The 57,671-nt window shown below is 35.9% G+C and carries 46 protein-coding genes and 3 pseudogenes (1 of these 49 running past the window's edge); 17 read left to right on the top strand and 32 right to left on the bottom strand.

Translation table 11 applies throughout. The features are described 5' to 3' along the window. Both ES765_RS21735 and ES765_RS10700 read left to right on the top strand, forming a co-directional pair. A pseudogene (locus ES765_RS21735) lies at positions 1 to 237 on the top strand (APC family permease); the annotation flags it as partial. 414 nt (positions 238 to 651) lie between these two features. Then, positions 652 to 1,416: a metallophosphoesterase gene (locus ES765_RS10700; RefSeq protein ID WP_138114079.1), complete on the top strand. Its 765-nt coding sequence runs from the start codon at positions 652 to 654 to the stop codon at positions 1,414 to 1,416. A gap of 16 nt (positions 1,417 to 1,432) precedes the next feature. On the opposite strand, the gene ES765_RS10705 is transcribed toward ES765_RS10700, so the two are convergent. The 13 genes from ES765_RS10705 to ES765_RS10765 form a co-directional block, all read right to left on the bottom strand. Then, entirely contained in the window at positions 1,433 to 2,686 is a 1,254-nt protein-coding gene (locus ES765_RS10705; RefSeq protein ID WP_138114082.1) for an McrC family protein, read from the bottom strand. Between the two features lie 4 nt (positions 2,687 to 2,690). Further along, positions 2,691 to 5,156, bottom strand: coding sequence for an AAA family ATPase (locus tag ES765_RS10710; protein WP_138114085.1), 2,466 nt, complete (start codon positions 5,154 to 5,156; stop codon positions 2,691 to 2,693). A 98-nt stretch (positions 5,157 to 5,254) separates the two neighbouring features. Beyond that, positions 5,255 to 7,417, bottom strand: coding sequence for a UvrD-helicase domain-containing protein (locus ES765_RS10715; protein WP_138114088.1), 2,163 nt, complete (start codon positions 7,415 to 7,417; stop codon positions 5,255 to 5,257). Between the two features lie 25 nt (positions 7,418 to 7,442). Then, positions 7,443 to 8,144 carry a ribonuclease HI gene (gene rnhA, locus ES765_RS10720; protein ID WP_212744232.1) on the bottom strand — a complete coding sequence of 234 codons (702 nt, stop codon included), beginning with the start codon at positions 8,142 to 8,144 and terminating at the stop codon, positions 7,443 to 7,445. A 15-nt stretch (positions 8,145 to 8,159) separates the two neighbouring features. Further along, entirely contained in the window at positions 8,160 to 8,366 is a 207-nt protein-coding gene (locus ES765_RS10725) for a hypothetical protein (protein ID WP_138114091.1), read from the bottom strand. Positions 8,367 to 8,482: 116 nt separating this feature from the next. Next, entirely contained in the window at positions 8,483 to 8,986 is a 504-nt protein-coding gene (locus ES765_RS10730; protein ID WP_138114094.1) for a hypothetical protein, read from the bottom strand. Positions 8,987 to 9,023: 37 nt separating this feature from the next. Then, positions 9,024 to 10,745, bottom strand: a complete 1,722-nt coding sequence (locus ES765_RS10735; protein WP_138114097.1) for a hypothetical protein — start codon at positions 10,743 to 10,745, stop codon at positions 9,024 to 9,026. A gap of 85 nt (positions 10,746 to 10,830) precedes the next feature. Beyond that, positions 10,831 to 12,039 carry a GIY-YIG nuclease family protein gene (locus ES765_RS10740; RefSeq protein WP_138114100.1) on the bottom strand — a complete coding sequence of 403 codons (1,209 nt, stop codon included), beginning with the start codon at positions 12,037 to 12,039 and terminating at the stop codon, positions 10,831 to 10,833. Further along, positions 12,032 to 14,092 (bottom strand): DEAD/DEAH box helicase, encoded by a 2,061-nt coding sequence (locus ES765_RS10745; RefSeq protein WP_138114103.1) that lies wholly within the window; start codon positions 14,090 to 14,092, stop codon positions 12,032 to 12,034. Before ES765_RS10745 ends, ES765_RS10740 begins: the two co-directional genes overlap by 8 nt. A gap of 4 nt (positions 14,093 to 14,096) precedes the next feature. Then, the gene (locus ES765_RS10750; protein ID WP_138114106.1) at positions 14,097 to 16,823 is read right to left on the bottom strand and encodes a class I SAM-dependent DNA methyltransferase; all 2,727 of its coding nucleotides are present in this window, start codon (positions 16,821 to 16,823) and stop codon (positions 14,097 to 14,099) included. Positions 16,824 to 16,881: 58 nt separating this feature from the next. After that, entirely contained in the window at positions 16,882 to 17,490 is a 609-nt protein-coding gene (locus tag ES765_RS10755; RefSeq protein ID WP_138114109.1) for a hypothetical protein, read from the bottom strand. After that, entirely contained in the window at positions 17,491 to 18,282 is a 792-nt protein-coding gene (locus tag ES765_RS10760) for a nucleotidyl transferase AbiEii/AbiGii toxin family protein (protein WP_138114112.1), read from the bottom strand. It abuts the gene before it with no gap. Then, positions 18,279 to 19,070, bottom strand: a complete 792-nt coding sequence (locus tag ES765_RS10765; RefSeq protein WP_138114115.1) for a type IV toxin-antitoxin system AbiEi family antitoxin — start codon at positions 19,068 to 19,070, stop codon at positions 18,279 to 18,281. The genes ES765_RS10760 and ES765_RS10765 overlap by 4 nt, the downstream gene beginning before the upstream one ends. 71 nt (positions 19,071 to 19,141) lie before the next feature. Here ES765_RS10765 and ES765_RS10770 point away from each other — a divergent pair, with 71 nt between their 5' ends. Further along, positions 19,142 to 20,221 carry a hypothetical protein gene (locus ES765_RS10770; protein ID WP_138114118.1) on the top strand — a complete coding sequence of 360 codons (1,080 nt, stop codon included), beginning with the start codon at positions 19,142 to 19,144 and terminating at the stop codon, positions 20,219 to 20,221. A 114-nt stretch (positions 20,222 to 20,335) separates the two neighbouring features. Here ES765_RS10770 and ES765_RS10775 read toward each other — a convergent pair whose 3' ends face one another. From ES765_RS10775 to ES765_RS10790, 4 genes are all read right to left on the bottom strand, one after another. Continuing rightward, a complete protein-coding gene (locus ES765_RS10775) occupies positions 20,336 to 20,866 on the bottom strand; it encodes a hypothetical protein (RefSeq protein WP_138114121.1) in 531 nt (176 codons plus the stop codon). A 90-nt stretch (positions 20,867 to 20,956) separates the two neighbouring features. After that, entirely contained in the window at positions 20,957 to 22,003 is a 1,047-nt protein-coding gene (locus ES765_RS10780; protein ID WP_138114124.1) for a relaxase/mobilization nuclease domain-containing protein, read from the bottom strand. After that, positions 21,984 to 22,340, bottom strand: coding sequence for a plasmid mobilization protein (locus ES765_RS10785; RefSeq protein WP_138114127.1), 357 nt, complete (start codon positions 22,338 to 22,340; stop codon positions 21,984 to 21,986). Before ES765_RS10785 ends, ES765_RS10780 begins: the two co-directional genes overlap by 20 nt. Positions 22,341 to 22,477: 137 nt before the next feature. Next, positions 22,478 to 22,768, bottom strand: coding sequence for a helix-turn-helix domain-containing protein (locus tag ES765_RS10790; RefSeq protein ID WP_138114130.1), 291 nt, complete (start codon positions 22,766 to 22,768; stop codon positions 22,478 to 22,480). Between the two features lie 774 nt (positions 22,769 to 23,542). Between ES765_RS10790 and ES765_RS10795 the strand changes: the two genes are divergently transcribed. Next, positions 23,543 to 24,655 (top strand): ATP-binding protein, encoded by a 1,113-nt coding sequence (locus tag ES765_RS10795; protein ID WP_138114133.1) that lies wholly within the window; start codon positions 23,543 to 23,545, stop codon positions 24,653 to 24,655. Between the two features lie 59 nt (positions 24,656 to 24,714). On the opposite strand, the gene ES765_RS10800 is transcribed toward ES765_RS10795, so the two are convergent. Together ES765_RS10800 and ES765_RS10805 are read right to left on the bottom strand one after the other, a co-directional pair. Continuing rightward, positions 24,715 to 25,977, bottom strand: coding sequence for a site-specific integrase (locus ES765_RS10800; protein WP_138114136.1), 1,263 nt, complete (start codon positions 25,975 to 25,977; stop codon positions 24,715 to 24,717). A 218-nt stretch (positions 25,978 to 26,195) separates the two neighbouring features. Next, positions 26,196 to 26,423 (bottom strand): hypothetical protein, encoded by a 228-nt coding sequence (locus ES765_RS10805; RefSeq protein ID WP_138114139.1) that lies wholly within the window; start codon positions 26,421 to 26,423, stop codon positions 26,196 to 26,198. Between the two features lie 991 nt (positions 26,424 to 27,414). Between ES765_RS10805 and ES765_RS10810 the strand changes: the two are divergent. Continuing rightward, positions 27,415 to 28,077: pseudogene (locus tag ES765_RS10810) on the top strand (ATP-binding protein); the annotation flags it as partial. Between the two features lie 730 nt (positions 28,078 to 28,807). Further along, positions 28,808 to 29,404, top strand: a complete 597-nt coding sequence (locus tag ES765_RS10815; protein WP_138114142.1) for a hypothetical protein — start codon at positions 28,808 to 28,810, stop codon at positions 29,402 to 29,404. A gap of 63 nt (positions 29,405 to 29,467) precedes the next feature. Here ES765_RS10815 and ES765_RS22590 read toward each other — a convergent pair whose 3' ends face one another. From ES765_RS22590 to ES765_RS10825, 3 genes are all read right to left on the bottom strand, one after another. Continuing rightward, on the bottom strand, positions 29,468 to 29,596 hold the full coding sequence (locus tag ES765_RS22590) for a hypothetical protein (RefSeq protein WP_262710681.1): 129 nt from the start codon (positions 29,594 to 29,596) through the stop codon (positions 29,468 to 29,470). A gap of 96 nt (positions 29,597 to 29,692) precedes the next feature. Continuing rightward, a complete protein-coding gene (locus ES765_RS10820; RefSeq protein ID WP_262710682.1) occupies positions 29,693 to 29,929 on the bottom strand; it encodes a DUF4172 domain-containing protein in 237 nt (78 codons plus the stop codon). A gap of 165 nt (positions 29,930 to 30,094) precedes the next feature. Next, positions 30,095 to 30,613 (bottom strand): NUDIX hydrolase, encoded by a 519-nt coding sequence (locus ES765_RS10825; protein WP_138114148.1) that lies wholly within the window; start codon positions 30,611 to 30,613, stop codon positions 30,095 to 30,097. 248 nt (positions 30,614 to 30,861) lie between these two features. Between ES765_RS10825 and ES765_RS10830 the strand changes: the two genes are divergently transcribed. Then, positions 30,862 to 31,443, top strand: coding sequence for a tRNA-(ms[2]io[6]A)-hydroxylase (locus ES765_RS10830; protein ID WP_138114151.1), 582 nt, complete (start codon positions 30,862 to 30,864; stop codon positions 31,441 to 31,443). A gap of 633 nt (positions 31,444 to 32,076) precedes the next feature. Continuing rightward, positions 32,077 to 32,814 (top strand): type ISP restriction/modification enzyme, encoded by a 738-nt coding sequence (locus ES765_RS10835; RefSeq protein ID WP_171017282.1) that lies wholly within the window; start codon positions 32,077 to 32,079, stop codon positions 32,812 to 32,814. Positions 32,815 to 32,823: 9 nt separating this feature from the next. On the opposite strand, the gene ES765_RS10840 is transcribed toward ES765_RS10835, so the two are convergent. Beyond that, positions 32,824 to 33,696 (bottom strand): DUF808 domain-containing protein, encoded by an 873-nt coding sequence (locus ES765_RS10840; RefSeq protein ID WP_138114154.1) that lies wholly within the window; start codon positions 33,694 to 33,696, stop codon positions 32,824 to 32,826. Between the two features lie 599 nt (positions 33,697 to 34,295). Between ES765_RS10840 and ES765_RS10845 the strand changes: the two genes are divergently transcribed. The 6 genes from ES765_RS10845 to ES765_RS21745 all read left to right on the top strand — a co-directional run bounded on the left by ES765_RS10845 (position 34,296) and on the right by ES765_RS21745 (position 41,117). After that, positions 34,296 to 35,975 carry a sulfatase gene (locus ES765_RS10845; protein WP_138114157.1) on the top strand — a complete coding sequence of 560 codons (1,680 nt, stop codon included), beginning with the start codon at positions 34,296 to 34,298 and terminating at the stop codon, positions 35,973 to 35,975. Positions 35,976 to 36,003: 28 nt separating this feature from the next. Beyond that, positions 36,004 to 36,984, top strand: coding sequence for a Gfo/Idh/MocA family protein (locus tag ES765_RS10850; RefSeq protein ID WP_138114159.1), 981 nt, complete (start codon positions 36,004 to 36,006; stop codon positions 36,982 to 36,984). A gap of 492 nt (positions 36,985 to 37,476) precedes the next feature. Continuing rightward, the gene (locus ES765_RS21740; RefSeq protein ID WP_171017283.1) at positions 37,477 to 37,614 is read left to right on the top strand and encodes a hypothetical protein; all 138 of its coding nucleotides are present in this window, start codon (positions 37,477 to 37,479) and stop codon (positions 37,612 to 37,614) included. Between the two features lie 9 nt (positions 37,615 to 37,623). Further along, positions 37,624 to 38,775, top strand: coding sequence for an alpha-hydroxy acid oxidase (locus tag ES765_RS10855; protein ID WP_138114162.1), 1,152 nt, complete (start codon positions 37,624 to 37,626; stop codon positions 38,773 to 38,775). A 438-nt stretch (positions 38,776 to 39,213) separates the two neighbouring features. After that, positions 39,214 to 40,845 carry a carboxylesterase/lipase family protein gene (locus tag ES765_RS10860; protein ID WP_138114165.1) on the top strand — a complete coding sequence of 544 codons (1,632 nt, stop codon included), beginning with the start codon at positions 39,214 to 39,216 and terminating at the stop codon, positions 40,843 to 40,845. Between the two features lie 134 nt (positions 40,846 to 40,979). Further along, on the top strand, positions 40,980 to 41,117 hold the full coding sequence (locus tag ES765_RS21745) for a hypothetical protein (RefSeq protein WP_171017284.1): 138 nt from the start codon (positions 40,980 to 40,982) through the stop codon (positions 41,115 to 41,117). Between the two features lie 27 nt (positions 41,118 to 41,144). Here ES765_RS21745 and ES765_RS10865 read toward each other — a convergent pair whose 3' ends face one another. Beyond that, positions 41,145 to 44,153 carry a DNA polymerase III subunit alpha gene (locus ES765_RS10865; protein ID WP_138114168.1) on the bottom strand — a complete coding sequence of 1,003 codons (3,009 nt, stop codon included), beginning with the start codon at positions 44,151 to 44,153 and terminating at the stop codon, positions 41,145 to 41,147. A 318-nt stretch (positions 44,154 to 44,471) separates the two neighbouring features. After that, a complete protein-coding gene (gene dinB / locus ES765_RS10870) occupies positions 44,472 to 45,686 on the bottom strand; it encodes a DNA polymerase IV (protein WP_138114171.1) in 1,215 nt (404 codons plus the stop codon). A gap of 174 nt (positions 45,687 to 45,860) precedes the next feature. Between dinB and ES765_RS10875 the strand changes: the two genes are divergently transcribed. Beyond that, the gene (locus tag ES765_RS10875) at positions 45,861 to 46,529 is read left to right on the top strand and encodes an outer membrane beta-barrel protein (RefSeq protein WP_138114174.1); all 669 of its coding nucleotides are present in this window, start codon (positions 45,861 to 45,863) and stop codon (positions 46,527 to 46,529) included. 53 nt (positions 46,530 to 46,582) lie between these two features. Here the strand turns inward: ES765_RS10875 and ES765_RS10880 are convergent, their stop codons facing one another. Beyond that, positions 46,583 to 47,983 carry an ADP-ribosylglycohydrolase family protein gene (locus tag ES765_RS10880; protein ID WP_212744233.1) on the bottom strand — a complete coding sequence of 467 codons (1,401 nt, stop codon included), beginning with the start codon at positions 47,981 to 47,983 and terminating at the stop codon, positions 46,583 to 46,585. A gap of 134 nt (positions 47,984 to 48,117) precedes the next feature. On the opposite strand from ES765_RS10880, the gene ES765_RS10885 reads away from it, so the two are divergent. Continuing rightward, on the top strand, positions 48,118 to 48,993 hold the full coding sequence (locus ES765_RS10885) for a hypothetical protein (RefSeq protein ID WP_138114177.1): 876 nt from the start codon (positions 48,118 to 48,120) through the stop codon (positions 48,991 to 48,993). Between the two features lie 224 nt (positions 48,994 to 49,217). Here the strand turns inward: ES765_RS10885 and ES765_RS10890 are convergent. Then, positions 49,218 to 50,377: pseudogene (locus ES765_RS10890) on the bottom strand (IS3 family transposase). 729 nt (positions 50,378 to 51,106) lie between these two features. On the opposite strand from ES765_RS10890, the gene ES765_RS10895 reads away from it, so the two are divergent. Continuing rightward, positions 51,107 to 52,057 (top strand): nitrilase family protein, encoded by a 951-nt coding sequence (locus ES765_RS10895; protein WP_138114180.1) that lies wholly within the window; start codon positions 51,107 to 51,109, stop codon positions 52,055 to 52,057. Between the two features lie 16 nt (positions 52,058 to 52,073). Here the strand turns inward: ES765_RS10895 and ES765_RS10900 are convergent, their stop codons facing one another. From ES765_RS10900 to ES765_RS10920, 5 genes are all read right to left on the bottom strand, one after another. Then, positions 52,074 to 53,273, bottom strand: coding sequence for a PIG-L deacetylase family protein (locus ES765_RS10900; RefSeq protein WP_138114183.1), 1,200 nt, complete (start codon positions 53,271 to 53,273; stop codon positions 52,074 to 52,076). A 312-nt stretch (positions 53,274 to 53,585) separates the two neighbouring features. Then, the gene (locus ES765_RS10905; RefSeq protein ID WP_138114186.1) at positions 53,586 to 54,671 is read right to left on the bottom strand and encodes a family 20 glycosylhydrolase; all 1,086 of its coding nucleotides are present in this window, start codon (positions 54,669 to 54,671) and stop codon (positions 53,586 to 53,588) included. 13 nt (positions 54,672 to 54,684) lie between these two features. Further along, on the bottom strand, positions 54,685 to 55,857 hold the full coding sequence (locus ES765_RS10910) for a DUF5009 domain-containing protein (RefSeq protein WP_138114189.1): 1,173 nt from the start codon (positions 55,855 to 55,857) through the stop codon (positions 54,685 to 54,687). Between the two features lie 47 nt (positions 55,858 to 55,904). Further along, entirely contained in the window at positions 55,905 to 56,732 is an 828-nt protein-coding gene (locus tag ES765_RS10915) for a ChbG/HpnK family deacetylase (protein ID WP_138114192.1), read from the bottom strand. 63 nt (positions 56,733 to 56,795) lie between these two features. Further along, on the bottom strand, positions 56,796 to 57,671 hold the 3' portion of the coding sequence (locus ES765_RS10920) for a glycoside hydrolase family 9 protein (RefSeq protein WP_138114195.1). 1,572 nt of this gene lie beyond the right edge of the window; only the last 876 of its 2,448 coding nucleotides appear in the window; the start codon falls outside the window, past its right edge; the stop codon is at positions 56,796 to 56,798.

Raw genomic sequence — 57,671 nt, forward strand, 5'->3', positions numbered from 1 at the left:
ATTAGAAACGGAATTGCAATCACTGAACAATTTAGGAATGATATTAATGTCATTGATAGAGAATACCCCATGATCAAGATCGATTTTATTGAGTTAGATGATCACTTTGGTCCTGAACTCATCAATACACTATCAAAAGAATGGAATATTCCAATCAACTTTATGTTCATTGCTTCACCAGGTGATCATTTCCCTTATAAGATTGAAGATCTGGGCGGAGTAAGACTAATAATTTGATAAAAAAGAGCATTACAAAGGATGGTTTTTAACCATAATTGAAACTAAGCTAACTTATTTATTATCAAAAATGTTAAATTAATGTTAAAAGGTGAGCCTCGCGGTGAGTTCAAAAAACCACCCCTTGGCAAGCCTTTTATACAGGGCACTATCAAGAAAAGTTCGAGTCCCGTCCAGACCGCAAGAGCCTCTATTTTTAGAGGCTTTTTTAGTTTTAAAGCATTGGTAATCAATGTTATAAAAATGTTAATGTTAAACAAATGTTAACCAGCGTGCTGCGAGCGTGCTGCATTTTTGCCCCTTTTTTACTTCTTTGCAGCATTTTACAATATGCTATTAGCGAAATAGAATTCACTGTAAAATGAAATAAAACCAAAATATCTTCTTACTTTTCTTTTTCTAAATTGAACTAAAGTGAGAATACAATACTGCTCAGATCTACACTTAGAATTTGCCACAAACAAAAGATGGCTAGCGAATAACCCTTTAATACCTTCAGGGGAAATTCTCATTGTTGCGGGAGATACCCATTACTTAGGAGGAGATTTTGAAAACTTAGATTTTTTTAAATGGGCATCTGACAATTACCAACTAACCTATGTAATAGCCGGCAATCATGAATACTATGGCGGATATGATTTGTCTTTGCATAGAAAACCCTTTAAATGGGAATTACAACGTAACGTCTTCCTTCTCAACAATCAGTCTACACAGATAAACGACCTCACGCTACTATTTTCTACATTATGGAGCCATGTACATATTGAAAATAGAAACGCGGTATCTAGAGGAGTCAATGACTTCTATAAAATACGAATGGGTGATAATCGGTTGAGCGTCGATGATTTCAATGTGCTTCATGCGGAGGCTTTTGATTTTTTGAACCAAAGTCTCAAAAATCATAATGGTAAAACCATTGTAATCACCCACCATCTGCCTACGCCTTTATGTAATTCCCCTGAATTCAAGGGCAGTTCACTTAACGATGCTTTTGTGGTTGATAAAACCGATTACATAACACAATCAAATATTGATTACTGGATTTACGGCCATGTACATAGAAACATTGGTAATGCCATGAAGTTGGGAGGTACAACCATGTTGTGTAATCAATTGGGGTATGTTGATATGAACGAGCATCATGATTTTTCAAGGGATAGTTTTATTGAAATTGTATGATAGTTGAAAAAACAACTTAAGCCCATTTTTCAATTTGATTATTTATATCCTTTTGCCATTCCCTTATATTGATATTAAAGGCTAAGGAAATAACACTGCATTCCTCTACTCCCAATTTGTCATCCTGCGCATTTAAGTGATCATAATAATGACCATAGCTTAGGCTAGTATTTATACCAGGGTATACCAAGGCAACTTTCTTGGCCTTATAGTATTTCATATAAGCGAACATTTGCCGTAAATCTTCTGGCGAGGGATTATAGTTCTTGATATTCTTCCATTTTGTATCCAGAACAACACAGTTTTCTTTACCCTTGTTCAACACAATATCTGGTTTCATTTTTGAATTATACCCTGAGCTAGGTTTCCAAAAATTCTTTGTGTTTTGGGCAGTAATAGTTGTCTCTATTTTTTTATGTCGTCTCAAACTGGCATAGACAAATTGTTCCCATAATAAGTTCATATCGAACACTAGTGCTAGTATATGATTGGAGCCCTTACTTACATCTGGGTGATAATTCAATAATAACAAACGGGCTATTTGAATCGCTTTTTGGTATCCCTGTGTTTTACGGTTCAATACGACCTTATTAAAAGTTGCTTCGGAGACCTTGATATCTGGCATTTCTGGAAAATCCAATTCTAAAGACTTGAGACTGCCCTGTATAATTTCATTGGTGTTTATACGAACTAATAGTTTTAAGGCTTTGTACAGAATACAATGAAGTTCATGATTGGTATCGTAGGTAGTATATTGAATGTAAAACCGTTCTTGATGCACCAAATTCTGGCTTATATGCTTACCGAATTTGAGGTTTCCTTTTAAACTTGAGCTATTGCCTTCGGTTTTTCTATATTTTTTGACAAGCCCTTGTCGAAGTAAATAGTTCAGTTCACTAACAAATAGTTCAAAATATAGATCAAGAATGGAATTCGTTTTTAATTTGAGACTACCAGAGGTGGGAGCTTTCAATTGAAACAGACCAACGGCATACAGCATATCTATTAACACCTTGCGCCAGCTCTCTTCAGGTGCAATACTACTTCTATCAATCTTTGGCAAAATTTCAATTAAAGTATCCCCTATCTGTAGTACCCCAACATATTCGCAAAACTTTACGCCATTATGAACCAAAGAATAATAGGGCACACCAGACTCTCCATAAAATTGTTGCAATGATTTTAACTGAGTTTCAGATAGCCTTTTTTCTCCTCTATCTATTCTTAGAATCTCATGTTCAAATACAATGATGTGGTTGTTCTTGTTCAATTTTCTATCCTAAAAGTTGTAGTAGCGCTTTTTTAAATTCCTCATTGCTCATTTTTTTAGCATCTTTTATTCTATATACTTTTCGCTCTACTAATGAACCTAATTCGTAATCTTCAAAAGGTGCAAAAAATTTTTCATAATTATCACCTTGAACCGATTCCACAAAGCCAGAACCTAAAACCAGGCCTATTTTACCGTAATCTCCAAAAAAGTATTCTTGCAACAATGATATAACCTTATTGGCAAAAACTGCTTTTAGCCCATTTAGAGATGTTGTCTTTATAAAGTAGCTGTGCCCTATGGCATGGTCTTTATCTAACAACTTTTCTATCCGTTTGTTGATTGTCTTTAAAAGTCTTACCAAATCAACATTGTCAATTATGCCATTATTAGCACCATATTGTTTTATGAATTTAGGCTTTGGTGGCATTTCTATAAAGCTGAACCTTCTTCTTAGCGCTGAGTCCAAGGCTTCCACACTTCTATCCGCTGTATTCATAGTTCCTATGATATACAGGTTTGGAGGTACTCCAAAATATTCTTTACTATAGGGTAATTGTGCCAGTAATGCCTCATCGGCGCCCAGTCTTTTATCCTTTTCTATTAAGGTTATCAATTCCCCAAAAATAGCCGATACATTACCCCTATTGATTTCATCAATAATTAAAACAATTGGTTTACCATTTTTACCCTTGTAAACATTTCTATCCAAATCTTGTACTACTTCCTTTTTGTCATCAGGCAGATAATTTCTTTCCTGTTTGTTTCTAAGGTCTTTATAATTATTTTCCTTTTGTATGGCATTTAACACAGACCAATAGGCCGTAGAATTACTCCCTCCTATGATTGCCCTAAAGGAGTCATTAATGTTAGCAATCTCATCTAGATCAGTAATGGCTTTTTGCAGTTTGGAAAGTCTGGTTTTAGAAACAGTATATGTTCTTTGTCCATTCAAATGTTTTATCTGAATGTTCCCTTGAGCAGAAATACTATCTACATATACCTTACCGCCATTCTTGATTTCCAATTCAACGTCAGCTTCAGAAGCTAGTCTTTCCTCTAGTTTTTGGAGGAAATTATCATAGGCCAAAGAAAAGTCAAGCACATCATCTGTATCTGAAGAATTGTTTTCTATGGCAAAATTAAAGGAAGCTTCAATACAGGCTTTTTTAAATATGCCTTCAACAACTTTATAAACTACAGGGTCACCTTCCTTCTCTGGCTCTATGGGTTTTATCCCTTCAATAAAATCTTCATAAGACATACTTTGATGAAAAGTGGAAAAAATAATTTGACCTTCGGAAACTTTTTGATCGTATAAGTCCTTTATTTCCTTTCTCTCTAAACTTTCAATTTCCTCACCACAAATTTCCAAAGCAAGGTTTACTGTATTGAATGTTTTTCCTGTACCCGGTGGGCCATATAAAATGGTATTTATTGGATAGGTCATAGCGTAGTTTTTTGTTTTAGAAACCTCTTCTCCATTAATTATTGCCATTAGACGTTCGTGATACGTAGGGTACTTAGCATCTGGTGTGGGGTAGTCGGAAACATTGGTGAGTGTTTTCAACACCAAGTTATGACCTGCATCCCATTCGCCCTTCTTTTTCCAATCCATTCCTCGGACATGCTTAAACTCACTCCTTTCGTTGTCAAACATGTAGTCCGAAGCAACAATACCATATCCTAACAGGGCGCCTCTACCATTTTTAACGAAAACAACATCCCCAATGGACATATGGTTTGTGAACTCATCATTCGCAGTAGCATCATTTTTCTTGGATCCTGTACTATTATCAAGCTCCTGTAATCGTTCAACTATTTGTGGTTTAGATGAATAATTTTTTAAATCTCCCAGATTATCCCAACCCAGAGCCATTATGCCTTCTTCGTAAAATTCATTCCACTTTTCTGCGTTTTCGCCGGGGGCATACAACCAGTATTTTGTATCTGCTTTATTTCTATACATATTAATGTTATCCATTATAGCCCAAAACTTTTCGTTAGAGATTAAAACTTTATCTCTATCTCGATTTTTAAATTCTCCTATTATAATACCGTAATATTCATCCAAGAAAGAGAAAAGATTTGAGAAATCATCAACCGGTAATTCTCCAATATGAAAATGATAATTTGTACCGCCACCATGTTTAATACCCGCTATCTTCTCAACTATGGCCTTGTAGGCTTCAAGTAATAACTCATCTTGTTCTTCACTAAAAGCAATTTCTAAATCACAACTAAAGCCCTCTTTAGTTGGACTGATTGCTATACCTACACTTTTGGTTTTTTTAGCTCCACCATTAGCATTTACCAAGCCTACAAATGCGTAATTTTTATTTCCTGGAAACCAAAATCCATTTTCAAAACGTTTACCCGCACCGGTTCTTTGTCTGGCTATAAAATTAAAATTGGGATGAGACTCCCTGTATTCTATTAATTTTTTTAAAATGGTTTCGTGAAAGGTCATTTTATATTATTTTATTGTTTTTTTACTTTTGCACATCACCAATGGAATTAGTAGGTAAATTACTTAGACTTTACCATCCTTTGTTTCTCATTTAAACTTTAAAATTCTCCAGTTTCTTCAACTATTGTGCTTCCACATTCTGGACAAAACCTATAATGATCTTCTATTTTGGACTCACAACTAGGACAAAGTACTACGCTATTGCTAGAAAGGTCTATTTCAGCTTGGTCTTGATAAATAAACTCAGTTGGGATATCCCTAATAAAATCAGAAATCGCTCCTTTTTGAGATATTAAATAAAGATAATCTTCTGCTCTTGTCAGCGCCACATAGAATAGCCTTCGTTCCTCTTCCAGCAAATAATCGTAATCCGTAGGTTTTATGACTTGGTAAATTTTATCTTGTAGCCACGGGTCCGGAAATCCGCCCTTATTAGAGTGCAATCCTAAAATAAACACAACCTTAGCCTCTAATCCTTTTGCGCTATGGATAGTTTTAAATTGAATTTTGTGCCCGCTACTTTTTAAAGCTTGTCTTAAATTTGATGCCATCGCCGTCCTTCTATAAAGCACTAAAATATCTTCTGGGTTTATGCCCTCGGCAATGTGTTTTTCTATTGCTTCCCAAATAAATGAATGTGACTGCCCTTCTTGTTCTTCATAAAAGATTTTAATCTTTTGTCCACCTCGCTTAACCGCTTTTATTTCTTTTGGTATTTGGAACTTATTTTTCTTGATAGCCTCCGTAGATGCCCCAACTATAGGGTTTGTACTTCTGTAATTTAAATTGAGCGTTAACAATTCAGAATCTGCAAAATGTTCTTTGAAATCTACGATATACGCTATTTCAGACCCTCGAAAACCGTAAATACTCTGCCAATCATCACCAACACAAAATAATTGTGTTGACTCTTTTGCAAGTAGATTAAGCAATTTTACTTGTAGACTATTTACATCCTGAAACTCATCTACCAGAATGTGTTTATACCTTTCTTGATAGCGCTCTCTTATATTAGGATACTGCTGCAATAATTGAATACTCTTGGTCAACAACCCATCAAAATCCAAATAGGATCTATTGGTACAATAATCATTGAATTCATTAATAATAGGTATTGCAAGTTCGTAGAACATACGAACTCTTTCAAAATCACTTTCCGATGCCTCTTTTATTATCTGTTCTACAGACTTTTCCGAGGTCACAATTTTATTTCTTACCTCATTTACCTCCCTATAAAAGCTTTTTATTTCTTTTCTAAAATTTGAAAACTCTTCGTCGTAATGAAGAACGGTTGCCGAACTTAAATCAGCGCTTATTCTACCTTTAATCACTCGATCTAATACCTTATTGAATACAGCGGAGTTATGGGTGGCGTCATCATAGGTTTTTATACACGTATTACCGGCAATCTTCATTTTCCCCTCTTTCCAAAAAGACGGATAACTTTTATCACTTATGTGTTCTAAATAAATATTTGCTTGAGGAATAAAAAAATCTGGATGGAACGCTGAACTACCAACTTTTACCTCTGGTTCGTATACATAGTCTATGCTATTACGATAAAGCCAATCTGCAATATATTGTTCAGATTTTGAACGAACTTTATCTCCCTTTAAACTTGTAAAGAATTTACCTTTGGGCCTAAATTCCTCTTGTTCCTTATGTTGGTGAATGAAGTCTACAAAATAATCTAAAATGTATCGTTTCAATTTTAATAGAAACAGCTTATCATTTGACAAATTGATCGTGACCTTCTCGATTATTTGACTAACGGTCTCTTCTGCTGTACTTCCATAAAATTCATTGCTTGAATTTTGGTCGGCCACTATTTTAAATTTATTATCAAACACATGTACACCGTCCGTTTTAATAATTTGATAACACAGACTATGAATTGTTTTAATGGTTAATCTATTTAACCAGGGAAATTTATTTAAGTAGGTTTGGCGTTCTTTATATCTTTCTGCAATAGAAATATCTTTGCTCTTTAAAAATTTCTCATAGAAACCAGATTTATCTGCAGATTGAATCATCCTATCTAGCATCTCATTGGCCGCATTCTTTGTAAAAGTAACGGCAAGAATGTTTTTAGCATCAACAAGTTTATCGTCTATTAGATAATTTATTTTATGAAGCAAGGTCTTCGTCTTTCCTGAACCTGCGCCTGCTAAAACAAGAAGACGATTACACTCAGAAAGTACAGCCTTACGTTGATGATCGTTTAATGTGGATAAATCGGTTTTGGTAGATAGGTTTTTCATTAAATACGCTTAAGTAATTGGAGGCTTAAAATAAAGTGTCGCCTTCTGACACTTCTCTTTTTGCCCCATCTACCATATACATGGCTTTACAGCTTGGGCAAAACAGATAGTACTCAAAATAATAATTTTGACCTGGTTTTATCTTTCTTTTCTTAGGACTCTTTTTTATAACGGCTATATTGCATTTTCTGCATAAATCGCCCTCCTTTTCTATTTTCTGTTCTTGGTACCAGTCTATATGCTCCAAGTATTCCAGGTATCCTTCATCCTTAATTTTATTCTCTGAGTCAATACCCTCTTTAGCCAAAGCATCACAACGTTCATTCTCGATATGACCAGCATGCCCTTTTACCCAGTTAAAAGTCACTATATGTTTATCTATAACATCCAACAACCTTTCCCACAGGTCTTTATTGAGTACTAAATTGCCCTTTCTTCTAATCCAGTTGTTACGTTCCCAATTTTTTGCCCAACCTTTTTCTATACCATCTATCACATATTTAGAATCTGAAAACACCGTGACCGCTGCCTTGGTTTTTATTTTTTCGAGACCAAAAATTACCGCCATAAGTTCCATTCGGTTATTGGTTGTAAGTTCATAACCTTCAGAGAATTCCTTTTGCCTCCCCTTATAGCTAAGAATTGTCCCAAACCCACCTTTACCAGGGTTGGGTTCTGCGCCACCATCGGTAAAAAGTTCTATTTCTGGAATTTCGTTATTTTCCATACTGCTTAGTTTTCCTCAAAAACCTTCTTCAAAATATCTTTTAATTTTTCTTCCGACAGCATGAAACTTAAGATAAGCCATTACCGCTTTGGGATGATATTCTTTATTTTCAAGAACCAAGTTAGAAGTAGAAGAAGGGCCAAAACCATTAGGAAGTCCCTTTTCTTTATAATCCTTGATACCTAGTAGAATATGTTCTTTGGTGACTTGGTTGAATAGCATGTTGCTTTACTTGTTTTTGGTTGCTATAATTTAATAGTTTTGTCAACTTTACTATGAACAGGGTGTTCCGATTAAACACTTTTATTTTTTGTAATCAGTGTTTGGAAGTTTGAGTTTTATAGTAAATTGAATACTTTTAATTCTTCATTTTCGTAAACCTTTCCTGCAGCTGCAAATACACCGTTTGGTTTCAACATTGTCCTACTAAAATTAGGATCTAAACGGCGTCCTCTTTTCTTTTGTTCGCCCTCAAAATTAGCTCTACTAATAACCCCAAGTTTGATAACTTTTTGATGCTCACCTAGCTCAATCCCTATAAGCTCGTCCCAATCATGCTTAATTTGTGAGGTGCTTCCTGTTTTATTCTCTGAGGTTATCATTTTCACAGATATTCTTGGATCCCCTTTGGCACAAAGAATATCATAACCCGCATTAGTTTGATTGATTAATACTTTTGGCTGTCGGTATTTATGCTCTAAAAATGAGTGGGCAATGGCTTCACCTATCCTTCCAACAATATTATCGTTGCCATGTAACACTTCATCACTGTTGCCAAAATCTAAAAACTCCTTTCTAGCTTTTAAATAATTTAAGCAGATTTCCTTTCTTTTATCGTTCATTAATTTCTACTTTTTTCGTACAATGATGTGTGATTTTTCATCTGAACATAGTCATAAATTTTCCGCTTGTTTTACGTTCAAGATTAATCTCATCTTTAAACCCTAATCCTACGTTATAATAGTCATCAAAAATCTGAGCATGATCTGGATGAGTTTTAATTATTTTATTGGATTGCAAATCTTTATCTGATATTTGTTTACTTAAAATAGCTCCACAAATTTCTAACTCATCCCCACATACTAAAGCACCATGCAAATATTCTCTCAAATCAAAATAACGAAGAAGCTCTGAAAATTTTGAACCTCTTTTTTTGAAGGCTAAAAGAAAAACTTCTAAATCATCAATACAAATAGACAAAGGAAATTGATCGTCATCCTGAACTTCTAACAAATCATCTAAGTCTGTCTGTATTTGACCAAATCTTTCTAAAGTAACTACAAGACTAAAAACACTATGATAATTCTTAGTTCTAATTTTTGCGATTTCATTACTCAAGGCCAAATCATCGTATAGCGATAGAACTTCTTTGTTTAAAAACTTCTGCTTTACTCTATAACTTTGATCGTAGCCTTTTTGAATAACCTTATCAAAATTTCTTTTAACCAATTCATAGGCTTTGTTTGGATCTGAACGAGGCTCCTGTATTTTTGAAGCCTTTGCTTCTATGATTAAGGCCATTCCCTTGTATAAAATCAAAATATCTTGTTCACTACCGAAATTAGTGTAATAACTCTGATAAATTTTAGCGTCTTCACCTAAAATCGATTGAAACAAACCCACAATTTTATTTTCCAACTCAACACCTCTACGAGTATAAAATGGCTCAGTTAAAGCTGCATTTGAAATCGCAAAATTTTGTATTTGATTATAAATGGCTATTACTATTTGTTTGATTTCAATAGACTGAAATTCACCTTCATTCACTTCAAAAAGAGGTTGATTAAAATATGGATTATTCTCTGTGTAATATAAAAATTGACCTTCCGTCCTTTTGATGCTTAAAGTGCTCACAAATGCTCTTACAACCGCAGGGTCAAATTCTTTATCTAATTGATCTAAGCTAAAACGGTATTTTTTACCTGGGTCAGCCATATTTTCTGACATTCTAATATAGCTTGGAGGAACAGCAAGATGTCTTTTTTCAGGATTCATTATTCCTTCTGCAAATTGCTCTATACTAATATCATCCATTGTGGGTTCACCAGCTAAAGGAAAAACTGAATTTAATTTTTGATGCAGCATCTCGTCCAGAAACCTATATATTGTAATGAATTCAACTATGTTTAATCCAAAATGAGCTTTGATTTCAACATCAAATGGAGAAAAATAAGTTATAATTCTTTCGATAATTTGTTCTTCGTAATTTAAATCTCCTTGATTAAAGAAATTCAAATGATGTACTAATCCCACTAAGCGTTGCTCTATTAAAACATCATCTAATACAATACCCTCAGAGGGGTAATAACTCTCACTATATCCTGCTTCTATTTCAATTAATAAAGATTTAATATGATTCCATTCTTCTGGTGTATATTGGAATTTGGTTTTATTGTTTTGATTTTTATTTGATGTTAAATGTAAGCCAGCTAAATAAAATATTTGTCTTTGAGGAGCTACAAGACCTACTAAACTTTCTGGAGGGTTTTGCATAGCGACCATAAGGAGTAAAGTACTTAAGTCACCCATAAATATTTTGGTGTCATATTGACTAACAAAGTCTTTTAATTCTTGTGATTTCTGCTCAATATCGATAGGCATATTGTGAATTTTATACTTTTTCTTTTTTCCTCCCTTTAATTTTCGGCTTAGAACCAACCTCTGCCTTCAATTTCTTAATCTTCTCTTAGTGTTTCTTCAATTCAGCAGTAACAGGATCATAATAATAATCACTAACGCTACCATCTTTTATTTTACTAACCATTTCATCAATAATAAAAATTGGAGCTAAAAACCATTCATTTGGCTTTACAGGCTTTCCAAAACGGTCTTTGATTTCAATATCTAATTTTACTGAGTTGAAAAACTTATGAATGATGTTTTCTAATTTAACTCGGTTTATGTTGGCTAATTTATAAGTTGCCACAACTTCTACCTCTGCCATGAGAAAAGTAGGGTCGTTTTTTGCATTAGCAATACGTGTTTTAACTTTGCCACCGGTAACCCCTATTTTATGGACGACGTCTCTATTTTCTTTAACTATAGGGTTATTAGAGAAGCTTCGCAAAACGTAAATTGTTCCACTTTCTTGGTCATCTTCACTAGTTTCATCTGAAAACAATGGACCTAAAGTTGTATCTGTTATAAATCTACTAGTCTCATCTTTATACATTGCTCGAATTAGCGATCTTAACAAAATATTACTTTCAGTACCATTTGAGTATATTACACGCAAACGTGCATCATCCTCTCCGTTTGGAGCTTTAAATGTTTCCCCAATTTCGGCTATATGTGCTATCTGTCCGCCTACAATAAGGAATTGTGCTTGCCTTAAGCTAGTTTTAGTAAATCCTGCATCTTTTCGAAACCTTATTGTTTCTCTTAAACCCGTATCAATCTCTCTTTTTATTTGCTCAAAAAATGGTTTAAATTTTTCAAAGTCTTCACATAAAGTTCTGTTGGCAAACTCTTCAACTGCTCTTTTTTCTGCACGAGTTTTAACGTGTTTCAAATTTGTTATTGAGTCTTTTTCTGCCTCAACTCCTAAAAGATTTAATAATTCATCATCATCTAAATCATCTGATACTTCGGTGGTTTTTTTAAAATCACCAGATAAAATATTTTGATAATCAATGTCTTTTAATAAATCAATAAACTCTTGTTTCTCTTTAGTTTTTTCTAATCTAACCGCATATAATCTTTCAAAAATATCATTTTCTTCACCGTGTAACGGTAGTCGTTTATGCTCTTCAATGAATTTTTGAATTTCCTCAAAACCTGTAATAACCCGTTCCTCTAAGGCTGTAAATATGGCTTTCTTTTTAACCTCTATCCCTACACCTAAAGCTGCTAATAGCTCATCATCCTCAACCGTGAATTTGTCTTTCTTAGCCATTTTGTTCTTCTGATTTTTTTCTTGCTAAATAAGCGATTGCTTGTGCCATTTTTTGCTCATACGGGTCAGCAGATTTAATATCTGGCAATCTGCCTCTTTCATTTTTAAATTTTAAAGCTCGTCTTGCTAAAACTCTTGCGTCTTCTATAGACATATCTGGCTTTTTAGCTGAAATAACTTCTGCCATTGCCTTTAAACTTTTTTCATTCATTGCTTTAGAAAGGATTGAGTATGCTTCACTAAAAGGATTAATACTATCTATCCAATCTACATCCAAATGTCTAACGTCTAAAGCGAATTTACGTATGCCATCAATTAAAGACGTATTTGTTTTAATATTGTCTTCATTATCAGTATTAATGGCTTGTTTAGCCATTTGAGTGATATTTAAAGCTGCTATAGCATGTTGTCTTATAGCTTCAATATCTTCATCGTCTATTTCTGGATATTTTTCCTTTATAATTTTACCTAATCTTACTTGAGTTAATTCTTGAGGAACTAATTCTTCATCAAATAAACCACGACCAATTGCTTCTTTGTCTTGCGCAAAAGCAGCAATAACCTCGTTCAAATCTTCTTTACAAATTCGCTTAGCATCTTCTCCCTCTGGCATTGCTAAGCCTTTAATTTCTACCTGATATTCTCCCTTTTCTTCATTCCAACCTACATTTTCTTTATTTGGATCGTAACCTCCTTCACCATAATCATATCCATCTTCTGGGTTATTTTGAGGGTTTTTAGGTTTGAAGTTCATTTTAGGAATTAAAACTTGTTCCATTAACAAACTTGCAGATATTGCTTTTAATGTATCATTTACCGCATCTGTTACGGAATCCTCAGTAGCATCTACTTCAGCTATTAGGTTTGTAAATCTTGCATGTGTTTTGTTAGGCGCATCACGTGTGGCACGTCCTATTATCTGTACAATCTCCGTTAAACTAGAACGATATCCAATAGTCAAGGCGTGCTCGCACCATATCCAATCAAAACCTTCTTTAGCCATCCCTAACGCAATAATAATATCTACGTGGTCTCGATTACTTTTTATTTCGGGCATTCTAAGAGCAGCCTGGACTATAGGACGTTTTGATGGGTCATCATCTACAAGGTTTGCAACTTTTATTATTTTACCTGAATTTGTCTTTATAAGATTAAAACCAGTAGATTCCTCAATGCCTTCCCATTCACCTAATTCATTTAATATATTATCTACTTCTTGTTGTTTAAAACGGGTACCCCCAATACTTTCTCTTGAATTGACATTAGGAATATGTATGATTGTCTTTTCCTCGGGATTTAAAACTTTAGTAATGTCATCTGTATATGCTCCACTATAAAAGTAATATCCAATATTCAACGTTTTTAAATACTCGTAACCACTTAATTGCTCATAGTAGGTATAAGTTACAGGAACAAACTTTAACTCATCATCTGGCATTAAAACAGGGTTTGCATCTCCTCTAAAATAAGAACCAGTCATTGCTACAATATGTACTTTATCTCTTTCAATAAAATCTTTAAGCTGAGAACCAAGTACATTATCCTCACTTGCACTTACATGATGAAATTCATCTATAGCAATAAGTCTATCATCAAAAATAGCTACACCAAAACGCTCTACTGCAAAGCGTAATGTAGCGTGCGTGCAAACTAAAACTTTATCTGTACTTTCTAGAAAGGCTTTTACTGACTTCACTTTACCACCATCTTCACCGGGTGAATTACATAAATTCCATTTTGGTGTAACTTCCCAATCATAATAAAAACCATATTTAGATAATGGCTCGTTATTAAAACTAGAACCTATAGATTTCTCTGGAACAGCTATGATTACTTGCTTAATATCTTGATTGTTTAGTTTATCTAAAGCGATAAACATTAAGGCACGACTTTTACCAGATGCAGGTGGTGATTTAATTAATAAATATTGTTCGCCTCGTTTCTCATACGCCAATTCTTGCATAGCGCGCATACCTAACTCATTAGATGTAACAGAACTACCATTATTATTGTAGTTTACTGTTATAGTAGGTATATTTTTTTCTTTACTCATTATCTTATTCTTTAGATGTCATCTTAGTGTAGAGTTGAAACAATTTTTCTAAACGCTCTGTATCATTTTTAAATTTTCGACCAATGTAAATACGTTCTAAAACTTCGTCATTACGTTCGTGTGCTAACCTTAAATCCTTTGGCATTTTGTCTGGATCGTATAAGTCTGCAATAGTTGCAGGAAAATGGCGCTCTCGAGCAATTAATATCTCTTCCGCACATGCCGTTAAGTCTTCTTTGTTTTTTTGGGTTAAAATTGGTATGGGAAAGGTATTCCAGCCTAAAGTACTCGAATATGAATAATCATTTCTCATCCTCCCACAAATTGACCCAATCCAAATAAGATGTGATTTTGATACAACAATCGACAATGCCCATAATGGTGCATTAGGCATATAGAAAGCTTTATTCGTCGGAATAATACTATCATCCGCAATACCAGCGGGAAAATATTCTCTATTCTCTGAACTGATTATAGGTACAAATATTTTAAACTTTTCAGTCCCTCTATACTCTCTAAATTGATGTGATTTTAATGCAAGTTTATTGACAGCTTTATCCTTTGTTTCTAGTCTATCCTTTTTTACTGAATTAATACGTTGTAAAATCATTGGATGGGAAATAGCTTCGTCTAGTTCATCATTGGAAACCCATAAACAATACCTCTCTAATCCTTTTATAAATTCGTTAGAACCTAAAAAACGTTTTATAAATTTTAAAGGAACACCACTATCAATTAATTGAGTTTTCTCATCTTTTGTTAATATTAAACCTGCAGATTTTGAGTAGTAAACACCAAGAGACATAGCAACATCTGTAAATATTGGCTTATTAGAAGCTGGTATAATCTCAACATTATTTGGAAGTAAATATGGATTGATAAAATCTACATCTTTCTTATTATTTAAATTATAAATTGCTCTTTCTCCAGAATCATCATTATCTAAACCAACTATAACAACTGTAACACCAGCCTTATTATTGGCAAGATTAGACCATTTAAAAGAGGTATAAGCAAATCTTATTTTAAAACCTATCTTAAACATCGCAGCCCAAGTTAATGGTACTTGTTGACCCTGACATATACTGTTTGTCGCTACTAATGCAAATCTTGATTTTGTTTTAATACTGTATAATGCAGCTTTGAAAAACCAAGCTCCAACGTAATCAATCCTTTTATAATTTTTAATATAGTTTTTAAACACTAGCTCTAGGTCACTTTTTTGCTCCTTAGTTTGTTTTCTTGTGCCCGAAAATGGTGGATTACCACAGATATAAGTTTCACCACCTTCGTTTTCAAAATCTATTTCTGCTTGATGTAATGGTGTAGAAAACAAATCATCTCCCTGTAATTTAACTCCAGTACCAGTTGGTGGGCAAACAGAAAACCAATTAATTCTTAAAGCATTTCCTTTTGTTATCCAATTTTGAGCATCTAAGGGTAAAAATTCTGCAAGTGCGAGACTTTGACCTCTGTATAAAACATCGCATTGATATTCTGCAATGATTAAAGCTAAACGCGCTACTTCTGCTGAGAAATCTTTTAACTCAATACCTCTAAAGTTAGTTAATGGTATTTCACTTGCCCTATTTTTTTCTCCTCGTTTTAGGTTAATCTCGTTTTCAATTTTACGCATTTCTTTATACGCAATCACTAAGAAGTTACCAGAACCACAAGCAGGGTCAAAAACACGTATACGCACCATACGGTTTCGTAAATTGAGTAATTTACGACCGTTATCTCCCGCCTTTTCTAACTGCTCACGTAAATCATCTAAAAATAATGGGTTTAAGACCTTCAATATATTTGGAACAGAAGTGTAATGCATCCCTAATGAACCACGTTCATCTTCGTCCGCAACAGCTTGTATCATTGACCCAAATATATCTGGGTTAATTTGCTTCCAATCTAAACTACCTACATGTAATAGATATGAACGTGCTATTTTAGAAAACTTAGGTACTTCGGTAGAGCCTGAGAAAAGTTCTCCGTTCACATAAGGGAATTTTTTACCCCAAACCTTTATTTTTTGTTCATCGCGAATTTCACGTTTAGTATCCATTGCTCTAAACATCTCACTAATAACCTCATGAGTATTAGATGCATTTGAATCACTAATTTTTTGAACTGTATCTGTAAAAAGATTATCACCTTCAAAAATATCTGTATCCTCAGCAAAAAAGCAGAAAATTAAACGAGCCAGAAAGTGATTCATATCTGGACGACGCTCTATACTTGCCCATTCGGGATTATGTTCTAATAACTCAACATAAAGTTTATTTAAACGGCTAGTTGCCTTTATATCAAATGCGCTTTCACGTATTTGTTTTACTGTGGTAATATTTGCTAGAGAAAGAAAAAAACCAAAATAATTATGAAAATCTTCATAATCACAAGCTACAGTTTCACCACTAAATATATTTTCAGCTTGAAAATCTAATCCATCTGTAGCTAAAATATATTCTGCTTTACTTTTATTGGTTGAAGGACTCTTGCGAAGTACATCTAAAGTTTCAGAAACTTTCCCTTTTTTACAAGTTGCAATATGAATATTATTTCGCTGTAAAATAGCACCATCAAAATCTGTCTTATTAGAAGAACCACTTCTTAACTTCTTAATAGTGGTATCTTTATTACCAAAAGCTTCTAAAAATAGAAAAGGAAATTCTTCCCTATCAAATGGTTGACCAGCAAGTTCCGATACTGCTTCTTCTATTTCTACTGCGTTCATAAAACTGTAATACTTCGTTTAATTAATTTAAACCTATATACATATAATTACTAGGAAGCTAAAACTTCGTACATGTGATACTTTGAATAACTAAGTTTTCCAAGGAATCGTCTCGATTGTTTAAAATATGACGAATAGATTTACCAAGCATACCAACTTCAGAACTTCCTGAACTAGCTCCATTTGCCGTTTTCCAATTAATTTTAAGTCTTACATTATTGCCAGAATTATTTGTTACTAAATAAGCCCTATAATCCCCTATTTCTGCGACTTGAACATCTACACAAAAATCATATTTTCCGAGGGTATAAATATCCATGCGAACTTTACGATTTACCTCTTTGAAGTCCGTTGTCTTAGGAAAAGCATTACCAACACCGGATACAACGGCAATAAAATCTTCAATATTCTCAGCCTCGGTTTTTAGTTGTTTGAATTGTGAAATTTCTTCAGGAGAAAAATCATCTGAATCTTCCAAAAGCTCTTCTATGTCATCAGCAATGTCTTCAGCTTTATCTTTTAAATCATCACACTCGTCCTCATCCATTATTGCTTCTTTAAAATCATCTACGATTCTGGAAAGATCTCGATTGAAGTCGTCAGGGCTTTGAAAGCCAGAACATGGCATTAAAAAAGTTAGAAAAAATAGGGTGAATAAGGTTTTCATTTATTTTATATTGATCATCAGTTCATTTTTAAGCCACTCAAAAGCGGCTTCTTGATTGTATTCAATTTCTGGTCGCAACAAAGCTTCCATATCTCCTGTGAAATTAGGGTCGTTCTCTTTCTCCTCTATATTCATTAAAAACTCTTTTCTACTCGGTGGTGTACCCACGGAGAACTTCATGTATTCCTTAAAGCATTGGATGATAGCATCGTGGTCCAATTCTAAATGCAGTCTGGAATAATCTAAATCGAATAAATCCCGCCCTTTGCTACGTTGGTATAATGCCCTAAGCTTCGTACCTAAAAGTTCATTGATGTTATACGTTCGAATATTAGCACTTCCTTTAAACCAATCGCTTTTCACTTCAAAAGGAAATTCTACCCAGGGTAATACATTAAAATGCTCTTTGCAGTTGATTTCTAATTTGAGTCGTAAGCGTATATCTTCATATTCAGAAGTAAAGCGATACAAAGCTTTTGCGCCATGGCCACTAACCTTAGTGTTACGTGGCTCTTCAAAAAAGGTGATGACTTCTTTAATACGTTCCATTATGGGTTTAATGGGTCCGGGTTTAATTTGAACCAAATCTATATCTTCAGAATACCTTGGTGCAGGATGCAGATATAATTTATGCAAGGCCGTACCACCTCTAAATGCCAAATGCTCCCTTAGAAAATCATCAGAAAATAGTTCTACCAAGGTTCTACTGATTACCAAATCCTGCTCTACCTGTGAAAATGATTTCCAAGGAGCGTGTTCTTGCCAAGCTGCTATGTAGGGTCTTGGTATCATATATCGCTCTCCAGTTTTATATTGATATCAACTTTCCAATGATTTGTAACTGAACCCGCACTTTCCTTAGATGATGGGTTGAGTAAAACTGGATAGTATTTTACTTTTTTAAAGTATTCCGTAATCAACTGTAACAATTCATCATCAACTTCCAATTTATCAATGAAATACGCCAATCTTTGCAGTGTACTTTTGTGAGGATACCACGCCAATAAATCTGATAATTGGGAATATGTCACGCTTTCCATAAGTTCTTCTAGAACAGAGAATATTCTATTCAATCCGCCTAACTTATTTTGATAATGGATTAAATCTACAGCCGTTAAAGCTGCATCGGATATTTTGAATATTCCAGCATCAGACTTTTTAGTTAGGATATTTTTTTGAGGCCAATTTGCCGTGGTAAAAAAGCGTAAATCAATATTCCCCTTATCTATGTCCAACAAAGTGGGTTTTGTAGTGATGATATAATCACGCTGAATTTGTTGATGACTTGCACCATGAAATTTAGCCGCGGAATACAAACCGATATAATAAGGCCGGTCTAAATTTTTAAAAAGGTTCTCAATATACAGTTGTATGGGTAATTTACCTTGCTTTGAGTATCTGGGAGGGATGATTAGGTAGAACCCTCTTCTTAGGGGCATTATGTCTCCCTTTTTTGTTAGGTAAGACAAGTCAGTCGTTAAAGCCTCCTTTTCTTTATGTGTAAACGCTTGAAGCTCTTCCGTAGAGAAAGAGTACTGCTCTAACGAAAGTTTTTCTTTTATGTAATCATTTAGATACACTTATAGTAATTTTCCGAGTAAGTTAGTAATAATTACTAATTATCTCGCATTTTTACTAAAATACTTTAATCATGGATAAAAAAATATACACCCGGCAAGAATTATACGATCTAGTCTGGAATCAACCCTTGACCAAAATAGCAGTAAAGTTCAATATAGAACTACATACTCTAAAGGACATTTGCGCAGAAAACAAAATACCATTACCTACTCGAGGCTATTGGTCTAAAGTTAGGTTCCATAAAAAAGTGATAAAACCTACCCTTCAAAAAATTGAAAGTGAGAACCCTAAAATAAACCTTGATCCTACCCAACAACATAAAAAATTTAGAACTGATTATCACAAACGGGCTTTTGAATTAGAACAAAACAAAAATCTAAAATTCAAAGTTCCAAAACGAATAACTAACTATCATCCAATAGTAAGAAATACAAAAAAGTTATTGGATAAAATTGATGATAGTAAAGGGAAAATACAATTCTGGGAAGCTTCTCGGGAAAGCGATATATTACCTATACATACTGACAAGATTCTAAGGCCCAGAGCACTCCGATTTATGGATATATTTATTCAAATATTGGAAGCAATGGGACACAAAATCACCTTTGAATATAGTCGATGCCACGTAGAGATGTTCGGCCAGAAGACGGAAATAAATCTAAGACAAAAGCAATTCCGCATTCGGGATAAAGATGAGAGGGGATGGAGCAGAGAATCTTGGGAGAAATCAGATAAACTTCAATTTCAAACTGGCCCTTCTTTCAATAAGAAAATTTGGATTGACAACACGAAACGAAATATTGAAGAATGCCTCCCCGAAATTATTGCTTGGATTGAAAAAGACTGTAAGTACTGGCATGACCTTAGGGCAGAGCAGGCCATTGCAGAGAATAAGAGATTGCTAAAGGAACAAAAACTAGAGGCTCTAAAAAAAGCGGAAGAATTAGAACAGGCAAAAGTGAACCAATTATTTATTGATGCAGAAAATTGGAATAAGGCACAAGTAGCTGAGCACTATATAAGCGCGATGGAAAAACAAGCTGCTCTAAAAAACGAAATAAATTCGAATACCGAGGACTACATATCCTGGGCAAAAGAAGTCATAAAAAACTTAAATCCGCTAAGTGATAGTAATTGGTCAGAGCAATAAATCCGGGGCACAATTAATATCGGTGCTTCCTAATTCTTTTAAATTTACCTGTGTAGTAGGCAGGTTTATGGCCAGTTTTAATTGAAAAGGTTGTATAACCAAATGCTTATTCCATTACAGACAGTAATTATCTATTTCTTCCAAAATCTGTTCTGAAGTATATTCATCGACTAGGGATAAATCCAATTCCATGGCAAAATTGATGACATAGTTCTTCAGCGAGTGAATGGAGTCTTGTATTAAACCGCTATCATTTGGCTCATAAATTTTAAAGGCCAATTCCCTACCAAATTTTCTGTCGAATTCACTTTCGTTGAACGTGTTGTCATTATATTCAAATTCATCCAAATAGCAGAGGTAGTTTTTGTTAAGTATCCAAAAGTATAAAGCGGTACGCTCTTCTTTTTTGAGAGCCGTAAAGAAACTCCATACATACGCTGAAAGCTCAAGTTCAATTTCGGGAGGTATCGTATCCATGCCATAATAATTCACACTTTGAATTAAATCGGTGACAACTTGGGAATGGCCTTTTGATTCAAAAGAGAACGCCATCAATAATTTTTTCAGGACTATCTTTTTGGTGTACTCGATTACGATTACATTCATTTCATCGGTTACCAACAATTGGTCGTCAATCGTAATCATGGTTCTATATATTTATCTCAAATTTAAACTTAAAAAAAGCTTATGTTAAATTAGGTTTTGGTTTTTACTTCTGAAATATCCCTTTTACAATTACCGCCTTCGCCCTTTTCGTTTCCGCTCCCTCTTTTTAAATCGACTATCGTTATCAAGCTCTAGTTTAAAAGAGTTCCATGAATGGTCATCCATTTGATTAACATTCAATCCGTCTGATGGAGCTTTTTCCAGATAAGATTTTGGTTGCTCAGCAACTTTGATATGCCGTTCTGAAATAGATTGCTTCTTTCCGATATGTGCTGTTGCTGCGTTTGAATCTTCTTCAAAAGATGTATCACTTCTTCGTTCTGTGCTATTAGCTTTGAGAATAACTCCACGGTCTCTGTCTTGTTCATAATCGATGCGTTTTATGATATTGTTCCAGGAATAGTGTCGCCCCAAACTACTCCCTTTATAAATGATTCCTTTATGTCTAAAGGATATTCCGGTTACCCTACCCGTACTTTTACTTACATTGAACTCGGGGCATATATTCCTTGTGTTTAATTCCCTTATGAACTCTGTTGTATTATTGGAATTAGAGATAGAATTTTCGAGATGGTATTGAAGGGTCAACTTCATTGGAGGTTCCCCGGTTCGAAAAGCCTTTTCTATCTCTTTCTGGGTAATGGTTGCTTTTCTTGTCAATTTATTATCCTCTAGCTGAGATAAACTGTAATTTAATTCCAGTTTCCGTACTAGTCGTTCACTTCGTTCATAATCCTTGCTGTCGCTGACCAGTTCTCCAGAAAACTTTACCCTATTTGCAATGATATGGATATGCTCGTGTTCTTGGTCTTGGTGTCGGTACATGATATATTGGTTGTCATCGAACCCCATCCCTTTGAGGTAATCCATTCCTAAAGAAGTGAATTGTTTATCGCTCAAACTATCCTCATAGGGCAGGTTCAGCGAAACATGATATACCGCCTTTCCCAATCTTGGCCTGAGCTGTCTAACAATATTGAATTCTTGGGTCATGTGAACAGTTTTTCCAATGGTAATATTAGTGTCCAGTACATAGCCCATTCCCTGCTCGACCTTTTTTTCGTTATAGGCCAACACTCCATAAAAATCTTTTCCCTTAATCTGCTTGGCTATCATGGTTTACAATATTTGATTTTAGGATATCTAGGGTACTTTGGAGTTCTAAGAGTAAGGAATTGAGTTGCGGAGAGTTGTTCATTCTCAAATGTACTTTTTTGGTCAATTGATTGATATTGTTTCCGATTCTACCCATCTCAATAAAAAGCTTCCTGTCATCCGGTGCTATTCTTTTTCTGGGCAATACCCTTCCAGTCGTTTTCAAACGTATAAAGTCAGGAATTGAAACGCCCAAGGTTTCTGCATTTTCGGATACCCGTAGATATTCTGATACCGTCATCCTGACGTTGACCCGAATAGCTTTCAAGTCTTGTATTTTCTTTTTTGGTCTTGCCATATCCAAGGGGTTTGGGGAGTATTCCTAACAAGCCATGCGAACATAGTGAGCAGTTTTTGCTTGCAAAAACATGGCTTGCTTCACGAACTCCGATTAAAAATAGGGGTAATTCAGATTTCAGTTTCTTTCTATTCATTTTACGAAGAAGCAGTTCTCATTCTTTTAATAAGTTCATTGATATCATCCGGATGAAACAATACCCTTCCCCCGAGTGCAATCTTCTTCAATAAACCTTTATTCATCCAGGCATAAATTGTAGGACGGGTTACTTTAAATTTTCTGACCAAATCGGCAATGGTCAACAATTCTTCTTCGGTTGAAACTTCTTCAGCCGGTTTCTCGATAACGGAATCCTTTTGCTTTTGAAGTGATTCTAACGGAACATATTCCTTGAGTCCGTCATCGTCCATGATAAATATTCGTTTCATGATACAGTGGTTTAATAATTTACTTTATTGAACAAACCTAATGGCATTGTACAAGATTTTATTTGTTTACCATACATCATTTTGTGTATGGTAAACCTTAAAAAATTCAACTTTTTCAGTATGAGAACTTCATCAAACTGGACTAAAAAAGAATCGCATATTCCTTTTACAACAAATTGCTCTTGTACTTTGTTTTACAAACCTAGCAGCATTACACAGCATTTTACCTGAGTGCTGTACACAAAATGCTGTACAGCATATTTGAACTAAATGTTATGGGATTTGAAACGGAATGGCAGATAAGGGTGAAAAGCCCTTTCGCTTTTCACCTTTATCCTCTTTTTTCAAGGGTGTTCACAAAAACCATCAGTTTTTGTGAACTTCCGCAGAAAGGATGTGGTTAGGGAAAGGAATGACTCAGCTGGAGGGTCGAAAGACTCAGGCCAGTCTATATCAGCTCTTTTTTCCCCTAGCCATAAAAAAGTATAATTATTTTAAAAAACAATCCATAGGAATATAGAATGCTATATTGCTATCATCATATGATGCTATAGTCATATGAACATATGTATCAATATTCATATAAAGCATTTATCATACGTTTAATCAAATGAATATTGCTTTGATATTTTGATGTTGGATTTGGAAAAGTCCCCGAATAAAATCATTCCATTGCGGGCAATTAGTGTAGTAACACTATACAATTTAAGTAACTTTTGGTGAACGTATTCACCAAAAAGAACTACTTTTGGTGAATACGTTCACTAAATGGCCATGGTAAAACGAATATTAGAAGGTAAAATCACCTCCAAGCTGGATAAAGGGAAGGCAATTATAGTCATTGGACCTAGACAAGTCGGAAAAACAACCTTAATCAATTCCATATTAAAAAATAGGCCGCATTTGTTTTTGGATGGCGATGATTCAACAGTAAGAAATTTGTTGACCAATCCCAATACTGAGCAATTAAAAAGCATAATAGGTGACCATACCACCGTATTTATTGATGAAGCGCAGCGCATAGAAAATATTGGCTTGACCTTGAAGATAATCACGGATCAATTCAAAAAAGTACAACTATTTGTAAGCGGTTCTTCGGCCTTCGAATTAAATAACCAGACCAGCGAACCTTTAACGGGAAGAAAATGGGAATATAAATTATATCCTATTTCCTGGAAAGAACTGGAGGGGGCTATCGGCTACGTAAAGTCAGAACAACAGCTCGAACTGAGAATACGCTACGGTATGTATCCAGATGTCATCAACAATCCTGGAGACGAAATCGAAGTTTTAAAACAATTGACAAACAGCTATCTGTATAAAGATATATTGGCATTCAGCGGGATACGAAAACCTCAAGTTTTGGAAAAAATACTACGTGCCCTAGCGCTACAATTAGGAAATGAGGTTAGCTACAATGAGTTGGCACAATTGGTGGGTGTTGATAAAAATACTGTTGCCAATTACATCGATTTACTTGAAAAGGGATATGTGATTTTTAGGCTAACAAGTTTTAGCAGAAACTTAAGGAACGAAATAAAGACGAACCAAAAGATATATTTCTATGACACTGGTGTTAGAAACGCCATTATCGCGAATTTCAACGCACTGGACAGCCGTAGTGATATTGGAGGGCTTTGGGAAAACTTCTTAATAACCGAACGTCTCAAAAAACAGGCCTACGAGGGCTCTTTGGCCAATTCCTATTTCTGGCGAACCAAGCAGCAACAAGAAATCGACTATGTTGAAGAAGAATCTGGAAAAATTACTGGTTTCGAGTTTAAATGGAGTCCAAAAGCCAACGTCAAATTTCCCGAATCCTTTATGGAAAGTTACGATGCTTCAATTGAAGTGATTCATAGAAATAATTTTAGGGAATTTGTTTAGAATGTGGAGGATACTATTTTCTCATGGCATCTAAATCGGCTGAAAATCCTTTAAGACTATCAATCCAATCCCCAAGCCTCCTTCAATTTTTGAGCGGCCTCGTAATTTGATATTTTGAGATAACGCCGGAAAGCCTTCTCCGATCTATGTCCTGAAATTTTCATAATCAACTGCACATCGATGCCATCTAGATAGGCATTGGTACAAAATGAACGCCTACAAGTATGGGAACTAATTAGTTTATACTTTTCCAAAAGTTGGGCTTCCTTTATAGTTCCCCGTTTATGTTCGACTTCAACTTTTTGATGAAGCCCCGCCTTATCGCCAAGTTCCTTTATACGTTTATTAAAGGTAAAAGAATCGATTTCTGGGGCGTGGCCGTTATATTTCTTTAAAACTTCCTTCACCTGTTTGCGCAATGGAATTACGATACGGCCTGAAGTTTTCTTTTGCCGAATATTTAAAAAACCCTCATTATCCAAATATTCAGGTCGAATCCTTGAAATATCGGAAAACCGAAGTCCGGTCAAGCAACCGATTACAAAGAAATCCTTTACCATTTCCAGCTCTTCATCAGCTTTACAATCAACGGCCGCTATGGCCTGTATCTCTTCAGCAGCTAAATAAATATGGTCAACTTCTTCTTGTACTACCTTGAAGGCAGTTAAATCGATAGGTTTGATTCTATTTCTGCGCATGCGATCGTTTAGAAAGGCCTTCAGGTTCTTGACCAATTTGCCAATGGTATTATTTTTCATGCCTACACCTCCATTTTTTAGAGGGGCATGATAGGCCAAATAATCCGTCCATTCTTGGTAAAAATGGTAATCGAATGCATTAAAATCAACGATGATCCCAGAAAATTCCTGAAAACCTTCCAAATGTTTTCTAAGGGAATTGTAATCCTTGATAACATCCTTAACTACCTTTCCCTTTTTACTCTCTAGATAGTGCTCAAATTCAGTAAAAAAATCCTCAACAGGTTTTGTATTGATGGAGGGTTCCCCATCTTCAAATTGTTTTTTGAATAATTTTTTGGAAAGCGGTTTACCTTGGTTCCGATAAGAAGAAATAATCTGATTGGCCAGACTATCCATTTGGGTGAGTTGAACATATTCGGAACCCACTTCCTTTGATTTTTTGAGAAAGGATTTTTCCCTATTCCAATACTTCAAAGGAATCTCAATTCCGGTATCAATTTGAATTCTAACATGACGATTTTCATAGTATCTTAATTTGATACTATGGGTTCCATTTTGGTTAGATTTGTCCGATATGTAAAACCTAAAATTATACATCAGCGTGCTGCATTCGTGCTGCATTTTTACCCAAAATAGTGTTTTATGATGTAAAATAAAAAATTTAATTCAGTTAAGTCACTTATAATCAGTAAAATAATGTATGTTAATAAAAAGTTAAATTAAGGGGGCAGCATCCCGTCCAGACCGCAAAAAGCTCTCAAGAAATTGAGAGCTTTTTTTTTATATTACTATCCCATATTTCGTGCTCCTACCTACACCAATAGACCTAAAAATATCTTTTAAACCAAGTCCTGTAAATCTCTCATTGCAGTAGCTTTAGATGTGCTTGCCATAGAAATATACTTTCTTGCGTTCATCCCACTTTCAAAACCCTGATTGCCCTCTTCTAATATTCTACGGATCACTTTTTGTTGCCCTTCATTAAGTATACTTTTATTTTTATCAAAGAATTCAGTTTTCTTAAAAGCAAATTCGATTTCTTGCTCGACATCGATTTGTGCATCCAAAACTGGCTTGATAAAGTAACTTATCCAATCTATAATTTCGTTTGAACGTTTCGCAGCTTTTAAAGCGTCATAATATTTATTCTTAATATCTCTATAGATTTGGAAAGACTGAACAAAACAGAACGACCTATGGCTTTGTGAAAGAACTTTTTCAGTTACAGCTCTACCTATTCGACCACTACCAACTTCAAAAGGATATATAGTTTAAAAATATAGATCAGCGATAGCTGACCTTATAATAGGTTTTTTAATATTTTTTTGAGGTTCATTGAACCATGCGATAAACTCGCCCATTTCAGAAGGAATAGTATTTGACTACGGAGCGTTAAAATGAACTACCCCTCTTCCGATCGCCACAGAAACTATTTGTATGGTTTCTTCATGCGAACGCCATTTACCTATTAGTATTCCTTATACGACCCTTCATTAGCATGGTATGCCAATCGAATAACATCTTTTCGGAAATAGGACCTATAAAATGTTTGCGGATGGCCAACATTAATTCCGTTATCCTTTCCACTCTTTTATCTTTGGATATTGGAAATTTGGGATTTAAGCCAAGATTTCTTCTGATAGAAGACATCTCATCTTTTCAGCTCAAATACTCGCCTTCAATACCCGATTAATGGCTTCTGAAGCCATTTAGAACGCCACTCATTCTTCCTGTTCGCTGGGCAAATTCATAGAGTAAATTATCAACACCCTCTATCTAATATTGAAGTTTAGGCCAATCCTTTTGTTACCCATTATATCTCATGTGCCGATTAAATATACTATTAGGCCCATGAAATATAATTACGAGTTGAATAGATTAATTATTCGGCTCATTGATTCAAATTAAAGTTGAATCAATTGCTGTTTTTCTAGAAAATTTATAAGCAGCTAAGTAGTTAGGTTTATTTTAAAAGCTTAAATAGAGGTGGGGTCAAATGTACCGCGCTAAATTTAGATAATGTCCCATTAAATTTTGATTGTAAGGGGCTTTTGTCAGTACTATTCTATAACAGATGTAGCACTCGTCGGTGGCGGTTCACACCCACAATCAAGTGAAATTTCACATCCTCATAATGGTAATTTATTTTTAGATATATCACAAGAGTATAAACGAGGCGTATTAGAGGTATTGAGACAGCCTTTAGAAGATAGAAAAGTACTTATGTCAAGAGTAAAATTTATAGCAACCTACCCAAGTGGTTTACGCTAGCGGCGAGTATGAACCCTAGTCCAGGTGGACTATTTTAATAACCCAGATGCGCCAGTAACTTCATCACCGGCAGAAATGCAACGGTATTTAAGCAAAATTCCTAGACCCATATTAGTATAGTATCGATATACATATTGGAGCAACCCCTGTACCTTTCGAAAAACTATCTGAAGAACAAAAAGGAGAGGGTAGCGAAGACTTTAGAAAAAGAGTAACTGCGGAGTTACAAACTTTACGTTTCGCAGAATTGATAATGTTCACTATAAAGCCCAAATGAATACAAAGCAAATTCGAGCACATTGTGAACTAGAAGATTTATCGAAGTCCTTATTATAAAAGGCTATGGAGCGATTGAATCTTTCAGCACGTGCTTACGACGGTATTTTAAAAGTTGCAAGAACCATTGCAGAACTTGGTGGTCATTCCGATTTGAACGGAGATCATATATAAGATGCCATTCAAGACAGAAGTTTGGACAGGAAGAAGGTGGGGAGGATTAGCGTTACTTGTTTGGTCACCAGCTTCCAACTGGCGCCAACCTGACCGGCGGAGTTAATTTTCTAAATCATAATTAAAATGGGAATGACTTAAGCCCAATTTTTAATTCTGCAATCACCAATAGTAATATTTTGAAAACAGAGTATAATTACATTCTTTTTAAATTTCACATGTAGTGAATTCAACGAAACCACACCCAACAAAATTTTAGTTTAATAAAAAATAGCTAGTAGGGGTTAGGCTTTACTTGTGCGGTAACTAGTTGAAAACTTGCTTCAGCTTAGAAAATCGACAGAGTTGTAAAGTAAAATTAAACGAGCTATAGGTTTAAAAAACGCTTATTTTAATTCGAAAATGAGCTAAAAGAAAGTAATAGCATGTTATATATTGTAAGCAATCTCGAAAGCTTTGTTAATAGAGCTATCAAACCTTTAATTGTGTATGCCCACGCCTATTAGTAAATCTTGAAAATTGAGAGGATTAATGTATATTAAGCCAAATAAACAAACGTAGACTAAAATCATTTAAATACATCAATTCAATATTCTAAATAAAAGTGGTCTTGTAGTAATAGTATTAAAACCTCAGTTGTACCAGATTAATTATGATAATTAAAATCAAACCAAAAAATATATTAAAGTTTTTGATGGTCGTAATATTAGTGCTCTTGGCGTTAAATATAATGGGGATATTTTTAGAGTATCAATACGATAATTTTTATGTCAATCAGGTATTTTCATTTCTTGATTTCGATACCGAGGATAGTGTACCTACGGTCTTCTCGTTTTTGCTTTTATTTGTTATTGCAATTATCTTATTCGTTATCCACCAGTTTTACTCTATTAAAAAGTATAGTAAACATTGGTTGATACTATCATTAGTTTTCTTTTTTTTATCATTTGATGAAATTATTTCGATACATGAGAATTTCATACCCTTACTAAAAAGATTTAAATTTACAGGGCTGTTTTATTTTTCATGGATAATACCGTATGCCATTTTCGTGATTATTCTTTTTATCTACTACTTCCCATTCTTATTGGGGTTACCTAAAAAAAACGCAATTAGGTTTATTTTGTCGGGTATAATTTATATTGCAGGAGCTATTGGAATAGAAGGATTTGAAGGTATGTATTTTGAAAAACATGGATATGATTTAAATTTTTCTTTATTATATACAATTGAAGAATTTTTGGAAATGATTGGACTTTCATTATTTCTATTTTCAATTATCGAATTTAAGTTTGATAATTTCACTATTCAACTTGTTAAAAAATAAAGTTGTATTTTTTTTTGATCCGCATAGCGCAAAACCTAAAACTCTATTGATGAATAAAAAAGTTTAGGTTGCCAAAATTTTTTTAAGCACAACATCAATCAGGTTCACATCTTCCATAGTACCTGTACTGATTCTTGCCCAAACTGTAAAAGGAACTTTTAAATATATCCATATAGTTAAAGTATATTGCATTTAACACATTATGGGAAATAGTAGTGGTTGGTCTTTCTTAATATAGGATAGAGTAGGATATTGGTAGCTATGATTTCATACACTGTAAGAATCATACTATTCATTCCAACTTCCCACTAGAAACATGGTTATAGTCTCTGAAAATAAGGCTTCTAAATCAGTTCCCTTTTCGGGTGTAATATGTTTAAAATTCAAATACTCGCCTTCAATATCCGAAGTCTTAATGCCTCCTGAAACCATTAAATTTATCATAACCTCTGATTCTGAAAAACCATTTAGAACGCCACTCATTCTTCCTGTTCGCTGGGCAAATTCATAGAGTAAATTATCAATACCCTCTGTCTAATATTGAAGGTTAGGTCAATCCTTTTGTTACCAATTATATCTCACGTGCCGATTAAATATACTATTAGGCTCATGAAATATAATTACGAGTTGAACATCTGTTAAAGGATTGAACATCAATACTCATTGCTTTTTACTTAGGACTTCGGATTTTCAAATCAAATGTTCGGCGATACGCTTTAATAAATAAGTTTCTCGTTCAATAGACATCCCCTTTTTATCGCTTGTAGCCATAGTCTTTGTATTATGTGCTATGGCTTCATGAATAGTAATCCATATCGCTTTCATACCATTTTTTACTTCGTAAGACTCCAAATTTGATTTGCCAAGCTCACTGTTAATCTCGCAGGTATAGCAATACGAAATCATATGCTGAATATCATAGTCTGGCTTATGCCATGGCCTATACTCCTCGTAAGCCCCAAAGGGCTTTATGTTTGTAATATCTCGGGCACCAGTTTCTTCTCTAAGCTCTCGCATCATCCCTTCGGTTTTATCCTCACCCAAATCTAAGCCTCCGCCAGGAAGACTATAGTCTTCATATCTTTCGGTATACAGCAATAATATACTAGAACCCTGCAGTGCAATACTTCTTGTGGCTAGCCTTGTGAAAATAGATTTATTTTCTAAGGTATGTACTTCAGGATGATAGTGGGTTTTTATAATTTGCATTTAAACGGTCTCTATTTTATGTAAATAAACAATAAACTAAACCATTAAGAAACAATAAGCATTACAAATGGAAGCCTTATAATAAGCGGGGGATGACATTTTGAATATTTGGTCGGCTCACTCAGAACAGCACTAAGTGCAAACTAACGATAGCAAGGATTATATACTCGTCATATTTACAAAATATCTTGAGTTATAGTGGTTAGTCTTTTACCGCTGACCCCTATTTTTACAAAAACAAACAGCCCATGCTTCATTTAAAATTAGCAACAGACCCACGTTGGGTTAATATTGTTAAAAAAAACATAGAAGAAATACTAACAGATCATGCATGGTGTGAACAAAAGGCCGCAACTAATGCGATTACTATAATTACACTTAATTCCGAATACCCCGATTTAGTTACCGATTTACTCCTTTTAGCCCAAGAAGAGCTAATGCACTTTCAAATGGTACATGATATCATTAAAAAGCGCGGTTATACATTAGGTAGAGAGCGCAAAGACAACTACGTTAACGAGCTTTACAAGTTTATGAACAAAGGTGGAAACAGACTGAAATCGATGGTTGATAGGCTCTTATTCTCTGCCATGATTGAAGCAAGAAGCTGCGAACGTTTTAAATTACTTTCAGAAGAAATAAAAGATCCCGAACTTTCTAAATTCTACCACGATTTAATGATTAGCGAAGCAGGACATTACACCACTTTTATTGGCTTTGCGCGTAAATATGACACGAATATAGATGTAGACAAACGCTGGCAAGAGCTTGTTGAATTTGAAGCTGAAGTGATTAAAAACTACGGAAAGGAAGAAACGATACACGGATAAAAAACGCTATTCTGCGAATTTTGCAGCGTCGTAGCGTATGTATGAGGCATTGATTTGAGTCACTCGTCACAGACAAGCTAAATCGGGGCTCTCAAAAAATTGAGAGCTTTTTTCGTTTACTGCTATTCCACTATCTAAAAAACAGTAGTGCGAGAAGTTTATCCTTAGCGTAGCCTAGAAAAATCATGTCTAGACTGCTAAAAACCTTCAAGATATTGGGAGCTTCTTCCCTTTTAAAAACCTCGGAGCCACGAATATATTTATGTTTACAAATACTGCTTCGTTTAACTATTGACAAACCTCTTCGATAGTAATTGCACTCAATTCAGATTGTATAGCTATATTTAATTATTAAACAGTATTAGTTTGAATACCTCAATAATGTCCGAACAAAATAACTATACAACAGTATATTGACAACATTGACCTACGGTATACACTAGGGATGCCACAGAGCATACGTTGAGGAGAAATTCATGAAATTTAATTAAAAACTTAATTCCCAAAATTAGGGCACCGAACCAAAACGCCAAGCTTGTGGTGCTACCGATTATATACTTGCAACTTAAGATATTCATGTAGGATATATAGTTGCCAAGAATATTGGCGTCAATTATATAGAGGACAATTAAAATGAGTAATAAAGATCAGTTTGACCGGCATAGGGAATTGTTAACCAATTTAATTTTTACCAATTATATTCATTCCCATGTATATGAAGACGCCGTAAACATATCAAATTTAAAGATTATCAATACTATAGAAAGCGAACTAGGTTTAACTTTTGTTCCCGAAAAAGAAACCGAAGGCAATATTTGTTTTGCCAATAGCACAGAATTACGAGACGATTATAAAACTACATTCGCACCTAAAGATATATTAGATTATATCTATGTGGTGTTACATTCCCCTAGCTACAGAGATAAATATAAGGAGTTTTTAAAAATAGATTTTCCGCGCGTACCTTATCCAAAAGACCAAGAAACGTTTTGGCGTCTTGTAAAATTAGATGGAGAAATAAGAAAGTTTCATTTGTTAGAATCTGCACAAATAGAAGAATATATTACATCCTACCCTATTGGTGGTAGCAACAAGATTACCAAAAAAATTGCAAAGAAAGATTGGGAATTATTTGATGAAGAAAAGCAGCTTGGCCGAATCTGGATTAATGACGAACAGTATTTTGACAACATACCACTAAAAGCTTGGGAGTTTTATATAGGCGGTTATCAACCCGCTCAAAAGTGGCTAAAAGACCGTAAGAAAAGAACATTAACATATGATGATATTTTACACTATCAAAAAATCATCGTAGCTCTTTTTGATACCGATAGAATCATGCAAGAAATAGAGACAATATCCATTAAATAAAACAAGTCATTAAGCTGACTTGGTAACTAATTTCTTAAAACCTTTGTACAACAGTAATACTAGAAATCCGGCAACCAACCCCACACCAAACTCTACAAACATACCTGGAACATTAGCGAACAGGTCGTGGAGAAAAGCAATATTATGAACAAATATTCCACCAGAAACTAGAATCAACGCTATGGTTCCAATAACGGATAAAGCCTTAATAACCTTAGGTAATGCGTTGACAAAGAATCGCCCTATTTTGTCCGATATACTATTATCCTGTTCGTTAAAATTAATTAAATGTGTTCCAAACTCGTCCATCCGTACAATAAGCGCTACAATACCATAAACACCTACGGTAGCTATTAAAGCTACGATGGACACCACTACAATCTGAGAAACCAACGGTTCTCCGATAACCGTACCCAAAGCAATAATTACAATTTCAATGGACAGAATAAAATCGGTAACTATGGCTGATTTTATTTTTACTTTTTCCATTTCCAAAATTTCCGCTTCGCTCATTACCTTAGTTTCCGTAACAATAGCAGCATGCTCATGAGGAACAAAAAATTCATAAATTTTCTCGGCACCCTCATAGGCAAGATAGAGTCCGCCGAGAACCAATACTACGGTTACGGCCCACGGCAAAAATGCGCTCAATAAAAAAGCAATGGGTAGAATTATTATTTTATTAAGTAGCGAACCTTTTGTAATGGCCCATAAAACAGGAAGTTCTCGTTTAGACACAAAACCGGAAGCTTTTTCTGCATTAACCGCTAAGTCATCGCCAAGAATTCCTGCAGTCTTTTTGGTCGCGATTTTACTCATTGCTGCTACATCATCTAATAATGCTGCTACGTCGTCTAAAATTGCAAAAAATCCTGAGGCCATACGTTAATTTTAAATCAAAAATAATTTAAGAAATCGAATTTTTAGAATTCTATTGATACAAATGCTAACCCAAGACAATTTTGCAGCCTTATAATCTAAATCAACGCTACTAAAAGCGTTCTAAATAGCACGTAAGATATAGGAATAGAGGAAAGCAAATGAAGTTCCATAGTGCTTTTAAAGAAATAGTAATTGTATCTGTTCTTCCTATTTTAGTATATTAATCTGTTATACCTTCTAAATTTGGAATAAAAAAATATCAGTTCGAGTGCTGGATTTTTCAATATTTTCATTAAAAATACAGTATATCGAGAATCTTTTGGTGGTAAATTAGTTTCCAATACCCGACCGGTAGGCATGCATTTTTTCTCCATTACATTTCGAATAAATACTCGAAATTACATCGGTTTTTTATAACAAATTTAAAATGCACAACAGGTTTTTTACACCTGTTTACTCTTAGTTAAAAAAGAAGGATACTCGACTGCCGAAATATTGAGAATCCACTAAAATCCTTCTACATATCAGTTTATTTTTAGCCACTTCGATTGTTCTATTTTCCGTACCTTAATCCGCTAATTAAACAACCTTAACCGTACATGAAAAATTTCATTTACATTTTAGGAATTGCGACCTTACTATTCATAGGGTGTGATTCTAAAAAAGAAGAAACTCCATCAGAAAAACCCAACATTGTTTTTATCATGTCAGACGATCACGCCTATCAGGCTATTTCAGCCTATGACAATAGCTTGATTGAAACACCGAATATTGATCGTATTGCAAAAATGGGGATGCTTTTTACGAATGCAAGTGTCACCAATTCAATATGCGCACCCTCTAGGGCAGTAATCTTGACCGGAAAACATTCACATATCAATGGTAAAGTTGATAATCACTTCCCTTTTGACACGACAAATGTCACTTTTCCTCAAATCCTTCAAAAGGCAGGCTACCAAACGGCCATGTTCGGGAAATTACATTTTGGAAACAACCCCAAGGGATTTGACCAGTTTAAAATACTACCCGGTCAAGGTGATTATTACAATCCAGATTTTATTACCAAGAATGAGGGTGAAATCAATGTAAAAGGATATGTAACAGATATCATAACCGATATGACCTTAAATTGGTTGAAAACTGAGCGTAAGCAAGAAGACCCATTTCTGTTGATGTATTTACATAAAGCGCCACACCGCGCTTGGTTAATGGCTGAGCGGCACATGAAGGAGTTTACCAATAGGACATTCCCTGAGCCCTCTACCTTGTTTGACAACTATGAAGGTAGGCCTGCAGCAGCAGAGGCTGAAATGAGCATACTAAAACATTTGAGTTGGACGAGTGATAATAAAATATACCCTGAGACTATAGATGCCATGAACGCACCAGAATTAGTAATCGATGAAGGAAGGTTCGAAAATTCTGTAGGTAGAATGGATACCAAACAATTGGCAAATTTCAAGGCCCAATACGATAAAATAAACGCCGATTTTAAAAACAACTATCCCGCTTTAAACGACGAGGATAAAATGCGCTGGCGCTACCAACGCTATATTCAAGATTACCTCGGTACCATTAAATCTGTTGATGAAAACGTCGGTAGGGTACTAGATTATTTAGAAGAGAATAACCTTATGGAGAATACTATCATCGTGTATACCTCCGATCAAGGTTTCTATTTAGGTGAGCACGGTTGGTTCGATAAACGTTTTGTGTATGACGAATCTTTTAAGACACCTCTTTTGGTCTCTTGGCCCGATAAAATTAAGCCTGGTACAACATCTGATGAAATGGTACAGAATTTAGATTTTGCCCAGACGTTTTTAGATGTGGCCGGTGTAGAACAACCGTCAGACATGCAAGGGGAAAGTCTTGTACCTATTCTAACCGGTAAAATGGAAAATTGGGACCGAGAAGCAGTGTATTACCATTACTACGAATATCCTGCCGAGCATATGGTGAACAGGCATTATGCTATCATCACCAAAGAATACAAACTCATCCATTATTATTTTGACCTGGATTATTGGGAATTGATAGACCGCAAAAAAGACCCTAAAGAGCTTACCAATGTATATGATGACCCTGCCTACGCGGATATACAAGACAAATTACATAAAGAATTAGAAGCAGTACGGAAAAAATATGGAGATAGCGATGAACTCAACAATAAGTACATCGACACCTTTATGGGCGATGTAGGAGATAATGGCATTTTTGGAGTGAATAAAAAGAAGCTCAATCAAATTATAGAAAAGAGAAAATCAGACAAAAAGTAATGCTGTAACATTTGCGTTTTTATAATTTATGAACAAAATTAATTGGGGTATTATTGGCTGTGGTGATGTGGCCGAAGTTAAAAGTGGCCCTGCTTTTCAGCAGGTTGAAAACTCAAATTTGGTTTCGGTCATGCGACGCAATGTTGTTAAAGCAAAGAGCTTTGCAGAACGACATAACGTACCTCATTGGACAACTAATACGGAAGATATATGTACTAATAAGGCAATCGACGCCGTTTACATCGCCACCCCACCTTCAACGCATTTAAAATACACCATGCAGGCTTTAAAGGCAGGGAAACATGTCTACTTAGAAAAGCCAATGGCTTTAGATTCTGAACAGGCCAAACAAATATGTGATGCGATAAATAACAGCTCTAGTAAACTTACAGTTGCCCATTACCGAAGAAAACTACCTGCCTTTTTAAAAGTGAAAGAACTTTTAAGTCAAAAAAAAATTGGTGAAATCACCCATATCGATATTCAAATTTTACAACCCTTAAAATCAGATATCGTTGCCGATTCCGTTGAGAATTGGCGATTGAATCCTGAGGTTTCGGGTGGTGGTTATTTTTATGATCTGGCGCCACATCAAATCGATTTAATGCATCATTATTTCGGGCCGATTACAAGCGTTCATGGTTTTTCCCATACCTCTAAGCAAAATTCGAAAGTTGAAGATGTTGTTAATGGAATTATGTCCTTCGCAAATGGAATTCAATTTCGTGGCATATGGAACTTCAATACATCTGAATTGAATAAAAAAGACCAATGCATCATTTATGGTACGGAAGGGAACATCGAGTTTTCTTTTTTTGGCGACAAGGTAACTTCAATCACCTCAATCGGAATTGAACTATTTTCATTCCAAAATCCGAAGCATATTCAAGAACCCATGATAAAAGCCACCGTAGATTATTTTCTAGGTAAAGGTGAGAACCCTTGCCCTGCGGAAGATGGCTTATTGGTTATGGATACGTTAGAAAAATTAAGTGGGCGGACCAAATAATTTTTCTGTACCGAAAACAATTCCAATTTCGTGTAAAAATAATCTAACAAGAGTCTGTTATCAATCAATTGTTAAACAGCTTCATTATGTACACTCGTAGCTTGTTTGATCACATTAGGTGCTAGATGATGGATCTGACTCAAAAGAAAATTGCAGCGCAGTTAGTAGCACCAACGCATGATCTCCATAAATTATAGACTTCTCCAATAGGTACGTTCTATTTACCCAATCTACCAAACCCCTCTTTCATAACATTGTACAACTAATTCCTCAATGCTACCTTACCCTAAACACGTGCAAAAAGCTCAGCCTCGGACATTAATAGGTTGTCTCTATAGATTTCTACGCACTTGCCATAAACTGATGTTTGACGTATTGAAAATAACCTGACTGCTTTGATATCAACCCCTAAGTTATATTCTAAAGTGGTATATACTGATGGTGGTATGGCGATATCGGTATATTCAGTTACTTTCGCACTATATGGGAACTATGAAACTTAGCACAACAGATTCTTCTTTGGGGTCTGCGTTAGAAGCCGCTATTGTTATTTCTAATGTAGTATTGGAATCTACATTCCTTGGTAAAAATTACGCTGTAAAAAAGTACGTACCATTCATTTTAAAATAAGTAGTAGTTATGGCGATGAGTTTCAATTCAGATTATCCTTCAGTAGATGATTTAAGAACAAAGGCTAAGTCAAGAATACCCAAATTCGCATTTGAATATTTGGATGGCGGTTGTAATGAAGATGTCAGCATTAACAGAAATACATCGGAAATACGAAAAATACAGCTACAACCTAGATACCTAAGAAATTACGGGACCAGTTCCATAAAAACAAAGGTGATGGGTATGGAATTCGATGCGCCCTTTGGTATTGCCCCTGTTGGACTACAAGGCTTAATGTGGCCCAATACGCCAGCCATTCTAGCAAAAGCCGCGTTCAATCACAATGTTCCTTTTATACTGAGTACGGTTACGACCATGGATATTGAAAAAGCAAGTGAACTTACGGAAGGTAATGCTTGGTTTCAATTGTATAACCCGGTAGACGATGCCATTCGTGATAGTATTATTGACCGAGCCGAAGCGGCTGGTTGCCCCGTTCTGGTGTTACTTTGTGATGTACCCACTTTTGGATACCGTCCGAGGGATTTTAGAAACGGATTGGCATTACCTCCTAAAATGACCATTTCCAATATCCTTCAAATTTTAGGAAAACCATCTTGGGCCTACAACACATTAAAATATGGCCAACCTACCTTTGAAACCTTAAAACCATATACCCCAGAAGGTCTTAACCTTCGTCAATTGGGTGCTTTTATGGATAAGACTTTTTCTGGTCGACTGAACGAAGAAAAAATAAAGCCGATTCGCGATAGATGGAAAGGAAAATTAGTTTTAAAAGGAGTCGCCTCTGAACAAGACACCCAAGATGCAATACGTATGGGTTTTGACGGTATCATTGTATCCAATCATGGCGGTAGACAGTTAGATGCAGCACAATCTACCATAAACTCACTACAGGAAATCACAGCTAAATATAGCGACCAAATAGAAATTATGATGGACAGCGGCCTACGTTCCGGTCCGGATATTGCCCGTGCCATGGCCAGTGGAGCAAAATTCACCTTTATGGGACGTTCTTTTGTTTATGGTACCGCAGCCTTAGGAAACAAAGGTGGAGACCATACCATTGGCATGCTAAAGACACAATTTAAACAGGTAATGGACCAGCTTTGCTGTGAACGTGTTGAGGATTTACCAAAACACCTGATAACCTCTTAAAACCAACCCCTGCTAGGAACTGAAATAACCACATAGAAAAACTAATGGGAGAATGGGCGGGTGCGATTTTGGTATCTCGCCTTATTATTTAGGTTTATATAATTAGTACTGTCAATTGGGGTCTCAGCTTCGGAATTTTCCATTTCATATTGGTTAAGATCGGTGTGTTCCTTTCTTTTGTGACCTTACCAGCATGGTTGTTTTGTAGTGTTTTATTCTTGGTCTTGAGCAACTATTCTACAGGAAGGTTACATTAATTAAAAAAGATTTTTACTCTTATGAAAAATTAAATAACACAGGTAACTGTCCATTCTATTTTCAACAATTCTAATTTTAAAAACTTGAATTATTCTAGGGCTATTCATTAGCCGACTGTCAAATTTTTAAAATAATAAATGTATTACTGTTACATATTGAGACAATATAAAAAAATTCAAAATGAAAAACTTCCAAATTCTACTATTCGCCCTTTTCCTATCCTACAATTGTATCATAGCACAAGAGACCAACTCTTTTCCAGTCCAAGTAAAAATTGAAAACGGTACCATAGAAGGTAATTATGATACCCATACAGGAATTCAACGCTATTTTGGTATTCCCTTTGCCCAACCACCGGTCGGCGAACTTAGATGGAAAGCGCCTCAACCTTTGGGAGATTGGGAGGGTATAAAAGAAACTAAGTCATTTGGACCAAGACCAATGCAGACCATCGTTTTTGGGGATATGAATTCTAGATCTAATGGGGTTAGTGAAGATTGTCTTTATTTAAATGTTTGGACTCCGGCGAAAAGGGATACTCGGGATCTACCTGTACTTGTTTACTTCTTCGGTGGAGGTAACGTTGCCGGTGATGCATCAGAACCACGTTATGATGGTGAGCGTATGGCCAAAGAAGGCATTGTGGTGGTTACAACTAATTATCGCCTAAACATTTTTGGTTTTTTAGCACATCCAGAATTGAGTGAAGAGGCTTACTATAAAGCATCTGGAAATTATGGTTTATTAGACCAAAATGCGGCGCTAAAGTGGGTGAATAAAAATATTACTGCCTTTGGCGGAAACCCGAACAAGGTTACTATCGCTGGTGAATCTGCTGGATCCATTGGTACAAGTCAACAAATGGCTTCGCCCTTATCAAAAAATATAATCGCTGGCGCCATAGGCGAAAGCGGCGCTGCTATCAATCCTACCATGTCACCGGTTTCTTTAAAAGAAGCTGAAAAAACAGGATTGGAGTTTGCTAAAAGCATAGGATATCCTACACTTGCTGAATTACGTAAATTGAGCACAAGAGAGGTATATGAATTATACAACGAATCAAAAAAAATCCGTTTCCCTACCGTCTTAGATGGTTATTTTTTACCGAAAACCCTTCCTGAAATCTTCGAGAACAAAGAGCAGGCGATGGTTCCTTTGTTACTTGGGTGGAATTCTGCAGAAATCTCAGGTTTAGCATTTACACAAGGCCCTTACACAGAAGAAAATTATATAACCAAGGTAAAAGAAGCCTATCCTAAAGAACATGTCAAGGTATTAGAATTATATCCACATGGTTCAGAAAAAGAAATTGAACTATCTGCTATTGCTTTGTCTTCTGACCGATTTATAGCGTATAGTACTTGGAAATGGTTCGATCTTCATAGAAAAAATAGTAACCAATCTGTCTACCGTTATTTATACAGCAAATTAAGACCACCTCTTGTCAACAATACTTTAGCGTCAGGTTTAGCGGGTGGAACGATTGAAAAAGGGCCTGACACAACACCAATACCTAAAGCTGTTGGAGCACCCCACGCTTGCGAAATTGAATACTGCATGGGTAACCTCCATTTGGTAAAAGACTATGCTTGGACTGCAGATGACTTTAAGGTTTCTAAAGACATGATGACCTATTTTGCTAACTTCATTAAAACCGGAAACCCAAATGGGGAGGGCTTACCAAATTGGAAAGCCGCTGCCCCAAAAGACACCACCCCTGCTGTGATGGTAATCGATACGGAAAGCAAATTGATAGAAGCCCAAAATGATACTCGCTATGAGTTTTTGGACAAATATTACAAAAACAAATAACGAATCATACACTACGGTGTGCCTCTAAATATGTTGTTGGGATTAGCTTCCAGAAGAAAAAGTAAACTGTATAATTAAGTTTTTGAGTTACATTTTGTTTTAATAGTACCCATGGAAACATGTAAATTGTTCTCATGAAAAAATTAATTCAAATTATTGGTGCCTGGTATGGCGCAAAAAAAATTGGAGGCGGCAAGTGTGGCTGTATAGGAACTGTTTTTGTATTTATCTTACTGTACTGGATATTTGGATATGTACTAGAAGCATTTTAGACAGCTTAATTTCCTAACCTATTTTTTTTACCTATTGGTTTTCCTTTGGTCAAAAACCTTGGTGCTAGTTTTCATATCTGCATACCTAGGGTCTTGTACAAAATCTTGTTTTTGTAATTTGATGACCTCTATACTCAAAAACCCGAATTCACTTACCACCTTCCCATAAAATCGATAAATACCTCTTCCCCTAAACATATACTTAGCGGCTACCGGCGGAAACAATACCGTGTCAAAAACCTGCCCCTGTTGGTCTATCAACGTAGCAAAAAACATCAATTTTCCTGTATGCGTCTTGGTGCGCTTTACGGTGATTAAATACCCGTAGACATCAATATTCCTGTTTAGGTACCTTTCTAAATCTTTACTACCCGTACTATTCTTGAGAGGTTCAGCTAAAAGCTCAAAAGGACTACATAGCGAAAAACCCAGCAGTTCTAATTGCGTAAAAGCGATCTCTAAATTGGTGCTGTATAATGACGGAATTTCAAAATGTTGTTGCCGTGGTGCAAACAGTTTCGGGTGGTCTATCTTTTTTGTTTTATTCAAAAATAAATGTGCCTTCCATAACAGTTCGTGTGTATTGACATCCGTAAACCGAAAGGCATCAATCCTAATTAAAATGCTTACCTGTTCTATGGAAATCATCAACCGATCAAGAAAATCTTCTAGAGAAACAAAATTTCCATTGATATGCCGCTCCTTTAAAATACGCTCCATAACACGCTGCTCCAGTTCACGTAAATAACCCAGTCCCAAATACAGCTCTTTACCATAAATACGGTTCCCTGCATTGCTTTTGTTTACGCATGGCGGATGTATGGTAGCACCCAACATACGGGCTTCATGCACATAGAATTCAGGGCGGTAAAATCCGCCACCATTATTGAGAACCGCCACCATATATTCCAACGGATAATAGGCACGCAAAAATAAACTCTGATAGCTTTCCACAGCATAAGAAGCGGAGTGTCCTTTGGCAAAAGCATAACCCGCAAAACTAGCCACTTGGTCCCAAATTTCCTTAATGAGCTTTTCCGCATATCCCTTTTTACGGCAGTTATCCATAAACTTGTCCTGCACTTTTTGGAACTCTTCCCGCGAACGAAATTTACCGCTCATACCCCGCCTCAGCACATCGGCTTCACCCAAATCCAAATCCGCAAAATGGTGGGCTACCTTGATTACATCTTCTTGGTAAACCATAACGCCATAAGTCTCTGGCATAATCTGTAGCATAACTGGGTGCGCTAATTCCTCTGCCCTACCCTTGTTTCTGTGGCGTAAAATATACTCCCGCATCATGCCACTTTTAGAAACTCCAGGGCGAATGATAGAACTCGCCGCCACCAAGCCCAAGTACGTATCCACTTCCAACTTTTTCAACAACATACGCATAGCGGGCGATTCGACATAAAAACAGCCCATGCACTGTGCCGCTTTTACCATGTTATTAATTTTGGGGTCTTTTTTAAAGGCCTTGATATCGTGAATATCAAACTTGGCAAATTCTTCTGGACGGTCACGCTCCAAGATATCCAAGGTCTCCTTTATTTTAGATAGTCCCCTCTGAGCAAGAATATCGAATTTGTACAATCCTACATCTTCCGCAATAACCATATCGAATTGGGTCGTTGGAAATCCTTTTGGAGGCATATTGGTGGCCGAAAACCAATGAATAGGTTTCTCCGTAATCAAAATTCCACCCGCATGGATACTCAAGTAATTTGGCATGCCATGAAGTAATTGCATGTATTTTAGCACTAGGGTCGATATGTTGTCTAGCCGACTCGCCTGAAAATTACCGTCGCACAGCATATCTATTTCATCTTTGGGAAGACCGAATACTTTACCAAGCTCACGTATGACACCTCGTGTTTGAAAAGTTACATAGGTTCCTAGTAGTGCTACATTCTTAAAGCGGTTAAAAATATATTCTGTCATTACAGGCCTATCTCGATGAGAAAAATCAATATCAAAATCGGGCGGATTTACACGGTATAGGTTAATAAAACGCTCAAAATAGAGGTCGAGTTCCATTGGGTCTACATCGGTAATAAAAAGCAGGTAGGCAACAATACTATTGGCACCACTTCCCCGCCCCACGTAAAAAAAGTTTTGTTTGCGTGCATGGGAAATGATGTCCCAATTGATAAGAAAATAAGAGACAAAATCCATTTTTTTAATGAGATACAGTTCTTTTGCCAAACGATCTAAAATTGGTTGATTCAATTCTGAATAGCGACGTGGTAAACCTTCCTGACATAAATTTTCCAAAAAAACCTCATCTTCCTCCTTATTCCCTAGATATGTGCTTAGGTTCTGTGGTTTTCGACCTTCGGAAAAATCGAAATGAATGGAGCACGAATCCATCAACCGTTGAGTATTCTCCAGAATAAAACTGTGTTCGAAAAAATGCGCTGCCAAATTGGAAATCGAATACATATTTTCATCATCTCTCGCCTGGTCCGTTACAGATAACATACTCAGCAACGTGTTATTATCGATGGCACGTAGCAATCGGTGCGCATTAAAATCGCGTTTGTTCCTAAAGGTTACAGGCTGTAACAATACTATTTTGTCTCGTTGTTCCAATAATTTTGAAAAGCGGAGGCGCTTCAATTCATTAACAGAAACTCCTATAAACTCATTTTCTGCAAAATTTTTCTTTTCATGCTGAAGGACTTTTTCAAAAGGATAAATTACATATGCATGTTCAAATTTTGGAGCTATTTCAGGAATTTTATTTTCCTGATGGATGTGTTCCGATAAAAAATTATTCAGCTCCAGGAACCCTTCATTATTCTTGGCAATCCCCACAAAACAAGGTTCCACGCCGTTTCTAAAATCGATGCCCAAAATAGGTCGAATATCATATTCAGATGCCTTACGCACAAAATTCAAGCAGGCAGATGTATTGTTGATATCCGTCAATACCAATTGCGTTACCTGATGCTCCTTTGCCAATTGCAAGAGCTCCAGCTCCGAGAAGGTCCCGTAACGAAGGCTATAATATGTATGGCAGTTTAGGTACACGATTTGGTTGTTAGTTGTTCTTTTTTTGCGCTTTGCGCTTCGAGCTGCACGCAGTGTGCTCTCTTATCTCTTTTATATTCACTGTTTTCTTAACCCTTGTCTCTAAAAAAATAAGAGCAGGTCTCGACTGCGCTCGACCAAACAGAAAACACAAACCATCATTGCGAGGACTTTTCGCCGAAGCAATCTATCCAATGAGTAACAAAAGATTACTATTGTAACCTCAATTCTACAGATTACTTCGTCGTGCCGCCTCACGAAGACGTGTTATTTTCACCAACTATTGACTACTAACAACTGACAACCAACACCCATCAACTAAAGCTTCCGGTGCGCCAAGACCACAGGCGGTAATCCATTAAAAGGATTATGCATTCTCCCAATCGTTTTGGCTCCCATGCCCGATGCCCGTAGCACACTTTTATCCCCATAGCGTTTACGAATGGTGTCCATGGCATCATAAAGGCTTAGAATTTCTTCCGTATCATCGAAAAGATTAATTTGGTAATTGCCAGTAACTAAATGACTAAAACGTATGCCTATCAACCGTACCAACAACCTACGGTTATACAAGATCTTGAATAAATCTAAAATCTTGGGAATAAGAATATGATCTGCACTGGTATACGGAATGCGTAATTGTTTTGAATAGGTGTTAAAATCTGAATACCTGATTTTAACCGAAATACAGGCCGTAAGCTTCTCACCACGCCTTAATTGGTAGGCTAAGTTTTCAGTCATAGCGATGAGGATGCCCCTCAACCTATTTACATCTATCGTATCCTTATCAAAAGTACGCTCAGTTGAAATCGATTTTCGCTCACAAAACGGAATCACGGGTGTATTGTCTATACCGTTCGCCCTTTTCCAAATAACACCCCCGTTGGTGCCCAATACCCGTTGCATTACTTCCATAGGCATTTCTTGTACGCTGCGTACCTGCCTTAAGCCTAGATTTCGCAAGGTCTGATAGGTTTTATCACCCACCATGGGAATCTTCTTTATAGACAGTGGTGCTAGAAAAGGCTTCTCCAGTCCTTCATCTATTTTCAACTGGTTATTTGGTTTAGCTTCATTGGTAGCTACTTTAGAAACCACCTTGTTTGCAGATAGTCCAAAAGAAATGGGGAGTCCGGTTTCTTTGATGATTTTCTTGCGCATCTCAGAGGCATACTGATAACAACCAAAAAAGCGGTCCATACCAGAAAGGTCTGCATAGAACTCGTCAATACTAGATTTTTCGAACACGGGCACATACTCCTTGATGATTTCCGTCACCACATCAGAATGTTTGCTATACTCACCTGCATTACCTCGTATTACTAAAGCTTCGGGACACAATTCACGGGCCATTTTCATGGGTATACCAGAATGTACACCAAACCCACGGGTTTCATAACTGCAGGCCGCTACCACACCTCGATCACCCGTACCACCCACCAACAAAGGCCTATTCTGCAACTCACGATTATTAAGTCGCTCAACGGACACATAAAATGTATCCAAATCAATATGAAGTATGGTCTTGCTCATAACTATCCCTCTAAAAAATTCGGGATAGCTAAATTATTGGATTTATTCCATATTATTGGATATAATCCAATATTTAACATTCTAATAATGTTCACAAATATTTAGTAATTCGCCTAAAATTTCAATCCTCTTTTAATCTACATTAGCTGGATTTTAAACTAAAAAAATATATTTATGAAAACATTTTTACCTATTGTAGCATTGCTGACATTCTCTTTTTTATCGGCCCAAGAGCCATCAGAAATACTGGTCATTGAAAAGGGTACCTGGAACCTTACGGGCAACGCTTCGCTCTCTTTTGAAGGAAACAAATCCAATTATAATCAATTACAAAATGTCTCTGAAAACTCATCGCATTACTTAGTACTAGCCCCTTCTTTTGGATACGCCCTTAAAAATGATATCGTAATTGGGGTCGGCTTAGAGTACGGAAATCAGAAAGGTGAAAATTCCAATACTGGATTCGATACCGATAATCGTTATACAAACAAAAATCAGTCGATTGGTTTGACTCCCTACATTCGTGGCTATAAGGGCATCGGAAAACAACTTTCGTTATACTTACAAGCAGAGGCAGGCTATAGTAGATTTTGGAATACAAGCAATCAAAACGGGGAGGATAGCAATAATGACGTAAAAGGAAACAATGTATTCATCGGCATACGCCCTGGTATCACCTATTTCTTGAACAAAAAATTGGCCATTGAATCTACTATTGGCTCATTGAGCTATTCGTTTGGCGATAGAAAACCTGAGGAAGACAGAGACAGCTATTCAAAAAGTACTAATTTTAGTGTAGCGTTGGTATCAGACCTATTCTTCGGTATCGCTTATTATTTTTAGCAGAAATTGAAAACCCCTGTTACCACTATGTAGATGACAGGGATTTTATAATTCTATTTTATTTGTGGCACATACCATACATCTTTCTTTAAATCTACCCCACCACCAAGTTCTTCCTGCACTACCCTGTCGATGATATAGATTCCCTTTTCTGCCATATGTTCAAAATCGTCTATACCATTGTTGGGAAAGCCGATTCTAGTCCGGTGAATATTAAATTTATCAGCAAATGTTCTATCAAAAGCTTTTTCCACCCCATCTTTACCCAGCATAAAACCTAACAACCCACCCCAAGTTGCGGTAGGGTTATCAGAATCCCACCCACAGAGTGCTCCGATTTTTATGGTTTCCTTTAAATCGCCCTCACCATACAATAAACTAACAATACTGGCCCCGAAATTAATACCCGCCGCAAAACAACCATTACATGCCTCATCTTTGGTTGCCCATAAATACCCATCTTCTTGGCGAATTTGATATTTCTCATGTAGGGCATCGCGAGCTTCTTCCCAAGTAACACCAGTTTTATATTTGGCTTTTACAAAATCGAACATTTTAGCTGAGTATGAATCATTGGGCAATTGTTTTCGGGCTTCGGTAGTCATCCAATTAAGGTTCTCTTTAGTAGCTTTGTTCTTATCAGCCGAAGGCGCCAGAGCATACATAACCACATTAAAGTTAGAAATCCATTCCGCATTTTGCCTAGCAACGGTCTGTATGGGCAAATGTGACATTTTTAGGGCCACATCTGGTCGTGTTGGGGCAAAAAAACCAAAAATTTCAGTGGTCAATTGGGCATCAATCATTTCATAATGTGGGTTGTTTTCAGGTAATCCCGTTTCTGGCGGCAGCATACCTTCCTCCATTAAATCGAGCGCCTGTTGATTAGATACCCACAAATAGTTCTCTTCTTCTTTTTTAATATGCTTCAGCCATCCGGACCTAATCATTTCACCTGTTAAGATTGAGGTTTTGTTCTCATAGAGCAACTCCTGATACATATATTCAATATCCGTATCATCATCCGCACCCCAAATACTGTCTTCCTCGGCATATAAAAAATCAATTGTCTTAGAATAGTTATTTGAATCCCATAAATTAGGCTGGTCTGCTTTTTCCCAATCATCCCTAGTATAAAATCCTTCCCCTTTACCTTCACTATTGGGAATCCCGATTTTATCCATTTCAGTAACTAATCCCGTCCAATTGGCAATACATTGGCCTAACCAAAAGCCGTATAATTTATTCTTGTATTCTGGCCTTGAGATTTCAAAATCTGTATTTTTTGGTTGATAGCTGTTATAGTCTAACAATGAATCTTTTACCACTTCCTGTTTAATTTGCGCAGTCGAATCTATTTTATTCTTACACGAAACAGTGTGGATTATCATTAGAAATACAAAAAGCCTCTTGACAACCTTACCTTTTAAATCTTCATTAAAAAATAGGATCATAGTATTTATTTTTATTATCACTAAAACTAGGTAAATAATGTAGTTTGGCTGTATTGGTCAACCAATAAAATGGGATGTACTCAAGTATTTACCATCTACAGGTTTAACACTATCTTTGAAACAAGACTCTAAATATGCGTCAAAACCATTTTTTAATTTTGTGGCTTTTAGGCCTTTTTACGGCAACTTCTTTCGGGCAGGATAATTCGGATACTCCTAATTCTGTAATAAACCTTGCCAAACCCGATGCAGGTACAGTGTGGAATATTCTAGATAGGGTTACAATGGAATGGAACACTGTGAATATTGATACAAGTAAAACTATTCGCTTTTTTCTGGTGCGTAATGAAATGGTGGTTCAAGAATTAGGGACTTTTAAAAATGATGGTATTGAAGATGATATTGAACTCGCTAAAAACATCGGCTCGGGTAATCGATATCAAGTAGTGGCCATAGAATTGTTCCCAGACAATAAATTTAAAATTGCTAAAAAGGTTACTTCATTCTTTACCATTACCAATGCAGCATCTGATGAGCGAAAGAAAAAGCAGCAGTTAGCAAATGCCAACCCTACTGTAAATCAAAAAAAATCAAGTAACAAGAAACAAGTAGCTATCATAAAACCTCAAGAATTGCAAGCAAAAAGCAAACCGATTTTAAGGGAGTCTTTTGAAGGAAGAAAAATATCGTACACCAAAAAAATTGAATTCGATTCTGAAAATATAATTATAAAAATCTGGGATCATGGTAGGCAAGATGGGGATATCGTCTCCATTTACCTGAACGGAATTTCTGTAGTATCGAAATACTATTTGACTTATTTTAAAAAAGAATTTAACTTAAAATTAGACCCGAAAAAATCTAATGACCTATTCCTTTACGCTCACAATTTAGGAAATTCACCTCCGAACACCGTTTCGTTGGAGATTTCAGATGGTAAAAAGGCAGAAAATATCATCCTTAATTCAGACCTTAAAAGTTGTGAGGCCGTGTTGATCAGTGTTAGGTAACACAAATTAGACGGCTCTATATTCAATTAAGCTACTTCTTGAAAAGTAATGATTCCTTTGTCAAAGTTATACCCCTAACTTCATCATTCAAAAAAGTAATTACCGTACTTGTTCGTTAAGGCATATCGTTTACACCACATTTTGATTTAAGCTTATTGATACTTGTTTATTTCTGATATTGTTTTCATTAAAGAATCCTAAAAAAGTGGACAATTAGATAAGAGTCATGCTGCTATTTGTTGATTGTACATTTCGTTTTCAAATTCTTCTATGGTTTTATAGCCCAATGTAGAGTGCATTCTTCTTCTGTTGTACCAAGTTTCTATCCATTGGAAAATAGATAGCTCCGCATTGGACCTAAGATCATAATCATGTTTGTATACCCATTCTACCTTTAAGCTCTTAAAAAATGATTCTGCCACCGCATTGTCCCAACAATTTCCTTTTCTGCTCATACTTTGCTTTACCGTTCCATCATAACTTTTTAGGATATTGGTAAATCTGTGACCGGCATATTGAGACCCCCTATCGGAATGAAATATGAGTTCTTTTGTTATATTATTGGACTTAACGGCCATATTCCAAGCAGAGATTATAGTGTCACTTGTATTTAAGGTTTCGCCCATCGACCACCCTACGACCTTTCTATGGAACAGATTGATAATCACGGTCAGATACATCCATCCCTGTTTAGTCTCTATATAGGTAATATCGGACACCCAAACCTGATTCTTTCTAAAGACCGTAAAGTTCTGGTTCAAAATATTTCGGACCAACGGATAGTTGTGCCCGCTGTCCGTTGTAATCCTGAACTTACGCTTTCTTCTGGCGAACAGATTATTGGCCCTCATTATCTTGGCAACTCGTGGTCTGGAAACACGATATCCCTTTTTCGAGAGTTCCTCTTTGATTCTTGGTGCCCCATAACTCCCGAAACTATCCTTGAAAACATCCCGTATGACCGACAATATCGTTTGGTTTTCCAACCATCTTTTGGATGGTTCCCTGCCTAACCAATGATAATAACTGCTTTTACTTAACTTGTACATTATGCACATCTTCTGAAGCTGAAAATTTTAATTTATGGTGTTTTATGAACTTATATTTTTCCTGTCGCTCTAGGAGAAGATAGCTATCGCCTTTTTTAGAATATCACGTTCCAGTTCGGCATCCCTCATTCTTTTCCTCAACTCGGCAATCTCACGTTCCCCTTACTCGGAAAACTGTTCTTGCCATAGGCTCCCGATTCCCTGCGCCAGCGGCTCAATACTGATGTAGGTATATCCAGCTCCCTGCATATCTCAATAACGCTACCACGTGCGTAACTGAGTTCCATAGCTTTTTCCTTAAAATCAAAGGTGTAATTTCTTTTTTCTCTTGACATTTTTCAAAGTTAATTTAAACAGCTAACACGCTCTTAACTCTAAGTCCAGTTAAATATAGTAAGTCCACTTTGAGTAGGGACTGAATTTGATACCTTTGAGCAAGGCTAAGTTGTTTATAATTTTTCATGCAAGACGAATATAAATATTGAGCCTAAAACAGATGGGGCTAGCCCCATCTGTTTTAAATATTCGTGTTGCACTTATGACTTGAACTTAGAAAATACACTCTTATTTTTCTCTGACTTAGTGCCGTTACAATCAAATTCGATCTGACTTTATAATTTCACAAGTAATCCTATCAAGTTCTATATTTATGTTTCTTCCAAATGTTCTCAAAATCATTTTTGTAAAAAGATATATCCCCAGTAGTGTTCTTCTAGGAATAGTTCCGGAAGCTGAGGAGTAGCCTAATCAAGTAAAAATAAAATGTCCTTTTTAAGGTAAATGTGCTCATGTTGTAATCTAAAGTCAAAATATTTAAAATAATTGAGTTCAAAAAAAAGATCCAATAACTTCAAATTATAGTAGGAGCTATTATTCTCCGTTCAAGACCAATACTTCTAACCAGATTTGTTCCCAAACGATAACCTTGGGGAAAAATTTATAGTTCAATAAAATTTTACTTTTTTGATTCTTAATTTCCTATAAGTTGTTATTTTTATGAAACCAGATTGCTATGCGGCCTATAGTTTTGCAAAAGCGATAAAACTTTATCTATACAACAAAACATGAAGATAGCAGTTGCCCAGTTTGAACCAAAAAACGGAGATAAAAACTACAACCTATCAATAATCCGAAAACTTGCAGAAAAAGCAAAATCAAGTGGTGCCGACGTGATAAGTTTTCACGAAATGTCTATTACCGCTTATACTTTTACAAAAGATTTAAGTCTAGAACAGATAACGGAATTGGCAGAGGATGTGCCAAGCGGAAACAGCACCCAGGAATTGATTGCAATCTCCAAAGAATTGGATATTCCGATTTTGGCAGGTCTTGTAGAGAAATCGAAAGGAAAAGTATATAACACGTATATCTGCGTTACGGGAGAAGGTTTGGTCGCCAAGTATCGAAAAATACATCCGTTTATTAACAAATACATGTCTGCTGGCGATGAATATTGTGTATTCGACCTTCTTGGATGGAAATGCGGAATTTTGATTTGCTATGACAATAATGTGATTGAAAACGTACGCGCAACAAGCATTCTCGGAGCGGAATTAATTTTCGCACCCCACGTTACGGGATGCACACCATCTGCAATGCCACATCGAGATTATGTAGACGATAAATATTGGCAGAATCGTGAAAGCGACCCAGTTTCTTTACGAATGGAATTTGATGGCCCAAAAGGTAGACGTTGGCTAATGCGTTGGCTACCGGCAAGGGCTTACGACAATGGAGTTTACTATGCGTTTACCAACCCGATTGGATATGATGGTGAACAGCTAAAAAATGGTAATTCGATGATAATCGACCCATACGGAGAAGTCTTATCGGAAATAAAGTCATTCGAAAACGATATTACGATTTCAAAAATAACGAAAGAGAAAATTCAACTTTCAGGGGGATGGAGATACAAAAATGCTCGAAGACCTGAACTTTATAAAGATATTATTGGCGGAAACCACAAATCAGACACAACACCAGTATGGATGAAGGAAAAAAAAGACAAAGACTGATCAATGTCGGTGACTCTTATTTTATTTTAATTCTCACCCTGTACATACCCCCATTATCATTTGTATCATCATCATTAATACCTAAATACAGCCGTCCTGATTTATATGCATTAATTTCCTGTCTTTTTCCAATAAAAAAATAATCAGAAGATTCTTTGCCTATTTTTCCTATTAAAGCTCCTGTTCCTATAGCAGGTAAAGGATTATTTTCCCTCTGTGTATATGGAGTTGCTCCATCAGGGTTACAGAAGTTCTTAGCGTTAAGATTCCAAAGAATTTTACCGTTAGCACTTATATCAATGAGTTGTCCATCTTTCAAATCAATACCGGTATCAAACCAATTCGCTTTACCTGATATGGTAAAAGTTCTACCTATCATAGGAAATAGTTCATACACTTCATCATCATTAGGTTGACGACCAAACTCTGCAATCTCAAATTCTTCCACAAACGTTACATTTTGTGCTATTTCTTTTCCATACCATTTTTGTAGTGCAATTAAATTATCTGGTCTGGCAATACTGAATGGAATCGTATTATGAAATAGAAATTCAGCTTGCTTTTTCTTGCTTGCCAAGACTTCATCTAAAACACCTTCCGCTTTAGGGTTTGCCTCGACCACTTGAGATTCATGGGCTCCACATGATGCAAGCTTTGTTTCCCAAACTTCATCTATGTCGATAGCAACATCGGGAATGTATGAAAAGGCAGCAGTATGAAAATCACGCATATACATAAACACAGGCATTCTTTGCTGATCTAGTTGTTCAGATGCCTCTCGCACAATCCAACCTGCATTCATATTATCGTTATGACCGCCTTTAGCAGGATAAAAAGTAAAGACAATATCAGCGTTCCAGGCTTCAATTGATTTAATTACTTTTCTCCTTATTTCTTCTGTATTTTTCAATACGCCATCATGGTAATCCAATATTTCATAGGCTGACAAACCTAAAATTTCTTTGGCCTTCATGGCTTCTTTATATCTGCGTTCAGCAAGATCTTTGGGCTTCATGGAATAATGCCCTGCATCACCATTAGTAAGCGACATAAATTTTACTTCATGCCCTAGTTTGGAGTACAATGCCGCTACTCCACCTGCATAAATTTCACCTTCATCAGGGTGAGCGAATATCACCAAAACACGCAACGATTGTTGAGCATAAGCAAACTTTATAGTACTAAGAAGTATTATGGCTATGATGTATTTTTTCATTTCTTTTTTTTTACTGTATGTATAAATTCATTCATAATTTGTGTTCGACGTAAGGGAATAATGTACTCATTGTCTCAATTCTTGTGCCCATTATAACTTAATGTAAAACTCTTAAGTGGAACATCATGTAGTCCTTAAAAAATCGATAAATATCCCGAATAATTAAACCGTTGCTCAAAGGTGATTTCTTTGAAATCCTTAGCTACTATAGCTACATGTTTATGGTTTCAAAAAATGATTTTTCACGAATCAATGATGTCCTTATTTTTTGTGCTTAAGTGTTTTACTGTGTACATTGCTGATAGTGAAATATCATTTGTTACTATTCTTTACTGCAGCTATCATACTTCGTAAACATTCGGCCTGACTGCCTTTTGTATCTGTTTCAGGATTAGGGTTGTAATATTCTTTCAGAAAACTATCTACAGGAGACCAAACAGTATGCATCACCCCTAGATATCTTTCAGCCATTTCAGGGGTGGAGTTTTGTTTGAACGAATACATCATGGCAACCTGCTCTTCCGCTACTTTAGGTTTTCTCCACGGACAGGCTATTACTCGAAACCCTTTCATAGCAAAATAGGCTGGTGTCGGTATAGCCTTTTCATAATGCCAGTCGCAAATGACCACAGACTTTGAAAGCAGATTAATTGCACCTGCCGTATTGTTCATACTACCTTCCCACATACCAATTCCTGAATCGGAGCCATCAATGAGACGGTCTCCCCAAATCCATAATTCAGTCTCCGTTTCATTTAAGTGCCTTTCCAATTTATTGACTTCGTTGGCAAATAACTTTGCCGGACTCTTACCTTTGCAACGTGGACAATCGGGATGGGCAAGATAAAAAACTTCATCCATCCCCGCATGAAAAGCCTTGGCTTCGAACACCTTCACTATTTCATCCATTAAATCAAAGACAACCTCGTGCACCTCTGGATTTAAGGGACAATAGCTTTTACAGTATAGCCCGTCATCATTGGGCCACTCATATTTTTCAGGAAGTTTAACATTGGGGGTTTCATCAAATTGTGGGTAGACCTCCAGTAATTTTCCAAGGCCGCTGTGCCAAGATTGATGCCCCAATAGGTTCACTTGGGGAATTAGGTTGATATTATACTTCTTACAAACCGCTACCAGTTTTTTTACATCTTCCTTACTCAGTGGGTTGTCGCCTCTCAATTCTGGTCTAGATTCGTAAGCATAATTAAAATCGACTCTAAGAATGAGGGTGTTTATTCCCCCAGGAGCCAGCTCTGTTTCTATAAAACCAACAAATTCATTTACTTTCTCTTTTGTTGGCGCCGCAATACAGAGGCCATTTACAGAAAAAACAGATTGTCCAAATGCTACAATTGAACAAAAAGACAGGACTATAAAAGCAATTTTTTTTATCATAATAATGTATGTTTTAAAGTTTTAGTTTAAACCCTTTTTTTTCAAAAAATCCCGCAAGAACAACAACCAAGTAGGAAAATATAAGTGAGCTCAAAAGGCCAATAATTCCTGTACTCAAAATTTTAGGCAATTCAAAATTCAAAATATTTCGCATAGGATAAATGATATAGGGCAACAAATAACAAGTTAAAGTAGCAGTTCCCGCAGGAGCAATTATTCTAGACCAGCTAGTGATTTTTTTTCTATCTGCAACATAATGCAAAATAACAAAAAGAAAAAAGCCCATACCCGAACATATGGCAAGCCAAGAAGGGGTTTCCTGCATCTTAGAAATTCCCCATAGTGAACGAGTACCAAATCCGTATACGAGACATACGATACCTAACAGTAGCAAGACAAAATAACTTCGTTTTATGTTGGTATTTGATAATTTAACAAATAGTAGTGAAGCCACAATACCAGCAGTCGTAAATGCGGGCACCGTACCACTAAATATTGTAGGAAAATAGTTGAGTACTCCACTAAATTCGGGAATAAATCCTTTTTGATTTAAAACGGAAAGAATATTAAAAATCAACCAGACAACCACCATAAAAGATAAATTTCCTCGTACGAAAATAAAAACCAGAGCATTAGCAAGGTATGCCCAACCAATAAGACCCAAGATACCCCACCATTGTGTTCGCATCCAATATTCTCCAGATGCTCCGCCTTTATAAATTATAGCCAAGTATATGAAAACAATAAAACCTAAAACCTGTAAGGGACGATGCCACTTTTTTGATACTGGACTTTTTGTCCAATTCGTCCAAATTAGAAATACCGCTATTGCCATTAATATGCACCAAAAATACTTACCAACAACAATACCTTCATCATAAGCAGTCTCATAGTTAACCATAAAAACACCTATAAACAGCAATGACAAAGACCTAATAAAAATATGCTTGGCAATTAACCAACGGCTATCGCCTTTACTCAAACGATTCTCGATCGCAAAGGGTATACTTAAACCAACGATGAATAAAAACAAAGGGAAAATGACATCTGAAAAGCCTAAATAATCTTCATTTGGTTTAGCATGTGCTAACCACTTAGGGACTTCTTCAAGTATCCAAAAGTCATTTACCCAAATCATGAAGAACATGGTCAATGCTCTTAAAATATCGATAGATGCCAATCTCATAAACGTGTTTAATTTTAAGTTAACATTAAACCAATATCAAGTCATTTTTATTTCTTTTCCATTTTATAAGCATCGGCATAACTAATTAGTTTAATGTTTCTTTCTTGAACAATAGACTTAACTAAATCGCTGGTAATAGCATCAGTAACAGCTTGCCTATGTATAGCCATACGTACGTTTGCATCATGCCCCCTACCTAAAATAGCTCTTGTTTCTTCATTATTTAAGGCCGGGTGCATTATAAAAACATTAAGCCCTGGCTTAATGTTTTGCAAAAAATGAACCAATTCATCTTCCTTTTTATCTGGTTCATCTGTCCAAAAATTACCAGCATAATCGGTTCCAAAACCAACCGGAAGATTATATTCCTGCGATAGTTCACTACATATTTTATTTAGTCGTTTATCGGTAATCGGTAAAAACATATGCGTAGATAAATGGCTTATGTGTGGGATATATTTTAATGCCATATCTATTTGCGCTTTCAATTCATTTTTAATCTCAGCTTCATCCATAGTTGCTGTATACAAATCCGCTTCGGTACTTACAAAATATCCATTTGAATCAACCAAACTTGGGGCATTCGTTAAGGGTCCCCACTTGTAATTATCCCATTCGGAGGTTAGGCATAAATGTACTCCAACATCTAAACCCGGATTTTCTCTCAATAATGCTGCAGCTTCATAAAATTTAGGTGCTGGCACAATAACTTCTATTGATTTCATTATACCCTTCTTATAAGCATGAATACTGGCTTGGTTTGCGGCATCACAAAACCCCATATCATCGCCCCGGACTACTAAATAAGAATCGCCTTGCCCGAATGAGCATAAGACTCCTAACAATACCGCCGTAATAAAAAACAAATATTTCATACTAATTAAGTGATAGAATTAACAAATTAAAGCTTAAGTGTTTTCTACACGTATTTAAGTTTATTAAAATTCGGAGATTAACGACAGCCATTTTGTGGCTGATGAATTCCATATTTCTTTGTAGGTAGCAGTATTAAATTGCGGCCAGTAAGGCTCATCCCCGTTAAATTTAGATTGCATACCTACTGGAATCTCACCAACGGTTTCTCCAAGCAGCGCTGTATATTGTTGCGCATAATTACTGCCTTCTCCCCATATAAGTGATTGTCCGAAAGGATTTTTTCCGACTATCCAGAATAATTGCTGTTCAGCAATATCTAACAGTTTTTTATCATTCAGAAATTTACCGCTAAGTGCGGCTGCTTTACCTGTTGACAAATGAACTGCGGCATTACCTCTGAAAGAGAACCATACGGGGAAAACACGCAAATAATGCTCTGAATCAAGTTTAACTCCATTTTCCAATTGCTTCTTGTAATCTTTTCCGGCCCCTTCGGAAATTCCAACCTGTACTCTGTAAAAATTGAGAGAATCCTTTACCTCATCCACATGATATACTCCACTTGGCATCATACCATAGGGATCTACATATTTCATAATTGTTTTTAAATAATCACCATACATTTCAATAGATGCTTTCCATTTTTGATAATCAGGATTATCGGGCTGTGTTTCACAAAGTGTAGTCAAGGCCTGCATATAAATGAAGTCGCGAGATTGATGGGTGTAATGAACAATTGACTTTTTATTTAAGTCACGATAAAAGAACCCGCGCAATCTATCCTTATCTTTCAAAGGTTGGGTTCGTTGGCAATCTAAGGTATACTTTATTGCCTTGGCAGCTTCCTTGGCGTAATACTGATCTCCTGTTAATTTGAACAACAAACTTGCACTGTATGATATATTGGCCATATACTGGCTATTGGAAGCCATTGCCGC

This window comes from Maribacter sp. ACAM166 (assembly GCF_005771495.1).
Classification (GTDB): Bacteria; Bacteroidota; Bacteroidia; order Flavobacteriales; family Flavobacteriaceae; genus Maribacter.

Coding starts and splice junctions, on each gene's coding strand:
- ES765_RS10710 (WP_138114085.1), bottom strand. CDS start 5,156: ATGACCTTTCACGAAACCATTTTAAAAAAATTAATAGAATACAGGGAG.
- ES765_RS10715 (WP_138114088.1), bottom strand. CDS start 7,417: ATGAAAAACCTATCTACCAAAACCGATTTATCCACATTAAACGATCAT.
- rnhA (WP_212744232.1), bottom strand. CDS start 8,144: ATGGAAAATAACGAAATTCCAGAAATAGAACTTTTTACCGATGGTGGC.
- ES765_RS10725 (WP_138114091.1), bottom strand. CDS start 8,366: ATGCTATTCAACCAAGTCACCAAAGAACATATTCTACTAGGTATCAAG.
- ES765_RS10730 (WP_138114094.1), bottom strand. CDS start 8,986: ATGAACGATAAAAGAAAGGAAATCTGCTTAAATTATTTAAAAGCTAGA.
- ES765_RS10735 (WP_138114097.1), bottom strand. CDS start 10,745: ATGCCTATCGATATTGAGCAGAAATCACAAGAATTAAAAGACTTTGTT.
- ES765_RS10740 (WP_138114100.1), bottom strand. CDS start 12,039: ATGGCTAAGAAAGACAAATTCACGGTTGAGGATGATGAGCTATTAGCA.
- ES765_RS10745 (WP_138114103.1), bottom strand. CDS start 14,092: ATGAGTAAAGAAAAAAATATACCTACTATAACAGTAAACTACAATAAT.
- ES765_RS10750 (WP_138114106.1), bottom strand. CDS start 16,823: ATGAACGCAGTAGAAATAGAAGAAGCAGTATCGGAACTTGCTGGTCAA.
- ES765_RS10755 (WP_138114109.1), bottom strand. CDS start 17,490: ATGAAAACCTTATTCACCCTATTTTTTCTAACTTTTTTAATGCCATGT.
- ES765_RS10760 (WP_138114112.1), bottom strand. CDS start 18,282: ATGATACCAAGACCCTACATAGCAGCTTGGCAAGAACACGCTCCTTGG.
- ES765_RS10770 (WP_138114118.1), top strand. CDS start 19,142: ATGGATAAAAAAATATACACCCGGCAAGAATTATACGATCTAGTCTGG.
- ES765_RS10775 (WP_138114121.1), bottom strand. CDS start 20,866: ATGATTACGATTGACGACCAATTGTTGGTAACCGATGAAATGAATGTA.
- ES765_RS10780 (WP_138114124.1), bottom strand. CDS start 22,003: ATGATAGCCAAGCAGATTAAGGGAAAAGATTTTTATGGAGTGTTGGCC.
- ES765_RS10785 (WP_138114127.1), bottom strand. CDS start 22,340: ATGGCAAGACCAAAAAAGAAAATACAAGACTTGAAAGCTATTCGGGTC.
- ES765_RS10790 (WP_138114130.1), bottom strand. CDS start 22,768: ATGAAACGAATATTTATCATGGACGATGACGGACTCAAGGAATATGTT.
- ES765_RS10795 (WP_138114133.1), top strand. CDS start 23,543: ATGGTAAAACGAATATTAGAAGGTAAAATCACCTCCAAGCTGGATAAA.
- ES765_RS10800 (WP_138114136.1), bottom strand. CDS start 25,977: ATGCAGCACGAATGCAGCACGCTGATGTATAATTTTAGGTTTTACATA.
- ES765_RS10815 (WP_138114142.1), top strand. CDS start 28,808: ATGGGGATATTTTTAGAGTATCAATACGATAATTTTTATGTCAATCAG.
- ES765_RS22590 (WP_262710681.1), bottom strand. CDS start 29,596: ATGCAATATACTTTAACTATATGGATATATTTAAAAGTTCCTTTTACA.
- ES765_RS10825 (WP_138114148.1), bottom strand. CDS start 30,613: ATGCAAATTATAAAAACCCACTATCATCCTGAAGTACATACCTTAGAA.
- ES765_RS10830 (WP_138114151.1), top strand. CDS start 30,862: ATGCTTCATTTAAAATTAGCAACAGACCCACGTTGGGTTAATATTGTT.
- ES765_RS10835 (WP_171017282.1), top strand. CDS start 32,077: ATGAGTAATAAAGATCAGTTTGACCGGCATAGGGAATTGTTAACCAAT.
- ES765_RS10840 (WP_138114154.1), bottom strand. CDS start 33,696: ATGGCCTCAGGATTTTTTGCAATTTTAGACGACGTAGCAGCATTATTA.
- ES765_RS10845 (WP_138114157.1), top strand. CDS start 34,296: ATGAAAAATTTCATTTACATTTTAGGAATTGCGACCTTACTATTCATA.
- ES765_RS10850 (WP_138114159.1), top strand. CDS start 36,004: ATGAACAAAATTAATTGGGGTATTATTGGCTGTGGTGATGTGGCCGAA.
- ES765_RS21740 (WP_171017283.1), top strand. CDS start 37,477: ATGAAACTTAGCACAACAGATTCTTCTTTGGGGTCTGCGTTAGAAGCC.
- ES765_RS10855 (WP_138114162.1), top strand. CDS start 37,624: ATGGCGATGAGTTTCAATTCAGATTATCCTTCAGTAGATGATTTAAGA.
- ES765_RS10860 (WP_138114165.1), top strand. CDS start 39,214: ATGAAAAACTTCCAAATTCTACTATTCGCCCTTTTCCTATCCTACAAT.
- ES765_RS21745 (WP_171017284.1), top strand. CDS start 40,980: ATGAAAAAATTAATTCAAATTATTGGTGCCTGGTATGGCGCAAAAAAA.
- dinB (WP_138114171.1), bottom strand. CDS start 45,686: ATGAGCAAGACCATACTTCATATTGATTTGGATACATTTTATGTGTCC.
- ES765_RS10875 (WP_138114174.1), top strand. CDS start 45,861: ATGAAAACATTTTTACCTATTGTAGCATTGCTGACATTCTCTTTTTTA.
- ES765_RS10880 (WP_212744233.1), bottom strand. CDS start 47,983: ATGATCCTATTTTTTAATGAAGATTTAAAAGGTAAGGTTGTCAAGAGG.
- ES765_RS10885 (WP_138114177.1), top strand. CDS start 48,118: ATGCGTCAAAACCATTTTTTAATTTTGTGGCTTTTAGGCCTTTTTACG.
- ES765_RS10895 (WP_138114180.1), top strand. CDS start 51,107: ATGAAGATAGCAGTTGCCCAGTTTGAACCAAAAAACGGAGATAAAAAC.
- ES765_RS10900 (WP_138114183.1), bottom strand. CDS start 53,273: ATGAAAAAATACATCATAGCCATAATACTTCTTAGTACTATAAAGTTT.
- ES765_RS10905 (WP_138114186.1), bottom strand. CDS start 54,671: ATGATAAAAAAAATTGCTTTTATAGTCCTGTCTTTTTGTTCAATTGTA.
- ES765_RS10910 (WP_138114189.1), bottom strand. CDS start 55,857: ATGAGATTGGCATCTATCGATATTTTAAGAGCATTGACCATGTTCTTC.
- ES765_RS10915 (WP_138114192.1), bottom strand. CDS start 56,732: ATGAAATATTTGTTTTTTATTACGGCGGTATTGTTAGGAGTCTTATGC.